This window comes from Vibrio sp. 1580 (assembly GCF_033340055.1).
Genome location: NZ_JAWOVT010000019.1, coordinates 1 through 57,671 on the forward strand (window position 1 = coordinate 1; position 57,671 = coordinate 57,671).

Sequence of the window (57,671 nt, forward strand, 5' to 3'; positions counted from 1 at the left end):
TTTAAAATACAAAACGCCCGATGAAGTACATCGAGCGTTTTAGTTAAAAAGTGTCAACCCATATCAGGACGGGTCACACACATTAAAAGGCTAGAGTTTTACCGCCAATTTAACACCTTGACGAATCGCACGCACAGCATCAAGTTCACCCGCATGGTCAGCTCCGCCAATGATATGAATCTTCTCTCCAAGTTCAGACCATTTATCTTCAAACGGACGTACAGACTCTTGCCCAGCACAAATGATAACTTTGTCTGCATTAAGTACCTGCGCGCTTCCGTCTACATGAATGTGCAAACCTTGATCATCAATTTTATCGTAAGACACGCCGCCGACTAAATGTACGCCCCGTTTTTCAAGGGTACGTTTATGGATCCAACCTGTCGTTTTACCCGGACCTTTACCTACACGACCTTTACGACGCTGAAGTACCCAGACTTCTTTATCGCTGACCGCATCAGGGTAAGGGTATAAACCACCCGGCTGAGACATCTCCTTGTCGATTCCCCATTCATGCAACCAGTCATCCAACGTTTGTCCAACTGGCTCTGTGAGCATGGTCGCGACATCTACGCCAATGCCACCAGCACCAACGATAGCCACTTTCTCACCGACTGGCGTTTTGTCTCGAATGAGAGTTTGATAGTCGACGACTTTCTCTGGGTTATCAATTCCATCAATATTGACTTTACGTGGCTCAACACCCGATGCCATCACTATCTCATCGTATTCTGTGAGTAAGTCATAGTTCGCTTCCGTCGATAAGTGCAGATTCACGCCTGTTTCATCAATACGGTTAGCGAAATATCGTATCGTCTCTCGAAACTCTTCCTTACCAGGGATCTGCATCGCAAGACGGAACTGACCACCGATGCGGTCGTTCTTTTCGAACAAATCAACCTTATGGCCACGTTCAGCCAGTGTGGTCGCACAAGCCAAGCCCGCAGGTCCAGCACCAACAACTGCAATGTTTTTCTTTTTAAAGGCTGGTTCAACAACAATTTCGGTTTCATAGCACGCTAGAGGGTTCACTAAGCAACTGGCGCGCTTACCTTTAAACACGTTATCTAGACACGCCTGATTACAACCAATACACGTATTAATAAGCTGCGCTTTTTCCTGTTCGGCTTTAGCAACAAAGTAAGGATCGGCCAAGAATGGGCGCGCCATCGAAACCATGTCGGCATGACCTGAAGATAAAATGCGTTCTGCTTCATCTGGCGTATTTATACGGTTGCAAGTGATAATAGGAACCGAAACGTGAGGTTTAACTTTTTCCGTAACCCATGTAAACGCACCACGTGGTACTTGAGTCGCAATGGTCGGAATTCGAGCCTCATGCCAACCGATACCCGTATTAATAATCGTGACGCCAGCCTCTTCAAGTGCTTTCGCCAATTCGATAACGTCTTCAAAAGTGCTGCCCTGCTCGACAAGATCCAGCATAGAAAGACGGAAGATGATGATGAACTTGTCACCCACCGCCTTGCGTACCGCTTTAACAATTTCTAGCGGAAAACGCATACGTTTTTTATAGCTGCCACCCCATTCGTCGTAACGCATATTAGTACGTTTACATAAGAATTGGTTTATCAAGTAACCTTCCGAGCCCATTAACTCGACGCCATCATAACCAGCAAGCTGTGCTAACTCCGCACTATTAGCAAACGCGTCGATGGTTTTCTTTATCTGGCGGTCGCTCATTTCACTCGGAGCAAACTTTGCAATCGGCGCTTTAATGCCAGATGCACTTTGCGAGAATGGATGCATTGCATAACGCCCAGCATGGAGAATTTGCAACGCAATTTTACCACCGTGCTTGTGCACCGCTTCTGTCACAACTTTATGGGCTTTAGCATGTTTTGGCTTGCTGAATTCAGCACTCAACGGGTGTAAACGACCGCGTAAGTTAGGAGAAAAACCTCCGGTTACAATCAGTCCGACACCGCCTTTCGCGCGTTCTTCATAAAAAGCAGCGAGCTTCTGTAATCCTTCTTTGTGCTCTTCTAAGCCCGTGTGCATTGATCCCATCAGAACTCGGTTTCGTAATTGTGTGAAACCGAGGTCCAGTGGCTTTAATAGGTTTGGGTACATGGCAGACATCACTTAACATCCATTGTTATTATCATGGTCTGACCAGATTAAGCCTGCTCAACCAAAAAATCAAACAAGCGTTTACATTTTTGTAACACCGATCAATCTCGTGTGAAAATATGCCAATTGTTGAGTGGTCGTGATAAGCTAAAAAAATGTTATCTTTTGAGATCTTAGAGATAAGAACCCATACTTTGTTAGACTCGGCGTAACTATCTCGTTATGGAGACAAGATGAAAAAACTCTTCAAATTTATTGGTTTGATATTTAAAGGGATATGGAAAAGTATCACTTTCATCAGACTCGCACTGGCAAACCTAATTTTCTTGCTGATGATTGCCGTTTTCTACTTTGCCTTTACTTATACCGGAGACGGTCAACCTGTCGTCGAAAAAGAATCGGCATTGGTGATGAACCTTTCAGGCCCAATTGTCGAACAAAGACGTTATGTAAACCCAATGGACTCTTTTGCTGGTTCCCTTTTGGGTAATGAGCTACCGAAAGAAAACGTCCTTTTCGATATCGTTGATACTATTCGCTACGCGAAAGACGATCCTAAAGTGTCTGGATTAGTGCTAGCACTGCGAGACATGCCAGAAACAAATCTCACGAAACTACGTTACATCGCGAAAGCGTTGAACGAATTTAAAGCGTCAGGCAAACCCGTTTACGCCGTAGGTGATTTCTACAACCAAAGCCAATATTACTTGGCAAGTTACGCTGACAAAGTTTATCTGGCACCTGATGGTGGTGTATTGATTAAAGGTTACAGCGCTTACTCAATGTACTACAAAACGTTACTTGAAAAGCTTGACGTTTCTACTCATGTTTTTCGCGTAGGTACTTATAAATCCGCTATCGAACCGTTTATTCGTGATGACATGTCCGATGCGGCGAAAGAGTCAGCAACACGCTGGGTTACTCAATTGTGGAGTGCTTTTGTTGATGACGTAACAACAAACCGAAACATTGATGCGAAAGTGCTTAATCCAACCATGGATGAACTGATTAACGAGATGAAGTCTGTAAATGGCGATATTGCTCAGCTCGCAGTCAAATTGGGGCTAGTGGATGAACTTGCGACACGCCAAGACATTCGCACTCTATTCGCAAAACAGTTTGGTAGCGACGGCAAAGACAGCTACAACGCGATTGGTTACTACGACTACCTTGCAACGATTCGTCCCGATTACACACTACCTCAGCACGACATCGCCGTTGTTCTAGCAAGTGGCGCGATTATGGACGGTCAACAACCTCGCGGAACTGTTGGTGGTGACACAGTCGCAAGCTTGCTGCGTCAAGCACGCAATGATGAAAAAGTGAAAGCGGTCGTATTACGAGTAGATAGTCCAGGAGGCAGTGCCTTTGCTTCTGAAGTGATTCGTAACGAAGTAGAAGCTCTGAAGCAAGCAGGTAAGCCGGTTGTTGTATCCATGTCGAGTTTGGCTGCTTCTGGTGGTTATTGGATTTCAATGAGCGCAGACAAAATCGTTGCTCAGCCAACAACCCTGACGGGCTCCATTGGTATATTTAGTGTCATCACCACGTTTGAAAAAGGCTTTAGCAAGTTAGGTATTAACACTGATGGCGTTGGCACATCGCCGTTCTCAGGTGACGGTATTACCACTGGCCTTTCTGAAGGCGCGTCTCAAGTGTTCCAATTAGGTATCGAACACGGTTACAAGCGCTTTATTTCTCTAGTTGGCGAGAATCGCGATATGTCTCTAGAGGAAGTTGACAAGGTTGCTCAAGGTCGAGTTTGGACTGGCCAAGATGCACTATCCTTTGGTCTTGTCGATCAAATGGGTGACTTTGATGATGCTGTAGAGCTAGCGGCGAAACTAGCGAACGTGACCGATTACGGCATTTACTGGGTAGAAGAGCCTCTTTCACCTACTGAACTATTTCTGCAAGAGTTTATGAAACAGGTGAAAGTCTCTCTAGGTATTGATGCAACAAGCTTGCTACCAAAAAGTCTTCAACCCGTAGCTCAACAATTCGAACAAGACGCAAGCTTGCTCCAAAGCTTCAACGATCCTAAAGGTCAATACGCATTTTGTTTGAACTGCCAAGTGCAGTAGTTTTTCCATCAATATTACAAAGGGCACTTCTACTTGAAGTGCCCTTTTTATTAGGCTTTGCATCTCCTCAGATGACTTTCTGATGCTGTGCGTATAGCCTCGCATCTCAAGGTTATTTAGGTATATAATCCCCGCCTCTGTTCCCCTACACGAAAGAAAAAACGATGACTAGAAAACACATCTACATCGCTTACACCGGTGGTACCATCGGAATGCAAAAATCCGACCACGGCTATGTGCCTGTTGCTGGCTTTATGGAAAAGCAATTAGCAAGCATGCCCGAATTCCATCGTCCTGAAATGCCGGATTACACCATCCACGAATACGACCCTCTGATTGACTCATCAGATATGACACCTGCTGACTGGCAGCAGATTGCGAATGATATTCGTGACAACTATGACAAATACGATGGTTTCGTTATCCTACATGGTACTGACACCATGGCGTACACAGCGTCCGCATTGTCTTTCATGCTTGAAAACCTTGGTAAGCCAGTGATTGTAACGGGTTCACAAATCCCTCTCGCAGAGCTGCGTTCTGACGGCCAAGCAAACCTATTAAACGCGCTACATATTGCGGCAAACTACCCGATCAACGAAGTAACTTTGTTCTTCAATAATCAATTGATGCGTGGTAACCGCAGCACAAAATCTCATGCAGACGGTTTTAATGCCTTTACTTCACCAAACCTTCCTCCACTATTGGAAGCTGGGATCAATATTCAAGTTAGCAACAGCGTAACCGTTGGTGCACAACCAGAAGGTGAGTTTAAGGTTCACAACATCACGCCACAACCAATCGGTGTGATCACCATGTACCCTGGTATTTCACACGAAGTTATCCGCAACACGCTTCGTCAGCCCGTGAATGCGATGATTCTTCTGACTTTTGGTGTCGGCAATGCTCCTCAGAACCCTGAGCTGCTTGGTCACCTGAAAGAAGCCTCTGAGCGCGGCGTTATTGTCGTAAACCTAACTCAGTGTTTGGCAGGTAAAGTGAATATGGGCGGATATGCCACAGGTTGTGCTCTCGCAGACTCTGGTGTTATCAGTGGCTTTGACATGACGCCCGAAGCGGCGCTGGCAAAACTACACTACCTTCTAAGCCAAAACCTTTCTTACGAAGAAGTAAAAGAGAGAATGCAACAAGTACTGCGTGGTGAAATGAGCCTGTAAGTTCAAGCTTTCTGCGATCTAAAAAGCCCAATACAATTTGGGCTTTTTTCTTTCAAAATCAAAATAATAAAATTTTGAGAAATAAGGCGTAAGGATTAATCAATGTTCGGATTGACACGAACAATATCGCTCTCTTCTCCGCTGAATTGTTTTTTAAGCTCTTGTTTTGATTTAAAACTGATTTCACCACCGGCTGCAACCGTCATATGCTGCGCATCAGTATTATGTTTTGATTGATACAACATCACAGCTTGCATACACGAATCTCGCTGCTCTTTAGAAAGTGTTGTACCCTCAGGCCATCTTCCCGTTTCTACTGCATACACTAAGCGATCATAAACTTCTGGAGTCATCGCTTGTAATAGTTGTTCTGCGTCCATAGTGTACCTTCTTATTACATTCTATTTACAGAACATAACGGGTTAAGAAACTGAGTCAAGAATACGAAAATGAATTGGTGTAACGGATCACAAGCAAAGCCATGAAAAGAACAAACTGGTTACTTCTCAGCCTCGCATGTTTTGCGCTATCGGGCTGTTTTGAAGGTAACGTGACAACCGAAGAGTTGTGCCAAAAAACACCAGAGCTGCGTTGCGAGCAGCTCAATATGGATGACGGCCAATGTCGAATTCCAAGAACAAATTTGGTTTGGCATCGGTTTGAGCAATTGAAAAACCCATCAGAGGCCAACCAAATCATCGAATACGGTCTGGTCGCTGGATATAGGAAATGCTTAGAACTCGCCTCCCAGATCACCCCTATTGATCAAAGTGCTCTCAAAAGACAACGCTTTAATGCATTGGTACACAGTATTGATGAGCTAGAGCGCATTGTAAACGAGTTAAAAGGCTCAGAAGACCCGGCTACTTTGTATTTCTTATGGTCTCAAACGGGAGATACTCAAGCTCGGCGCGCATTTTTACAAATGGAAGGGTCTCCCCAATTAAATAATGCTGAGATGCAATATGCATTAGCCACTTTTTATACCAACCGAGATACCAAGAAAACCCTGGAGCTTCTTAATAACGCGTTGTCTTTATCTGATGAAGACAACATCAATCCGGTCATTCTCAAGTCAATGGCAAGTATTCATCAAGGGCTTGGAGACAAAGAGCAAGCGTATCTATGGGCAATGGTCGCGAAGAGATTCGACGTACCGCTTGCTGATGAAAAGCAGCTCCAACGTATGTTCAATTTCAGTCATCCAGAGCGATATAAGCAGTTGGATGAATTAGCCGAATCGGTGGCGAAAGCCATAGAGAAAGGTATCTATTCCCCAGCAATGATACCCAGTGAGATATAAACGAAAAACTCCCGCAATGAGCGGGAGTTTTTATTTAAGTCGAGCGACACTCAGATCACCGTTGAGCATGAATCATCCTGAAAGGATAAAACAATCTCGAGCACAATTTTGTCGTTATTATTCTGATTTGTTGAAAATTAACGACACAGAATTAACACAAAAACGCTCTCCTGTGGTCTGTGGGCCATCTTCAAAAACGTGCCCTAGATGGCTATCACACGTTGCACAACGAATCTCTGTACGTACCATTCCGTGACTTAGATCTTCTAAATAGCGCACCGCTTGATCGTTGATAGGCGCATCAAAACTTGGCCATCCGCAGCCAGAGTCATACTTGTTATCAGAGACAAAGAGAGGGGCATTACAACAAGTACAAGCGTAAACACCAGTTTCCTTATTATGCAGTAGCTTACCGCTGAAAGGAGGCTCTGTACCTTGCTCTCGGCAAACACGGAACTCTTCATCAGACAGTTGCTCACGCCACTGTTCATCTGACTTCGTCACTTTTTTCCCGCTTTGTTCCACGACTTTCGGCTCCTTATTTACTGTTCTTGGTATTGACTTTTTTAGCAAAAAACTTGCTTCTCTTAACAGTTGTAGCACATACTTTCTCACCAGGACACCATGCGTAATTAATTTGATAAGAGCACTTATCTCACCAGTTATATTACGCCAACTGGGCTACAGAAGAATCAGTTAAAAGTTTAAAAAACGTACATTTGCAAAGAATTGTTAAAAAAAGCGTCGCTTTTTTTTGACTTTAAACAAGTTAAGTCCGATTATCACTTGCAGATGTTTACTGGATTCTGTAATTTTACTACCAGTTATCTTTAATCAGAAATTAAGTTGTGGAGCAACTATAATGACTATCAAAGTAGGTATTAACGGTTTTGGCCGTATCGGTCGTTTCGTATTCCGTGCAGCGCAAGAGCGCAACGACATCGAAGTAGTAGGTATTAACGACCTTATCGATGTAGATTACATGGCATACATGCTTAAGTATGACTCAACTCACGGCCGTTTCAACGGTACTGTTGAAGTTGAAGGCGGTAACCTAATCGTTAACGGTAAAACTGTACGTGTTACTGCAGAGCGCAACCCTGAAGACCTAAAATGGGACGAAATCAGTGTTGACGTTGTAGCTGAAGCAACTGGTCTTTTCCTAACTGACGAGACTGCACGTAAGCACATCACTGCTGGCGCGAAAAAAGTTGTACTAACTGGTCCTTCTAAAGACGCTACTCCAATGTTCGTTAACGGCGTAAACTTCGACACTTACGCTGGTCAAGACATCGTTTCTAACGCTTCTTGTACTACTAACTGTCTAGCGCCTATCGCTAAAGTTCTTAACGACAAGTTCGGTATCGAATCTGGTCTTATGACTACAGTTCACGCAACTACAGCAACTCAAAAAACTGTAGATGGTCCTTCTGCTAAAGACTGGCGCGGTGGTCGTGGTGCTTCTCAAAACATCATCCCATCTTCAACTGGTGCTGCTAAAGCTGTAGGCGTTGTACTTCCAGAAGTAAACGGCAAACTAACTGGTATGGCTTTCCGCGTACCAACTGCTAACGTTTCTGTAGTTGACCTAACTGTTAACCTAGTTAACGGTGCTTCTTACGAAGACATCTGTAAAGCGATGAAAGAAGCTTCTGAAGGCGAACTAAAAGGCGTTCTAGGCTACACTGAAGATGCAGTTGTATCTCAAGACTTCATCGGCGAAGTTTGCACTTCAGTATTCGATGCTAAAGCTGGTATCGCACTAACTGACAAATTCGTTAAAGTTGTATCTTGGTACGACAACGAAATCGGTTACTCAAACAAAGTTCTAGACCTAATCGCTCACATCTCTAAGTAATTAGAAAGTTAGCAATTAGCGAATAACTTCGTTAAAGAAAAGGCGGCTCTAGGGTCGCCTTTTTTGTATCTGGAATTTGAGAGAATGCAGGCTCGATGTTGCATTTAATGTGCGAAGCGCGTCTAAAAGCTCTCCCCCAGCGATAGGAAACTACACATGGATTTAAAAACTCTCCCAGCCCTAACGGTGCTATCTGATAACGTCACTATCGTTGAAGTTGATCAGATAAAAATCGTCCGCGTGATTCATGACAAAGCAACGGCAGGCATCTCGCTACACGGTGGTCATGTCGTGTCGTTCACGCCTGAAGGTCAAGAAGATCTGATCTGGATGAGCGAAAAAGCTGTCTTCGATGGTAAAGCTGCTCTTCGCGGTGGTATTCCGGTTTGTTGGCCTTGGTTTGGGCGTATCGCTGCTCCAGCTCACGGCTTTGCCCGCACCGCAGAATGGGAGTTGGTTGAACATCGTGAGAACCATAACGGTGTGATTGTTGAACTTGCTCTGTTCCCGACAGAAGAAATCCACGATATTTGGCCCCATATGTTTGACGCTCGTTTGGTGATTGAAGTGGGCGATGAGCTAAAAGTGACGCTCAAAGTCATGAACATTGATGACGAGGCTTGGACCTTCTCTGGCGCATTACATACTTACCTAAACGTTGGAGACATTAAGCAAGCACAAACGACAGGCATGGGTGCCGAGTACATTGATAGCTTGAAAGCTGATGCGGTATGCCAAGGTGGTAATGTTCTACAACTAACTGACACGATTGATCGCGTTTACACGCAACCAGAAGCGAAAATTTTGGTAAAAGACCCGGTATTGGATCGTACGCTAAGCGTACACAACCAAGGCCACAACTCAGCAGTATTATGGAACCCTTGGGCAGAAGGTGCGCAAAGCATGGGTGACATGGCTGACGATGGTTATCAAACCATGTTGTGTGTGGAGTCTGCTGTTCATGCACCAAGTATTGAGCAAGGTCAAACGCTCCAACCAGGTGAGACACATGAACTTGTCACTGTCATTTCAGCGCAGTAAGAATCACCATATAAAGGCCGGGGATACCCGGCTTTTTTTTGTAATAAAAGCTCTGCTTAGATGGTCCTATCTTTACTAACTTATTGGTTACTGGTCACTTTTGACGGTTTCATTAATAAATATCAAAAAAATTGATCATATAAACCGATAGCATACCGATACAAAACTCATAAATAATAAAAATATCAGGAATTAGTCTATGTTAGAGAGATACCGAAATCAAAGTGTCGGATTCCAGTTGAAACTGGTGATCACTTTGTGTCTATTCATTGCTTTCAGCAGTATTGCAGCGCTTGTTTACCGCAACGCTTCCGATGTTCTATTGGAAAGCACACTGAAAGAACACCAATCTAAAGTAGAATCAATGGCAAAAACCATTGCTGGCCAATTCGATGCTTACCTGCACACCGCTAAAGTCCTCGAATCTACTTTTCGCAATGGCTACCTTGCCGGTGTCTATGTCGAAAATTACACGGTTGACTTCATGGGACATGAAGTACCAAACATCACTCAATACAGTGAAAGCTTAATTAATGACACCAAGTTGGTCGACAGTTTCACACGTGATACCGGCGCTATAGCAACGCTATTCGCACCATTGGGTGACGACTTTATTCGGGTGTCCACCTCCCTAAAAGATCCACAAGGTCAACGAGCGGTCGGAACCACGTTAGGCATCAACCATCCTGGTTATCAGCAACTTAAAGCAGGACAACCGTATTACGCTCAAATTAAATTGTATGGCGAGCGCTACATTACCTACTATGCCCCAATCAAAGATGCGACAGGAAAGGTAGCAGGCCTATCGTTTATCGGCTTACCAGTAGACCAAGCGACACAAACCTTATTCGATGTACTCGAAGAGATAAAATGGGGCGACACTGGTTACACCATTATCGTTGATGACGACGAAAACAATCTTGGTAAATACCTACTTCATCCAGCAAAAAGCGGCTCAGATTCGTCAATACTAGAAGTCGCCGACTACAATGGTCACAAGCCTTTTGGCCAGATTTTCGAACAATCTAGTGGATTAATTCGCTACCCTTTCGAGTACCAAGGTAACGTAGGCGAAAAGTATCTTGTCTACACAGAGGTTCCAGGTTGGAACTGGAAACTGCTAGGTGGTACGTTTATCAAAGAAGTGACAAAAGGTAGCGACACGCTTCTCACACTCATTGCCATCATTTCTTCGGTAGCGGCAATCATTACTTTTGTTGTACTGACACTTTTCTTGAATCGCAGCTTACAACCTCTCACAACTCTAAACTCATACATGACTCGCTTAGCGGGCGGCGAAGTCAGCTTGAACATTCCAGCGTCTCGTAAAGCATCAAAGAATGAAATTACGAACCTGAGCTCGGGTGTCGCCAGTATGGCAAGTCAGCTCAATGAACTCGTTGGTAAGATCCGTTCAACAAGCGACTTAGTGGAGAGCAACTCCACCAGCGTTGCCAACGATGCACATAGCAATTTGACCCAAGCCGACCGACAACAACAAGAAGTCGAGCAAGTTGTGACAGCGATTGAAGAAATGGCCTCTTCCGCTCAATCTGTCGCACAACAAGTCGAAAGCATTGCGGAAAACGTACGCTCAGCAAATACTGATAGTCAATCTGGTCTCGCGATTGTTGAAGGCGTATGTATCGACGTTGCTCAACTTAACGATCAATTGGATCAATCAGCAACGGCTATCGAGCAAGTAAATCGCGATAGCGAGAGTATTCAAACCGTCACTAAAATGATTGATGAAATTGCTGAGCAAACCAATTTACTTGCCTTGAATGCCGCCATTGAAGCAGCACGAGCAGGTGAGCAAGGCCGTGGCTTCGCAGTTGTAGCAGATGAAGTGCGCACACTTGCGCACCGAACCCAAAGCTCAGTTCAAGATGTCGTGGAAATTATCGAGAAACTAAAAGGGTCGACTCATAATGCAGTTAATATGATGACAGACAGCCAACGCAGTGCAAACCAGGTCTTGGACAAAGCACAAGACGCGGGCACAGCATTAGAAGCCATAGCAGTACAAGTGCAGTCGATAGCCTCTCAAGCCGACGCCATTGCAGCGACTTCAGAAGAACAAGCTCAAGTTTCACAAGAAATTGCAGCAAATGCCCATTCTATCAGTGAACTTAACCGAGAAAGCCGCAACACGAGCGCAAAAACCTCGCAAAGTGCCATTGAACTTCAACAACAAGCACGAAACTTGAAAGAGCAAGTCGACTTCTTCCACTAATACTTAATAAGAGCCGACCCAGTCGGCTCTTTTTGTTTCACTTGAGACCATGCTTTTTGATAGAATTTGCCGCCCTACTTTCTGTTCGAGATCGTCATGAACTATCAATGCCCTCTATGCCACCAAGCTCTAGCGTTAAATGAAAAAACGTTTAAGTGCGAAAACAATCATCAGTTTGACTTAGCAAAAGAAGGCTACGTTAACTTGATGCCAGCGCACCACAAACGTTCTAAAGATCCTGGTGACAACAAAGAGATGATGCAAGCTCGTCGTCGGTTCCTCGAAGGAGATTACTACAACCCAATGCGCCAAGAAGTGGCGCAGCTGTGTGCAACATACACTGAGGGGAGCACTCATCAATTATTAGATATTGGTTGTGGTGAAGGTTACTACACAGATCAAGTACAAAAGACGATAGAAACACAAGCGAACCATGCCACGATTTATGGCTTAGACATTTCCAAAGTTGCCATTCGTTACGCGGCGAAGCGTTACACGCACTGCAACTTTAGTGTGGCTTCTAGTCACCGACTTCCCTTCGCAAATGAATCCTTAGATGCCATTTTGCGCATTTATGCCCCGTGTAAAGCTGAGGAGCTGCAGCGCGTTGTAAAAAACGACGGCGTTGTTGTCACGGTTACTCCTGCTAGCCGCCACTTATACCAACTGCGTGAGCGCATTTATCAAGAAGTTCGTCTTCACAATGAAGAACCAGAACATATTGAAGGGTTTGAATTAGAGCACCAGCAGCATCTTAACTATGTTATGGACTTGAAAAACGGAGCCGCAATCGATTTATTGCAAATGACGCCATTCGCATGGAAAGCAACCGATGCTCTTCGTGAAGAGTTGAAATCCGCTACACTTTTCCAATGTGAGGCTGATTTTATGTTGCGTGTATATCGCAAAAAAACACTCAATTAATAAGTCAAAAAAACAACAAACGCAAATAGTTATCATTTATATTGATTCATTGCTCAGCCTCCATTAATATCATCCGGACATTTTTGGAGGCTTTTCAATGCGCTTTTCTACTTTGAGCTTGCTCTTTGCAGGCTTACTTACTGGTTGCTCTTCATATACGCACACCGACTCTCACGCAACCTCAGCGGAAGTCACTAGTTTTTACGACTACCAACTATACACCCCTTCTGGCGAGCACATCGCTCTAAGCAAACTGCCAATTGAGCTGCAACAAGCAGATGTCATTCTTATTGGTGAATGGCACACACACGCCGGCGTTCATCGCTTTCAAACCGATATGCTCAAACAACTTACGTCCTACGACCGCTCACTCGCGTTATCTATGGAACAATTTACCCGCGACAAACAACCTGTTGTTGACGCTTACCTACGTGGGGAGATCGGCGAACAGTACTTAATGAAACAAGCCAACGCTTGGCCCAATTATGAAAGCGACTATCGCCCTCTCGTGGAGTTTGCTAAGCAGAAAAATCTCCCGGTCATTGCAGCAAATGCACCAAAGAACATTGTCCGATGCATTGGTCGACAAGGGCTAGATTACATTAACAAGCTCGATGATGATCAGCGGATGTTCATTGCACAAGCCATCAACACTGGTAGTAGTCCGTACAAAGAAAAGTTCATGGCATCCATGCATCACGGTAAGCCAGAGCAGACGGAAAAACAGTTTGCAGCTCAAGTTACTTGGGATGAAACTATGGCGGAATCTATCGTTAGCTACCTAGACGACAACCCAGGCGCTCAGGTTGTCCATGTTGCAGGCAAGTTTCACACCGAGCAAGGGTTGGGTACGGCAGCATCAATCTTAAGCCGCAACCCGAGCTTAAAAGTGGTTGTAATTAGCCCAACAGATAACGTGCTTTCTGATAATACTGACTATCAGTTAGAGGTTCTCGCACCACCAGTACGGTATGTACAAGATGCTCACCGCATGGCGGCATATCAACATCTAACTAAACGCAATAACGATCTTCAATGTAAGTAGCTGCTCTTCAATTTAAGTTACTACCTTGCCGTTGCGTTGCATCATCACACCGCTCCGAGTTCATCGAGTGACAAGGGTCTGCTTCCTGCTGGTCTATTTTTTGCTAATGATCACCAATAGAAACTAGAAGCGGCAAAAGCAGACCTGTTTTTATCCAAATAGCTTCAGAAATAAACTTTGCCGCCGATAAAAATATAACTGCTTTTTACCCGCACTCAGTGACCGAGTGTCGATGTTCCAAGGAGTATTCGATGAATCCAGTAGGAAGCACTTCTGTTAATAGCTATGCCAAACAATCTGTCGCCTCTAAACAAGCAAGTATTGCACAAGAAGAAACTAGTGCTTCGCCGCTGAAAGTCGAACACAATAAGGTGACGCTTTCGACCGAAGGCAAAGCGCTACTTGCCGCTCTGCAACAAATCGAGCACGACAGCAAGAAAATAGAAGCAGAAGATAAATCTGTTGGTGAAAAGGTCGAATCTTTCACGCATGGTGCGCTTGGCATGGATCACCCCGATAAAATCGAGAAAGAAGAGGATGGCTCATATTCTGCGGGTCAATACCTTTCTGCGGCACTTACCGTTGGTGGCATCATACTGGCATTAGTCTGATAACCAGTCTGATAATCGTCACGACAACAAATCCTATTTGAACCAAACACTTACTGCAGCCCATAATTTAATAAGCCAAAGAACGATATGATGCAAACGTAAGTGAATTCGACCGCTCTTGTGGCCCGATAATACATGCTCGTTTATTGCTCCCTAAACTAGGTTTCTTGTGAAGGCACTGAATGGATAACTTTAGTCCATGCTTTCAACTCCTAAGCGTAATCCAAGCCCACGTTTGTGGGCTTTCTTCTTTCCAAACTAACGAACGTTACAGAGCGACTCATTTTTTCTGCAAAACCAAACAAAAACGACAATTTGGTTAAACTTTTATTACCGACACAAAACCTTCATAAATCATTGCTTTAATGCCTGCGCTTTCAATAAACAAGGAAAATATAATGAAGCGCTTAGTATCTCCAATCGTTACGGCAGTGGCTGCATCTACCCTCTCTTTCAACGCACTCTCAGCTGAAATCAAAAACGTCATTTTGATGATCGGCGACGGCATGGGTCCTCAACAAGTTGGTTTACTCGAGACCTACGCAAAACACGCACCTAACTCGGTTTACAAAGGCGAAAGCACAGCGTTATACAAACTCGCTCAAGAAGGTGTGATTGGATCATCACTGACCAATCCAGAAGACGCAATTGTCGTCGACTCTGCGTGCTCAGCTACGATGCTAGCGACAGGAATCCCTACCGCTTCTGAAGTCATTGGCATTGATAGCCAAGGCAACCATGTCGAAACTATTTTGGAAAAAGCCAAAAGTAAAGGTAAAGCGACAGGGCTCGTCTCTGATACGCGTATGACCCACGCAACGCCAGCAGCATTTGCCGCTCATCAACCACATCGCTCCCTAGAAAACAATATTGCGGCGGATATGCTCGAAACAGGCGTAGACGTGATGATGTCTGGTGGACTTCGTCATTGGATTCCAAAGTCGACAAACGACAAGGGAAAGACATACGAGCAACTTGAAAAGCTCACTGAAGGTAATGTCTACCTAAAGTCGAAACGTAAAGATGAGCGCAACTTGCTTACTGAGGCGCAAGACCAAGGTTACAACCTGGCTTTCAGCCGCGATATGCTCACACAAGCTAAAGGTGACAAATTACTTGGACTTTTTGCTTACTCGGGCATGAACGATGGTATTGCCTACAGTCAAAGCAAAAACGATCCAAAACGCACGCAGCCATCGCTGAAAGAAATGACCACCAAAGCAATCGACATTCTTTCAAAAGACAAAGACGGTTTTTTCTTGATGGTTGAAGGCGGCCAAATTGACTGGGCTGGCCACAGTAACGATGCAGGTACGATGCTGCATGAAATGCTTAAATTCGATGAAGCGGTAAACTCAGTTTATGAGTGGGCAAAAGGCCGTGATGACACCCTGATCATTGTTACTGCTGACCACGAAACCGGCTCTTTTGGCTTTAGCTACTCATCAGCAAACTTGCCTAAACCACAAAAACGCGACGGCGAAGCATTCAAAAATCAGGATTACGCGCCAAACTTCAACTTTGGTCAGTTCGAGATCCTCGATGGTTTATACAACCAAAAGAAAAGTTACTACGGCATGATCAGTGAATTCCAAGCGCTTGATAAGAAAGAGCAAACTCCAGAGAAGTTTGCGGAAGTCGTGAACGCAAATAGCGATTTTTCGATTACGCCTGAGCAAGCAGAACGCGTATTAGCAAGTAAACCAAATCCATACCGACTCGCTGGACACAAATACTTAAGCGAAGAGAACGTACCGACAATCAATGACTTTGATGCTTTCTTTCCTTACAACGACCGTGGCAACTTGCTAGCGCGTGAGCATGCAACAAAGCAAAACACAGTATGGGGGACGGGTACTCATACGCATACTCCTGTCAACGTATTTGCTTGGGGACCTGCAGAAACTATCCTTCCGGTATCAAAAATCATGCACCACTCGCAACTAGGCGAGTACTTGAAGCAACAAATTAAATAATCAACTTGCACTTACTTCACAACTCGTGATGTTTCAACGCTCTCGCAAGGGAGCGTTTTTTTTATTCATGAAAACAGTTGACGTTTTAAATCGCACACCACAATAATTATGGGTCTTTAATTATATGAATAAAGAAAATGTGCGAAATCTTTGCTAAGCAACCCCAAGACAACTATCAGTTCATCACCCGCTCTATCCGTATTGATGGTCACGCGACCAGTGTAAAACTTGAAGCGAGCTTTTGGACAATTCTTGAGGAAATCGCTAGTGCTCAAAACATGACGGTTCCTAAATTCATAAGCACTGTTTATCAAGAAGCACTCGAATACAATGGTGAAGTGAACAACTTTGCCTCCTTACTTCGATGCGCTTGCCTCACTTACGCCCGCCAACCTCAAGAGACCACTCGTCAAGCACTTGCGCAACTTAACAGTTAATAGCAACCAACCGACCAATGACCATCCTAGGCTATGCATCCGTATTATAAACCCTTGAACATCATCTAATTTGTCGTACTAGAGTACTACCCAGACTCCTTTTGAAATCGCTAACCTATGCGGACTATCAAGGAGTACCCATGACAAAAATGATTCACACCATGATCCGAGTAAGTGATCTGGACCGCTCTCTACAATTTTACTGTGACGTACTTGAACTAGAAGTCGCTGATCAATACATCTTTGATGGCTTTTCTCTAACCTATCTAGCCAACCAAGAAACTGGCTTTGAATTGGAACTGACGCACAATCACGACCAAAGTGAGCCCTACACTCACGGCTCAGGCTACGGCCACCTTGCCGTCAGCGTGGAGGACATTGAACAAGCCCACAAACGCATTAAATCTCTCGGCATTGAAACTGGTGACATCAAAGCCTTTGACCATCAACAAAAGCATTTAGCAACGTTCTTTTTTGTAACCGACCCTGATGGTTACAAAATTGAGTTCCTGCAACGCCAAGGGCGTTACCTATAACAAAAAGAGTAAACATTATGATTCACTTGACGGCTACCTTTCATGCACAACCGGGAAAAGAACAAGAGTTGAAAGAGGTACTTACCCAAGCGCTTGAACCTACTCGCAATGAAGAAGGTTGTGTTCGTTATCAATTGTTCCAAGATAAAGACAATGCATGCCACTTCGTTTTTCAGGAGCAATTTAAAGACCAACAAGCATTTGAGTTTCACGGTAAAACAGAACACTTTGCTCTTTTGATTAGCCAGATCGACAACTTGTTAGAATGCGAGCCGAAACTGGTGTTCTTTAACGAACTGTAACAATAACGCCAACCGAAGATCAAAAAAGGCACTCTACCTAGAGTGCCTTTCACTTGTTAGGACCTGTGATTAAGCGTCTTGCTTCTCCACCATATGCAAATGCACATCTTGTTGTGGGAAAGGAATCGAAATACCTTCTCGGTCGAAGCGTAGTTTCACTTCTTTAGTCACATCCCAGTATACATCCCAGTAATCATCCGTTTTTACCCAAGGGCGCACAATAAAATCTACAGAAGACGTATTTAATGTATGAACTTTGATCATTGGCTCTGGAGTGCGAAGTACCGAAGGGTGAGCGGTAATGATATCAGACAATACTGACTCCGCTTTTAAGAGGTCATCCGCATAGCCAATGCCAAACACCATATCCACGCGGCGAATGCGTTCATGCGTGACGTTCTTAATAACATCTCCCCAGATTTTGCTGTTAGGCACAATAATAATTTGGTTATCAAACGTACGGATTGTGGTGTTCACCAAACTCATATGGCTTACCTTGCCATCCACACCGCCAGCATACACAAAATCACCAACATCAAATGGGCGATAAATAAGCAGCATCATACCCGCCGCGAAGTTGGATAACGTGTCTTGCAACGCGAAACCAATAATCACACCAGCAATACCGAAACCGGTTAGGATCGGCGCTAGGTTCAAACCAAGCTGAGATAAGCCCACCATGATACCGATCACCCACACGAATTTGCCGGACATCGAGATAAAGAAGTCCTGCATCAAGTGGGAAAGTTTTAAGTTTTTCGATGCAACTGCTTTACGGACGACTTTGCGAGTTAACTTAGCCAGTCCGCGAGCGATCAATAAAATCAGCGCAAAAACAAACAACTGGAAGATATGCTGCGGTGCATTCTCGGCAAACCAATCCAGTGCCGAGTTGGACCAGTGACTCAGTATTGACCACACAACTTTGGTATTCAGTAAATCATGGGTGATATTACCCGTCACTTCAAAAATTTGGCGTTTGTATTCAGACGTTTCTAAACCGACTTTATCACCAATTGAAATCAGGTTGCGTAAGCTTTCTGTCGCAATATTTAGCCTTTGTTTAGTAATGAGCTGACTAAGTTGCAACGACGCTTTTTCCGACTCTGGGCTAGACGAAAGTTGGGAGCCAATGATCTCACTTTGCTGACTCAAGTACTCAATTGAAGCAGACAGTAAGCGCATACGTTTATCAATTTTATCTTTTAGTTCCGCTTCTGCGCGCTCGTTTTGGGCCCCTAGCTCCTTCAACCAAGCGAGATTTTGCCAGCTCGAATCGAAGCTAACATCAAGATAACGCTGTAGCTCTCGATAATCATTAACAAGAGCAAGCTTCTCTTCATCCTTAGCCTTATTTAAATCCTCGACGACTTTCTTTATTTTTTCCGATAGATAGTTCGTCGCGTCCTCAGAGTATTGTTCTTGTTTTTTAACTAGCAAGATCAGCTTGTCGCGAGAGATAGTTTCACGTTCAATCGCTGACGCTAACTGGCTTCTTAATTCTTCATTCTTTTGGAATAGTTGCAGTTGAAGGGCATCACGCTCGTCGCCACTCGCTTGCGAGAGGCTTTGGGATAAATCCACAATCTCTCGGTTCAAGTTGTCAATCGAGATTTCGGCAGCAGAAGGCTCTTGGATATCGTCAGTAGCAGTCGCATGAACAGCCATTGGGGAGAACATAATGACGGCAAGTGCGAATAATGTCACCCAAGATGTCAGGCGCAGTTTCTGGGGGAAATGAAACGTCATGTTTACCTCATAGGAAACAATCCTGATCAAAACAATCAGGAATAGAAGTGTAAAGCGTTGAAATCATACTCCTAAGTTTACAACACTAAATAATAAACTGAGCAGCATTTCGTTAGCGAGACGTCAAAGTTGGGAGCCCCAATAGCAAACAAGCCTTTCATTTAATCAATGAAAGGCTTGTTTGTATTCGACTAAGGACGGTTGGGATGATTTAAAATATGGTCTTCCCAATCCACCACATCAATCTCGTAAACGACTTTGTTACGGACACTTTCCCCTGCCGCATGCATTGCGGACTTAGAGCCTGTAATCAACGGATGCCATTCTGGTAAAGGCTGCTTTTCAGCCAACAGACGGTAAGCGCACGTGTGTGGCAGCCAAGTAAAATCGTCGATGTCTTCTCGGGTCAGCTTGGTGCACTCTTCACCCGAAGTGAAACGGTTTGGGTAATCCTTACATGAACACGTTTTACTGTTCAGCCAGCTACAAGCCACATTGGTATAGTAGATTTCATCGGTATCTTCATCCATCAGCTTATGCAAACAACATTTGCCACAACCATCACAGAGAGATTCCCATTCCTCTTCTGTCATCTGCTCTAACGATTTACTTTGCCAAAATGGAGTGCTCATACTTCAGGTCTCACCAAGGGAATTTAGGGGGCGATTTATACTCTTCTCAACGCAAAAGTTCAAGTTTTGAGAAGATCTTGCATCCTTCCCACATAACGGTGGAGATATTCAACTACTTTCGTTTTACTGTTCTATCCTTAAACAAGTTTCCATTACTCAATTGATCAAGAAGGCATTAAGGAGTTTTCATGGGTATTATTTCTTGGATTATTTTGGGCTTAATCGCCGGCGCACTTGCTAAATGGCTCATGCCAGGAAAAGATGGGGGCGGTTGGATTGCAACAATGTTACTTGGTATTGCAGGGGCATTTGTAGGTGGCTTCCTTGGCGGCATTCTCGGTTTCGGCGGAGCAACTGGCGTCAACATTGGTAGTATCATTACCGCAACACTAGGCGCATTTATTCTGTTGTTTGTTTATAACCGTTTCTTAAAATAATCACGATGATTTAAAAGCAAAAAACCAAAAAGGGAGCGTAATGTTAAGCGCGCCCTTTTATTTTTTTCTTTCTTCACTCTTCCAATCCACGTCAAAATGACCATAATTGCCCCCTTAATTTTTAAGAGGTTTACATTATGGATTGTCGATTAGGATGTGGAGCGTGCTGTATTGCGCCAAATATCTCTTCACCAATACCTGGAATGCCCAAGGGCAAACCTGCAGGTGTTCGTTGTGTGCAACTCAACGACGACAATTTGTGCAAGCTATTTGGTAAGCCTGAACGCCCTAAAGTCTGTCACGATTTTAAACCGTGTCCGATTGTATGCGGCAACACCAATCAAGAAGCACTCGACAACATCACTGAATTAGAACAATTGACGTAATGCGACTCTAGACCACACGTTTAAAGTTAGTACCTCGGTTGTTTCTCTCCGAGGCAGTAATCAAAGCCAACTCAAGATTTAGCACTCCCCCCCTCTGCTTTTTATCTCACCTTTGAGAACTCTTGCCACATAGCGTTCCATTTGCGGTTTTTGCGCGATCTCCCTCACAATTTATTGACAATTCTCGACTATGTTCAGCGGGTCATTTAATTAAAGATCAGGAAAGAACATGAATAAGTATTTGGCTGAGGCTTTTGGCACGTTCTGGCTAGTGTTAGGCGGCTGTGGTAGCGCGGTGTTGGCTGCGGGTTTCCCTGAAGTGGGTATTGGTCTGTTGGGCGTTGCTTTGGCATTCGGTTTAACCGTTCTGACGATGGCATTTGCTATCGGTCATATTTCAGGTTGTCACTTGAACCCTGCAGTGACAGTTGGCCTTTGGGCTGGCGGTCGTTTTGAGACAAAAGACGTTGCTCCCTACATCATCTCACAGGTGATCGGCGGGCTTATCGCAGGTGGCGTGCTTTACGTTATTGCATCTGGACAAGCAGGATTCGATGTTGTGGGTTCTGGCTTTGCCGCCAATGGTTATGGTGAACACTCTCCAGGCCAATACTCGATGATCGCTGCACTTGTGACTGAAGCTGTCATGACGATGATGTTCCTGATTGTCATTATGGGTGCAACAGACAAACGTGCGCCACAAGGCTTTGCACCTATCGCAATTGGCCTGTGTTTGACTCTCATTCACCTGATCAGCATTCCTGTCACCAATACGTCAGTAAACCCTGCTCGTAGCACGGCAGTCGCAGTATATGTGGGTGAATGGGCGGTTTCTCAGCTATGGCTGTTCTGGATTGCTCCTATTGTGGGTGGCGTGCTTGGTGCGGTTATCTACAAAAATCTTCTTGGTAAAGAATCGAACGATTAATCGTTCCTAACTCCCAAAATCAAAAAAGCCGCTGAATTCAGCGGCTTTTTATTAAATTCTGTGTCGACCTAATAGCGAATGTGACAACGTCGTGCCATCAACAAGCTCTAGCTCCCCACCGACAGGCACACCATGCGCGATGCGGCTGGCATCAACTTGGTGCTCTTTACATAGCTCTGCGATGTAGTGGGCAGTGGCTTCACCTTCAACTGTTGGGTTTGTCGCCAAAATCACTTCGGTAATATCACCGCGACGTAAGCGGTAATCAAGGACATCCAATCCAATATCACTTGGACCAATACCATCTAATGGCGACAAATGCCCCATAAGAACAAAATACCGACCAGAATATTGGCCTGTTGCTTCAACGGCTGCGATGTCTGCCGGGCTTTCTACCACACAAATTTGACCATTTTCTTGGCGTTTTGGGTTGGTACAAATGTGACAGACTTCTTCTTCGGTGAAGGTTCGACACTCAGTACAATGACCTATTTCTGTCATTGCCTGACTAAGCGCATCTGCAAGCTGCAAACCGCCTTTTCTATCGCGCTGTAACAAATGAAAGGCCATACGCTGCGCTGACTTGGGGCCAACCCCAGGTAGACAACGTAAGGCCTCCATCAATTGCTCCAGCATATGACTGGTACGCATTAAAAGTCCGCTTAATTAAATATCAGCAGATTAGAATGGCATTTTCATACCTGGTGGTAGTTGCATACCGCCAGTTACAGAAGCCATTTTCTCTTTTTGAGTTTCTTCAACACGACGGGCTGCATCGTTGAACGCCGCAGCGATCAGATCTTCAAGCATTTCTTTGTCGTCTTCCATCAAACTTTCATCGATGTCAACACGACGTACGCTGTGACTACCAGTGATAGTAACCTTAACTAGGCCAGCACCAGACTCGCCAGTTACTTCCATATTCGCGATTTCTTCTTGAAGCTTTTGCATGCGATCTTGCATTTGCTGGGCTTGCTTCATTAGGTTGCCCATACCGCCTTTACCAAACATGTTTATCTCTCTGGTTTAATGAGGTGTTGCATCAATTAATGGGGTTATACCTTTGGGTTTTCAACCCCATTCCATTCGATTATTAGATAGGGCGCACACTATCTTTATCAAGCTCTGCAGCAAAACGACGTTCAATAAATTGAACATTTGGATCGTTTTCTAAACTGTTCAGCGCTTGCTGTAATTTCTCTTGGTAGAGCCTATCTCTCAGTTCAAGTGGTGTTTCTCCACTCTCCCCTATTTCGATGCTCATGTGGCACTCTTCACCCAACACGGTATTAAGTGCTTTAAGCAATTCGGCTTGAGCTCTATCAGTATTCAAATGAGCTTGGCTGCTTCTCAATAGTAACGAAACGGTTGTTCCTTCCTTACTATAATGAGAGTTTAGCGCAAGTTGCTCTACCAGCTTAGGGATCTCCATTAAGCTGATTAGCTTCGCCCATTCATTATGTTCTAATGACTCATCGATGAGCTTTTGTGCCATTTCAGGCGTTTTCTCATGCTCAAGTGCCTGCTTGAGCTGCGTAGGTGTCAGTTTTGTATTTACTTTTGTCTCAACAGGCTTGCTTGGACGCCAGCGATACGCTTCCTCAACTTGTGGCTCCGTCGACTTCGGAGCTGAGTTTGGCGACACCTGCGCGGAATTGCCATGCAATTGCGCTACTCGGTCGATAACCGATTCTGGTTGTGCAGATGCCGCTTTAGGCTTTTTTGAGCCACCATTTTGAGGAGTGTTCTGTTGTAGGCCTTGACGCTGAGAACGTAATTGGTGACGCAAACCGCTTAGACCGCCGCGCGCTGGTGTTGAAACGCTCTCTTGCACTTGTTGAGGTGGCGTTTCATGTTGCGGCGCTGGGTTTTCGCTCATCGGCGGCGCCATATCATACTGTGGTGGAACCGTCTCATATCCACTCGCTTGATACTCAGGTTGCGAACTGGATGAAGGTTGAGGCGCCACTTGTGGTGTGCTTTGTGCTGGACTCGGCTGCTGATCTCGAGGAGCCGCGGCTGTCTGAGCTGGCGCAGCCTTTGGTTGACTGGTACTTTGAGCCGGAGATGACGCTGGCTCGCAGTTACTAGAAACAACATTTGCCCCACTGTTATTTGATGGGCGGAACGCCATCATACGCAGCACAATCATTTCCAGACCGACTCGCCCATTTGGCGAGAGAGTCAAATCTTCACGACCTTTCAATGCAATTTGGTAGTAAAGCTGAACGTCTTGCGGACTTAGTGCTTTACTCAACAACTCGATTTTTTCTGCATCTGGCTGCGCTCGGTCTAGCGACGCTGGCAGCGCTTGATACATCGCAATTCGATGAAGCTGTGTTGCGACTTGCTGCAACAAACCATCCCACTCAACACCATTTGCTGCTAATTGCTGGATTTTATCCATGGCTTGTTGAGGTTGCTTGCTACTGATTGACTCTAGTAAGTGAATCGCTTGGTCGGTATCAATCGTCCCCAACATGTGGCTGACAATATCGGTTTGCACCGCACCGTTACCTAAAGCAATTGCTTGATCGGTCAAGCTAAGAGCATCACGCATACTGCCATCTGCAGCATGTGAAATCATACCCAGTGCTTTTGGTTCTGCCGATACTTGCTCTTGACCCAAAATGTAGTCAAGTTGCTGATGAATATCATCAACGCTGATCGGTTTGAGATGGAACTGTAGACAACGCGACAATATAGTAACAGGCAGCTTTTGTGGATCGGTTGTCGCGAGTAAGAACTTCACATACTCTGGCGGCTCTTCCAGGGTTTTCAACAACGCATTGAAAGAGTGACGCGATAGCATGTGCACCTCATCGATGAGGTACACTTTAAAACGTCCACGAGCAGGTTTGTATTGAACGTTGTCTAACAGTTCGCGAGTGTCTTCAACTTTAGTACGTGATGCCGCGTCGATTTCAAGAAGATCGACAAAGCGACCTTCATCAATTTCACGACAAGTATCGCACTTACCACAAGGTGTCGCGGTAATACCGGTTTCGCAGTTCAAGCCTTTGGCAAACAACCTACCGATACTCGTTTTACCCACACCACGAGTCCCGCTGAACAGATAAGCATGGTGTAAACGGTTTTGCGCCAGTGCATTTTCCAACGCCGTCAGGACATGTTTTTGTCCGACAACTTGGTCAAACTGATTAGGACGCCATTTTCGCGCTAAAGCTAAATAACTCATTGAATGTATTAATGTCCTTCAAAATCGCAAATGCTGTACACGTTTAGACCTAGTGCTTCTAAACGTTTATCACCACCGATTTCTGGTAGGTTGATAACGAACGCAGCGTGCTCAACTTCACCACCCAGTTGGCGAATCAGCTTAGTCGTCGCTTCAATAGTACCGCCCGTTGCCAATAAATCGTCGACAACCAGTACTTTGTCGCCTTCAACGATGGCATCTGTATGGATTTCTAGTGTATCAACGCCGTATTCAAGCTCATAAGATTGAGCAACAGTAGGGCGTGGTAGCTTGCCTGGTTTACGCACTGGTACAAAACCAACACCTAGCTCAAGCGCTAAAGGCGCGCCAAATAGAAAGCCACGAGCTTCCGTACCCACAACCTTGGTAAAGCCCATATCTTTGTAACGTTCAACAAGTAAGTTGATCGTCGCTTGGTATGCTTTCGCGTCTTCAAGAAGGCTCGTCACATCACGAAATAGAATGCCTGGCTTTGGGTAGTCTTGGATGCTTTTGATGCTAGATTTGATCAGTGAAATTGTTTCTGTAGTCATAATACCGATTTACTTAGATTGGCTCATCGCCCTCTCTAATCGCAGTATCACGAGGGCAACGAACAATAGGTTTTCACCACTATGTGCTTATTTTCGTAAAAGTCACAGGCGCTGAAAATACAAACGCCCACTCGAAGAGCGGGCACACTATTCTCTACAATCTTAGTGATTTTCTTCTCGGTCAGCAACCAACTCAATCACAGGCAGACGCATAAACCAGCTGAGTAAAACGATTAGCATCACTAAAAGACCAATTTTTACCCAAACGAGGGGGACAACAACGATTGAAACCATGAAACTAAGCGCAATAAAAATCGCACCACGCTTTTTTACTTTTGAAGTAACAGCCCGATGCTTATGCCAATTGTCGAGAATGGGTCCAAACGTTTTGTGGTTATGTAACCATTGATGAAATGCGGGGCTACCACGCATAAAACATGCGCTAGCAAGCAAAATAAAAGGTGTGGTGGGTAAAAGTGGAAGGGCTATGCCGGCTATGCCGAGCACAATACAGAGTCCACCAACAGTATTGAAAAAGTAACGCTTAATACGAATGGTGAACTCCGGTACAAAATAGCTAGATTAAAAGCCTGCGTAACCATTCATTACACGAAGCCAGGTTAGCGTTGCAGGAAGTGTTGGGATCAAAAGAACTGCAATAAAACCTAAAAAGTAAAAAATATTATAAGGCTCTTTAAAATCTTTGTCTGCCATGATGTGTCTTCTCACTAGTTGACTTTGCTTCTCCCAAGGCACAGCGTTAAATTATCGTTGCACAAATGGGTCATTATTGTTTTAAGAGCTGACTATACATTAAACAGCCAAATCTAAACACCAGTAAAAAGTAAGGTTATTGAACTAAACGTATGTTGTTTTGGTGGTTCTAAAAAGATAATAAGCAGCGTAAGGACGCTGCTTATTGGTTTGCAAGTCATAATTATACTAGTCGGGATTTCCGGGTAATACTTAAACTAAAACTTGAAGAACCTAAACACCCGATAGACAACTGTCCTGCAACACTTAGCGGTAAATCGCGGGTGATGAAGTTTTTCATACTTCCTCCCCCTAAACGGTTACCTGCTGCGATGTGTTGATTCGTATTTCCGTCAGACCAATGGCTATCTAAACCCGCAGGCAATATAGAGACCGAGGATGAAGCGAGGTCGGCGACACCAAACACAGCATTGACTGCACCCGCACACTCCGAACACTCAATTCCTTTTTCAATGATCCCTACCATGTCCTTGAGATCAGCACTGAAACTTTTCAAGTTACGGAGATAATCGTCAAACAATGCCCTAACGAGCAATGTCGTCGCAACTCCATCATTAGCTTGGGAAGCAGAATCAACGAGATAAAACGCAAATTGACCATTCATTAACCAACGATAATCGAAAACCAAGGGCATCACATCCGTCGATTGCAATAAACGGTACGAGCAGCGCCAATCTCCCTGAGCAGCATCCTTCTCTGGCAATAGAGCTTGCAGTAAATCTCTTGCCGCACTCGGATTCTGTTGTAAATATTCCAGATGCCAATACAGCTCTTGTTCATCTGGGATTTCACCACCATCATCAACCCTGAACCACTGACTTGAAAAGTCACGTTGTTCTGAGAAGTGGCTATCGGTATCTTCTAGCGTATTCTCTATCGCCTGAGATAGGTGCTCATAATTACCTATCGGTTTAGGAAGAAAATCTTTAATACCAAATCGCAACGCTTTCGCGACATCGGACATTTCATCCGTGCCTGATACCACGATAAGCGGCATATATGGGTATTCGAGACTAACTTCTTCGACGAACTCGATACCATCTAAGACCGGCATCGATAAATCACATAAGATAAGATCGGGTTGGCATTCCCTGAGTTGTTGAAGCGCTTCTAGGCCGTTTTCTGCTTCTACTACTTTAAAACCCTGACTTTCTAAATAGGCATTGGTTACTTTACGAAATATTGGATCATCGTCCACCAACATTATTAGTTTTTGATTAATCACTTCCTGTGCCGAGACCATTGCCGTTTGACTGTGAGTCTTAAACATACCTTTATCCCTCACAAAGCTCAGTCAAAAAAACAGATTTATTATTAAGTCATTATTTTTGTTGTGTTTACTTCCAGCAAAACGTGTCACAGCAAGACCTGAGGCCGCTTCGCCTTGTTATAAAACTTAGCTCGGAAACTGCATTAATACAAATATTACGGCGTATAACAGTATTTACTCAAACAGGGTTGCTGTGTTCAAATGATGCAACATGTTGACTTAAAGCAAGCTTTGATCACAAAGTTAATTATAAATTAACCGTAATCGGTAATTTAATGTGTCTGGAAATATGAAATTAGATGACTTAAACCTGTTTCGACTGGTTGTCGAAAATGGGAGCTACACCGCAACTTCGCGAAAAACCATGATCCCGGTTGCGACCATCACCCGACGCATTCAAGCGCTAGAAGACTCTGTCAATCTTCGACTATTGAACCGTCATGCTCGCAAACTTTCGCTCACTGAAGCAGGGGAACGTTTTTACCATGAGTGCTCTCCTTTACTACAAAGGCTAACAACTGCGGCAGAGGAAATCACTGACGACTGCCGAGGAGCATCCGGCAAGATTAAGATATCCGCGCCTTATAACTTAACTAAACGAATGATGATGCCGATGTTCAACAGCTTTATGAAGCAGTACCCGGACATCAACATTGAGCTAACGACAGAGAATAATGCGGACAAGCTTGACCCTACTGAATGGGATGTAATTTTTCGAGTGGGACCGCAACGCGACTCTAGCCTCATCGCGCGTAAGATTGGCGAAGTGAAGGATATTCTCGTTGCAAGCCCTGACTATCTAACCTCGAATCCTGCGCCTCATCATGCAGAAGAGCTCTCTAACCATTCATTGCTAAAAGGGTACCCGCTTATTAAGTGGACCTTGATTAATAGCAAAGGCGAGTCTGTGGTGAATGTTGATCGTGGTCGTTTTCAAGCAAACGCGCTCAATGTGGTGCGCAGTGCTTGCTCCGAAGGTTTAGGCATCACACTAATGCCAGATGTCATGATCAAAGAGTACATCGAGAGCGGCGATTTGGTACGCGTACTGCCAGATTGGAGTGCAAACCCGCGCGACATTTATATGCTTTACAACCACAAAGACCACCTGCCAGAGAAAGTTCGCCTCTTTATTGACTTTGTGATCGCTTATAACATTCACTAACTAGATAGCGAAAACAAAAAACCAGAGCCGAAGCTCTGGTTTTTTTACGACTTAAGAAAGCGCATCCTATGCGCCTTCGTTATGAAGCTCTAGATTTGCTAAGTCCTGTTGGATTTCAAGTTGTGTTTTCGCATCATCGTTACGAAGACCATCTAAAAAATCTAGGTATCGTTGGTCAATATCACCCGTTACATATTCCCCGTTAAACACGGATGTATCGAACTGAGTAATATCTTGGTTTCCAAGACCGACTGCCTCTACCAAATCTTCTAGACGTTGATAAATAAGCGCATCGGCACCAATCTGCTTACAAATTGTATCGTTGTCACGGCCATGGGCAATAAGCTCTGTAGCACTTGGCATATCAATGCCATATACGTTCGGGAAACGAACTTCAGGAGCCGCTGAGACCATGTACACTTTCTTGGCACCAGAATCACGAGCCATCTCAATAATCTGCTCTGACGTTGTACCACGAACAATAGAGTCATCCACCAGCAACACATTCTTACCTTTGAATTCCGAACGAATAGCATTCAACTTGCGACGTACTGATTTCTTACGTTGTTGCTGGCCAGGCATGATAAAGGTACGTCCAACATAACGGTTTTTCACGAAACCTTGGCGATAAGGGATATCGATCGCTTGAGCGATTTGCAGTGCAATGTCGCAAGACGTTTCAGGGATAGGAATGACAACATCGATATCAAGGTTTGCGTAATCTTCACGAATACGTTCGCCCAGCTTTTTACCCATTTCAACGCGAGCGCTGTATACCGAAATTTTATCGATGAACGAATCTGGACGAGCAAAGTACACGAACTCGAAAATACAAGGGTTAAGCTTAGGATTATCTGCACACTGCTTCGTGTAAAGCTCACCGTCAAACGTTGCGTAAATCGCTTCACCAGGTGCAACATCACGGACGAAATCAAAACCGACCGCATCCAATGCCACCGATTCAGACGCAACCATGTACTCTGCTCTGCCGTTAACTTCACGCTTACCTAAACACAGCGGGCGAATACCGTGTGGGTCACGAAATGCAATCATACCATGACCAATGATCATAGCTGTCACAGCATAAGCACCGCGAATTGTGCGATGAACATTGGTGACTGCGCGGAATACGTCTTCGGTCGTGACATTTCCTTTTACTGAGTCAATTTCGTGCGCCAGTACATTTAGTAATACTTCAGAGTCTGAAGTGGTATTGATATGACGGCGATCTTTTTCAAACAGCTTCTGACGAACTTCGTTAGCGTTGGTCAAGTTACCGTTGTGGGCAAGTGTAATACCGAAAGGAGAGTTTACGTAGAAAGGTTGAGCTTCTGAAGCGCTTGAACTGCCTGCTGTAGGGTAACGAACATGACCAATTCCGACCTCGCCTTGCAGGCGCTGCATGTGTCTTGCTTCAAATACATCCTTGACTAAACCGTTCGCCTTACGCAGACGAAAACGATTGCTTTCTATGGTACAAATACCAGCGGCATCTTGGCCACGATGCTGTAACACCGTTAACGCGTCATAAATAGACTGGTTTACAGGCGTTGTGCCCACGATTCCAACAATACCACACATGTCCTAATCCTCGATTTGCGACAGTAGCTGGCACTACTAGATAGTGCCAGACAGAAAACTTGATGTTGCTTGTAAATGCTCGAAGAATGGGGCGATGATACGGCTGAACTCAGGGATCAACTGTGAATCTTTCCACCAATCCGAGCTTGGGAATGCAGTAAACGCATCCATAAAAAACAGCACCGCAGAAACAATTAAGACTCCGCGTAGACCACCAAATACAATCCCGAGAATTCGGTCCGTACCTGATAGCCCTGTTTTTTGTACCAGTTGACCAATGACGTAATTCACCACTGCACCAACTACCAAGGTTGCGACAAATAACGCCGCAATCGCCGCTCCGTTACGAAACATATCATCTTCGATGTTGGTGAAGTACACCGCCAATTTGGCATAGTAATTACTGGAGATAAAAAACGCTCCGAACCAAATCACCAAAGACAAAGCTTCTTTAGCAAAACCGCGAACTAAACTGATCAGAGCTGAAAATCCGATCACACCTAAAATGATAAAATCTATCCAATTCATCTTTTCTTCATCTTAAGTTGGCGCGCATTTTAACAGAAAAAATGCTGACGCAAACGTTTTCTTATGGATTTAATGGCTTAAATTTAAGCAATTGGCCTTTTGAACCTGTAATTTTTTGTAATTCTTGAACTTGTCGTTCAAGTTTACTTTTTGACACATCAGGGCCAACAATCACTCTCGTAAACTCGTTTTCTTTCTTTGTGTGAGCTTGATAACCACGCTTTTGCAAATCCGCGACAAGCGCGACAGCATTTTCGTGATTCTTAAGTGCCATCAACTGAATGATCCAAGCTGAATCTTCATATTGATTTTTCTCTTGAACAGGACGAGTGACGACCTCAACTTGCTCTGGTTGTTTGATGACCTCAGGTTTAGATGTTGGCGCTGGCTCGGGCTCAGAAACGGCTACTTGAGCATCCTCACGTTCTTGCACTTCAGCTTCAACCGGAGAATCCGGTAACGCAATGTCGTCTTCCACTGGCTCTAATATTTCGAAGTTTTCCACATCACTATCAAGTTCTGGTTTGATAGGAATACTGGCAAATTCTTCTTTGTAGTGCAGTTTCTTACCATCTAGCACATCGGGAAGAACAATGACTCCGACTGCGACTAGAATGATGGTGCCGACTAAACGACTTTGGAATTTACTTGCCATCAAAATACCTTTGCTTATTTATTATTTGATTGCCAATGTTCCAATACCTCTCCGACGGTATGGAATGAGCCAACCACCAGAATAACGTCTCCTGCCTTTGCGTGGCTTCTCGCACTCTCGAAGGCGTCAACAGGGTTTTCAAAATGAACTTGCCCATCAGGTAAGTATTGGCACAATTCATCAGCGGTCGCCGCTCTCGGTCCAGTAAGCGACGCTGGATACCATTGTGTTGCAACTGGAGTTAGCGCTTCAATGGTTGCTTTAATGTCCTTGTCATGCAGCATTGCAACCACAATATGGATATTCTTACCCAGATATTGTTGCTTCACTCTTTCTACCAAATACTCAGCAGAGTGCGGGTTATGAGCGACATCAAGGACTATTTCAGGTTCGTGATGCAGTACTTGCATACGCCCCGCCAAACGAGCATTATTCAAGCCATTGACAATATTTATGTCAGTGATTTGCAATTCCGAAGCCCCTAGTGCCATCAGTGCAGTGGCTGCATTTTGTAATGGTAGCGATGGGATTGGTAAATCCTCTAACTCAAATGCCCCACTGCTCCATTTCCAACCATTATCAGTTAGTTGGTAATCGTACTGAATACCTACTTGGAAGAACTCAGAACCAATATCGTCAGCATGAGCCGCCACGGTCGCTGGTGGCGTCGGTTGACCACAAATTGCTGGCTTCCCTGAACGGTAAATGCCCGCTTTTTCAAAACCAATAACATTGATGTCATCACCAAGCCAATCCACATGATCGATCGCTAAGCTCGTAATAACAGAAACATCATGGTCAACAACGTTAGTGGCGTCTAGACGGCCGCCAAGTCCTACTTCAAGTAAGACAACGTCAACTTTCTCTACTTGGAAAATACGTAGCGCAGCAAGCGTACCGAATTCAAAGAGGCTAAGGCTAACATCACCACGCTGCTTTTCTACATAATCGAATGCTTCACAGTGCTTTGAATCTACAACGTCAACGCCATTAATGCGTACACGCTCGTTGTAACGAATCAGGTGCGGAGAACTGTAAACACCGACTGAATAGCCAGCATCAAGTAAAATGGCTTCCATTAACGCACACGTTGAGCCTTTGCCATTGGTTCCGGCAACGGTGATTACGGTTGGAGCTGGTTTGGTAAGATTGGCTTTGTTTGCTACCGCTTGGACACGGTCTAAGCCTAGATCAATTGCTGAGGAATGAATATTTGCTAAATAATCAAGCCACATCTCTAATGAAGATGTGGCTTGAGGAATAGGGTTTTGGGTCATCTAACTTTAACCATTAAATTCTTTGGTTTTTATGTTAGTTGATACTTTACCCTTTTTCGTCCGCTTCTGGTACAGAATATGGCTCTTCATTTGGAGATTCGTTAACCGAAACCACCAAAGGAGACTTGTGGTTAGTCATCTTAGCGATAAGACCACCCACACGCTGACGCATTTCACGACGGTCAACGATCATATCAATAGCACCGTGATCAAGTAGGAACTCACTACGCTGGAAACCTTCAGGAAGATCTTCACGCACTGTTTGCTCGATTACACGACGACCAGCAAAGCCAATCAGGGCCTTAGGTTCACCGATGTTGATATCACCCAACATAGCCAAACTTGCTGATACACCACCCATTGTAGGGTCAGTTAGAACCGAAATAAACGGCAGACCTTTTTCTGATAAACGCTCAAGCGCAGCACTGGTTTTTGCCATTTGCATAAGAGACATTAATGCCTCTTGCATACGAGCACCACCACTTGCTGAGAAACAAACAAGCGCACAGTTATTTTCAATGGCTGCATCCACGGCTTTCACAAAGCGAGCACCAACGACTGAACCCATTGAACCACCCATAAAGGAGAATTCAAACGCACACGCCACAAGCGGCAGACCAAGCAATTCACCCTGCATAACAACTAGCGCATCTTTCTCGCCGCTGTTTTTTTGTGCAGCAGAGATACGCTCTTTGTATCGCTTAGAATCTTTAAATTTCAGTTTATCCTGTGGCTCAAGTTCAGAACCTAATTCAACTCGATTACCTTCATCTAAAAATGTTTCCAAACGACGACGCGCTTTCATACGCATGTGATGGTTACACTTTGGACAAACTTCTAAGTTACGCTCTAGTTCAGCATGGTATAAAACCTGTTCACAAGAGGTACATTTAGTCCACACACCTTCTGGGATAGAAGCTTTGCGTGAACTTACTAGATTACTTTTCTCTAAAATCTTTTCAAGCCAACTCATGGAAGACCTTTTCTCTCAACTCTTCCGCTTCATTGCGAAAGATATAAATTCGACATAATACCGACGGATTAAACCATATCTTGCAGCTACTGTAGATAAAAAACTGGTTGTACCTATTTTTGATATCGTAAATAGCGTATGTTTTCCGTTCACATTCAATGTAAACACTACCGATATTTTGAAATAAGTTTGTAAAATTAGTTCAAATTATCTGGTAAAAACAGTGGACCGATCGGCACTTCAGGTAACCCAAACTCTTCTGGGTAGTCTACATCTACCAGGTACAGACCTTCCGCTTTCGCTGTCGCACCCGCTAGTTTGCGATCTTTGGCGTCTAATAACCACTTGATCCATTCAGGACTCTCTTCGCCACGTCCAACTTTTATCAAGCTACCCGTGATATTACGAACCATATGATGCACGAACGCATTGGCTTTAATATCAATAACCACATAGTTTCCATGGCGCGTAACGTTCAGATGCATCAAGTTTCGAAATGGACTGCGAGACTGACAATGCGCCGCGCGAAACGACGTAAAATCATTTTCGCCGAGTAGGAACTGCCCTGCTTCATGCATTTTTTTCTCGTCGAGCTCACCATGATAGTGACTAACCCCCGAGTTTAAGATGCCTGGACGTAAAGCATGATTGAAAATAATGTAACGATAACGGCGCGCTGTCGCTGAGAATCTTGCATGGAAATCATCTGAAACTTCTTGAGCCCAACGAACCGCTATATCGCTCGGCATGTTCGCGTTTGCGCCCATGGTCCAAGCTACCATTTTTCGAGTAACGTTGGTATCAAAGTGCACAACTTGTCCCGTGCCATGCACGCCTGCGTCTGTCCGACCAGCACACTGAACTTCAACTGGGTGATTAGCGACGACGGACAATGCTTTCTCTAGCTCTTCTTGGACACTTTTCACTTCTCTTTGGCGCTGCCAACCAAAGTAGTTTGTACCGTTGTACTCGATACCTAATGCGATTCTCATCTTAACCTTCGAACTCTAAAATGGGGCGGGAAGTATATACTCAAGTCACCTCAAGTTGCCAGTTTCACCAAGGGTGACATAAAGGTAGCATCCTACTAACGGGACACAAAAAGGGTAGCAAACGCTACCCTTTTGTTTCGGTTTATCGGCCATTAATGGCGTCAATCAGGCTTTTTGCTTCGCGGCGAATATCATCCTCACCGTAAACAATCGCCTCTTCTAGTAGTTTAATCGCCCCTTGAGAATCGTTCATCTCGAGATAGATTTTAGCCAAATCCAGTTTCCCAGCCGCTTCAGCATTGCTATCTACGTCAATATCGCCGATCTCACCGATAACATCTGGAAACTCGTTCAATCCGACATCGAGCTTAAGGTCTTCTTCTTCGAACTCACCACCTTCTCTGTCGACCTGAGCCATCAATTCATCAATCGTCATAAATTGATTTTTCTTCGGGTCGAAGTCATCCAAGTCGCTTTGCTCTGCCCAGTTTTCTTGCGCGATCTCTGGCTGACTTAGTGCATCACTCGAATTCCAAACATCACGCTGGTCCTCAGGCACTTCTTCAGTAGAACTTACGTTATCAGCAGCGGGTTTAAAGCCATCCCAATCATCTCCAACATCAAGCATGGTTTCAAAATCCATACCTGCACTTGCGATGGTGTCACTGTCTAGTTTACCTTCAAATACTTCTGAGTTTGCGTCTTCCGCAAGAAGGTTAGCCATTGATGATTCATCATCCAAATTACTGAGCGGCTCACCCTCTGTCGCTGTTGACTGCACTTCTGGGTCAGTATCAAAGCCGTTTTGCTGCGCAAATACTTCAAACAAAGCATCATGATCGTTATCGGCTTGAATAGCTGGTCTCGATGTCTCTGCTTCAACCTTAGGGCTCTCTGGCGCACCCTCGTTCATTGACGCGAGAACATCTTCCTCATTGAACTCTGGAAGATCTTGGTCGTCAAAACTTAACTCTTCATCCTCACCGGAGATTGGTTCTATATCTGCAGTCTCAGAGCTCGGTAATTCTGGCTCTTCTTCCATCGACGCCAAGGCATCTTCTTCGCTGAACTCTGGCAAATCGAGCTCATCAAAATTGAACTCTTCTTCGGACTCAGCTGGCAAGTCGGCTTCAACCTGTTCTGGCTCAACGGACTCGGACGTTTCTAACGCAGGTCCGCCAGCCATAGACGCCAGTGCATCTTCTTCACTGAACTCTGGCAAATCGAGCTCATCAAAATTGAACTCTTCTTCGGACTCAGTTGGCAAGTCGGCTTCAACTTGTTCTGGCTTAACGGACTCGGACGTTTCTAACGCAGGTTCGCCAGCCATAGACACCAATGCGTCTTCTTCGCTGAACTCTGGCAAATCGAGCTCATCAAAATTGAACTCTTCTTCGGACTCAGCTGACAAGTCGGCTTCAACTTGTTCTGGCTTAACGGACTCGGACGTTTCTAACTCCGGCTCATCCGCCATAGACGCCAATGCGTCTTCTTCACTAAACTCAGGAAGATCCAGCTCGTCAAAATTGAACTCATCTTCTGATTCAGTTGGTAAGCCTGCTTCAACTTGTTCTGACTCAACGGACTCGGACGTTTCTAACGCAGGTTCGCCAGCCATAGATGCTAGAGCATCTTCTTCACTGAATTCTGGCAAATCTAGCTCATCAAAATTGAATTCTTCTTCTGAATCGTTGGTCGACTCAGTTTCCGGCTCCAATTCAGGCTCATCCAGTAGCCAATCTTCTTCTTGTGGAACACCGAATTCATTTTCTATTGTATTTGGTGTCGGCGTGAAGGCTGGAATGTCTTCCTCTTGCTCAACGTGAGGCTGTACCTCAGCATCGGACTCCACGGATGGTTCTTGTGTTGAATCAGTATCGGTAGCCTCTTGTTGTAGTGATGAAGCTTCCTCTATCTCCGTTTGTGTTTTTTCAACTTGCTGCGGTAAATCGTCTTCACTATCAAATAGAGCGTCAAGTTCAGCAGAAAAATCCGCTTTTTCTTGTTCTGTTGGCAGAAGTTCTTCACTGTCTGACTCAAATAGGTCGTCTAGCTCGCTCATTAAAGGATCATTCTCTGGTGAGAGGTCCTCTAAATCACCAAGAAATTCATCGCTGCTAAATGGCTCTGAGGCAGCCTCTGGCTCGGTTAATGGTTGATCTTCTACAGCTTGTTGCGTGTCTGGCTGGCTTTCACTTAATAAAGCGTCGATGTCCAACCCAGACTCAATGTCCTGATCTTCATGAGTTTGTTCTGACCCAACTACGGGAGATGGCTTTTCGTCGGCGTCTGGCTCACCAAAACCAAGTGATTTCAGTAACTCTTCCTCTTCCGATTTATTCTGCTCTGGGCTCTCGTCCTCTCGAATCAGATCATCAAACGGATCTAAATCAGCTTCAGTCTCTTCATCAAGTTCAGAGGTAACATCATCAATGAGTTCGTCCAGTAAGTCTGTGCTATCTGCGTCTAACTCTTCGATCGAGTCATCACCTTCAAAACCAGAGATTGCTTCTAGCTCGTTTAGTGGATCAAACTCGTCTGTGTCATCTTCATCAAAATCAATGAGTTCATCGAGTAGCTCTGTACTGTTTTCATCTAGAACAGGACCTTCATTGGCGTCAGCTTCTCGAACTTCCGATTCACTAGCCGGTTGTTCATACTGGGCCAATAGCTTATCGATATCGTCGTCAGATGCCTCTCCTACACTAAAGTCATCATCCGAAACGGGCTGTTTTAACTCAGGCTCATCAGTATCTAAATCGAAGTCATCGTTGCCAAGTTCAGCAAACAAGTCATCAAGCATATCCTGGTCGACAGTGTCACTTGGTAACTCTTCTGACGGCTCATCGGCTGCAAGTAACTCGGCAAATGCGTCGTCTGAAAGCGAGTCTGATTTCTCATTCGCATCATCCGAAAGATCGAAGCCAGACTCATCGTCATCGAGCACTTCTAGTTCTGGAGCAACCTCATCTAAGGCTCGCTCCATTTCTTCTAAACCAAGCGCCTTTTCTTCGCCGTTGACTTGGATACCATTGTTCGATGACTCAAACTCATCCAGACCAACATCTAGGTCACCGTCATCGCCAATATCTGCAAATGGGTCATCGTCCCCTTCCAGATTGAAATCAAGTTCTTCATCCTCGAGGTTAGCAAAGACGTCTTCTTCTAAATCTGACTTCTCTTCTTGTAAAGACTGTGCGTTGATATCTTCATCTGCAAACAATTCATCATCAAGCGTGAGCTCTTCATCCAGCTCATCCGCCGCCGCTAAACCGATTGGCGCCGCAAGAGGATCAACGTTTTGCTGTTCCTGCGCAGCCGCTTCTTCCTCTTTCGCTTTAGAGCGTCGGCCAAGAAGCATAACAACTAGCAACGCAATCAAAGCACCAGGAATTAATGCCGCAAGACCAACGAGCCAACCATTAGACAAAATTTTGTCCATGGTGCTTGGTTGCATGCGCTGTTGTTCAGCAAGGCGTTGGCGCTCTTCAGCAAGCAGCTTCTCGACTTCTGAGCGAATGCGTTCTTCGTCATTCAACTCGCTTTTCAAAGTTTCGACTTCGCTTTGCACTTCTGACAGCATCAATCGAAGACGATGGTTCTTCTCTTCTAATGAGTCTAATTCACTTTGTGAGCCTTGAAGTTTGTCCTTTAGCGCACTGACCTGCTTTTCACCCTGCGGAGAGGTGGTTACTGGTGGCGCAGGGATGACGGGTATTGTTTTCGGAGTTGGTTTTGGCTCCGTTGCTGCCACTGTCTCTGGCTTAGTCGCAGGCTTGGGTTCTACTTTAATTTGTGGCTTTGGTTGCTCGGTGACTCGTTGTGCTGGCGTCGCTCTATTTGTCGGCTTCGGCTGTTTTAACTTAGCTTCATGCGCCTTCATAATCGCAACAGCTTGCGCTGTGGTCGCGCTTTGCACTTGCTCTAGAGAAGGTACTCGTAGCCGACTCCCTGGGATCAATTCATGAATGTTTTGGTTCTCAAACGCTTGAGGGTTAATTCGGTAAATGGCAAGAAGCGTTTGTTGAACGGTAACACCGCGTGAAGGTCGTAATTCTGAAGCGATCGACCATAGTGTTTGATTTTCACCAGTCGGACCAAAGAAACGTGACGGTTGAGTATTCGCAGGAGGAGCAGGTAATGCTCGCTCAATATCTTCAGCATAGCTCGGAGATGATTGCACTTCACCAGACGGTCCAACAAGACGAATTCCTTCGGCTTGAACCACTGATGATGTCTGAGTCGCGCTCATCAACACAAGGGCTGCTAACAAACGCTTATAATTTTGACGCATAGAAGGCTCAGTTTTGTGCTAAATACAATTTGAAATGGTGATCGGTTAAATATATCGGATATCGCATGCAAAACTATAGCGTTGAGAATAAAAAATGTGTGGCTCTCGCCATATTCGTACTAATCTCACACTATTTTGTTTCGTTCGTACAAAAAAGCCTCGCACTGTGCGAGGCTTTGAAACGAATTGTAAACGACTTAGTAGTAATCGCGGATCAGAACTTCTGCGATTTGCACCGCGTTAGTTGCCGCGCCTTTACGCACGTTATCAGCAACAACCCACAGATTTACGCCACTATGATGACTGATATCGTTACGGATACGGCCAACCATTACATGGTCTTTACCGCCCGCATCGCGAACTTGTGTAGGGAAGTCTTCACCGTGGAACACTTCGATACCGTCAGTTTGTTCAAGCAAGTTAACGACTTCTTGTGCATCGATAGGTGAACGAGTCTCAATGTGAAGTGCTTCTGCGTGACCGTAGAATACAGGAACACGTACACACGTTGGATTGACTGTGATTGATGGATCGTTAAAGATCTTCTGTGTTTCCCACACCATTTTCATTTCTTCTTTGGTGTAGCCGTTTTCCATCATCTGATCGATTTGTGGAATGCAGTTAAACGCGATCTGTTGAGAGAATTGCTTCTTGTCTGCAGGCAGACCGTTTAGCAGCTTCGCCGTTTGACCTGCTAGCTCATCGATACCCGCTTTGCCTGCACCAGACACCGATTGGTAAGTTGATACGTTAATACGCTCAATGCCCACCGCATCGTGAATTGGTTTTAGTGCCACCAGCATTTGGATGGTTGAACAGTTCGGGTTCGCGATAATGTTACGGTTACGAAACTCTGCAATCGCTTCTGGGTTTACTTCTGGCACAACAAGAGGAATGTCGTACTCGTAACGGAAGTGTGATGTATTGTCGATAACAATCACGCCTTCATCAGCGGCAATTGGAGCCCACTTGGCTGATAGCTCACCACCAGCAGAAAACAGTGCGATATGCGCTTGAGACCAATCGAACTCTTCTACGTTTTGAACGCGTACCGTTTTACCATTGAAGCGGTAAGTCTTGCCTTCGCTGCGCTCACTCGCGAGTAGGAAGATTTCGCCTACTGGGAATTTGCGCTCTTGAAGCACATCCAAAATTGTTTCACCGACCGCACCGGTCGCACCTAAAATGGCAACATTATATTGCTGGCTCATTGACTTACCTCAATCTGAAAACCTAGTTCTGCTAATGGAGCAAGGTTACATGTTTTGTTACCCACTAGCGTGACAGCGCTGTATTCACGGCGATCCCAGTAGTTTTTACGCATCAGGTCAAAAGCGCCTGGCTTACTGATTTCACGGCGGAAAAGAGCGTCATCTCTACGCACATCATAGATTAACTGCGTGATGTTATGCAGTGTTGCTTCGTCCCAAGCTCTGTCTAATACCATAGTAGGAACAGGCGCGGTTGGCAGTAAATCGCTGGCATGCGCACGTAATTCGTTATTTAAGAACTCACAGTAGCTGTTGAAAATCATCGTTGTACCGCGAGCTTTCCCTTCCAAGCCGTAGCCTGCAACGTGAGGGGTTGCGAATGCTAGCAGAGGCAGAAGCTCCATATCAACCTCTGGTTCAAATTCAAATACGTCGAGTGCCGCTGTAAAGCCATCATTTTTCAAAAGACGTTGCTTCAAAGCAGCGTTGTCAACGATGGGACCTCGAGCCGCGTTAATCAAAATTTGATCGCTGCGGAGACCATTTAATACCTTCTCATCAATCAAATGATGCGTTGGGTATGGGCCATCTTTGGTGATTGGCGTATGTAGTGTAATGATGTCTGAGCTTTCAATCAGTTCTGTCAACGGAGTAAAGCTACGAGGATCACCAGCCTCTTGTTTGAATGGGTCATTGATGAGAACTTTAATACCCATGCCTTTCAAACATTTCTCTAGGTAGCTACCTACTTGGCCTGCACCAATAATACCTACCGTCTTGTCAAATACCGAGAAACCTTGTTGCTGAGCGAGCACCATCATCACGCTGAACGCGTATTCCGCCACACCCACTTTGTTACACCCTGGCGCCGCAGTGAAGAAAATGCCTTTCTCTTTTAAGAGTGCTTGGTCAACATGATCCATGCCTGCCGTGGCCGTACCAACAAACTTCAGCTTGTTTGCTTTGCTGATCAGGTCAGCATTCACTTTGGTGACTGAGCGAATCATTAGGGCATCAACATCCACTAAATCATCAGCGGTCAGTGTACGACCTGGTTTTAGAATTACGTTACCGAGTTGGCTGAATAGTTCTTCAGCATACGGCATATTTTCATCAACAATAATTTTCATAGCGCCAGCGTTCTAACATCCATTTGTAAGAGTTCGTTTATTCGCAAGATGCGAAACTAAAGCGATTGTGCCCTTTTCCCGAAAAATCTCAAGATATAACACCAATAAACCTCAAGGAGGTAACTCCTATAGAATCGATTGACGGGAAGCCTAGAGAAAAGCAGAAACAGAGAAAAGAAAAAGCCCGGCTAAATAGCCGGGCAAAGTTCCAGAACAAAAGGATCCTATCCCGCTCTCCATGGGATAGAGTCTGCGTCTGTTCGATCAGTGTGACTGATCAAGCTCTGGAAACTGGATTGTTGGCGTTTACAGTACTCTCGCAAGGCGCCAACAAATTCAGTTAACCTTGGTACTTTTTAATAACCAAAGTTGCGTTTGTGCCGCCAAAGCCAAAGCTGTTTGACATTACGGTCGTTAGCTCTGCATCACGTGCTTCTGTCACGATGTCCAGACCTTGTGCTGCTTCGTCCAAGTTTGAAATATTGATGCTTGGAGCAATGAAGTTTTTGTCTAGCATAAGTGTTGAGTAAATTGCTTCGTGCACGCCCGCTGCGCCGAGTGCGTGGCCAGTCATTGCTTTTGTTGCAGAGATTGCAGGGCTGTTCTCACCAAACAATTGTTGGATAGCACCAAGCTCTTTCACGTCACCAACGGGTGTCGATGTGCCGTGCGTGTTGATGTAATCCACACCATCAACGTCTTGCATCGCCATCTTCATACAACGAATTGCGCCTTCACCTGATGGCGCTACCATGTCGTAGCCATCTGATGTCGCACCGTAACCTACGATTTCACCGTAGATTTTCGCACCACGTGCCAGTGCGTGCTCTAGTTCTTCAATAACCAGCATGCCGCCGCCGCCCGAGATAACAAAACCGTCACGGTCTGCATCGTATGTACGAGATGCTTTGTCTGGCGTGTCATTGTATTTGGTTGACAGTGCGCCCATCGCATCAAACATCATAGTTTGAGACCAATCTAGCTCTTCGCCGCCACCAGCAAAAACAATATCTTGTTTGCCTAGTTGAATAAGCTCCATAGCATGGCCGATACAGTGTGCAGATGTTGCACATGCAGAGCTCATTGAGTAGTTCACGCCACGAATCTTAAATGGCGTAGCAAGACAAGCAGAAACAGTAGAAGACATAGTACGAGGAACCATGTAAGGACCAACTCGCTTTACGCCTTTGGCGCGCATCGTGTCTGTCGCTACCGTTTGATTGTATGCAGAAGCACCGCCAGAACCTGCAACGATACCGGTACGATCGTTTGAAACCTGCTCTTCTGTAAGACCAGCGTCTGCGATTGCCTGCTCCATTGATAGGTATGCATAAGCAGCCGCATCACCCATAAAGCGCATCTGCTTACGGTCGATGTGTTCCGCCGGGTTGATTTTTAGGTCACCCCATACTTGCGAACGAAGACCGTGTTCTTTGAACTGCTCAGATGCAGTGATGCCAGATTTGCCCGCTTTAAGAGACGCTAGAACTTCTTCGACGTTGTTACCGATACTTGAAACAATACCCATACCGGTGATTACGACTCGTTTCATTATGACATTCCTATAATTCAAAAATCCGCTAGATGATAACTAAGATAGTCAACAAAAGTGGTCAGCTTTCCCATAAATTCGTACAATCGCCCCATTCTTACCGCGCCAAATCACAAATTTGCACCATTATGACTTCAATAAAAAACGCAGAACTTGGTTGGAACGAAGCTGGTACTCCGGTTTCAGACCAATTTGATGATGTTTACTTCTCTAACGTAAACGGTCTTGAAGAGACACGCTACGTTTTCTTAAAACAAAATCATCTCCCAGAAAGATGGCAGGAATTTGACCAAAGACGTTTTGTCATTGGTGAAACAGGATTTGGCACGGGATTAAACTTCTTAGCAGTATGCCAGTGGTTTAGTGAGTTTCGTCGTCAGCATCCGGACGCAACATTGAAAGAGCTGCATTTTATTAGCTTTGAAAAATACCCATTAAGCAAAGCCGATTTAAAGAAGGCGCATGAAGCTTGGCCTGAGCTAGCTGAGTACGCGGAAAAGTTACAAAAGCACTACCCTGCCGCTGTGCCGGAGTGTCATCGCATTGTTTTAGAAGACGGCGCAATCACACTCGACCTTTGGTTTGGTGACATTAAAGACTGCATGCCGCAAGTTCCATACAACGAACAAGGTTTGATTGATGCTTGGTTCTTAGATGGATTCGCGCCAAGCAAAAACCCAGAAATGTGGAACCAAGGCCTGTTCAACAACATGGCAAAGCTAGCCAAGCAAGATTGTACAGTTGCCACGTTTACCGCAGCAGGCTTTGTACGTCGTGGTTTGAACGAAGCTGGCTTTACAATGAAAAAGGTGAAAGGTTTCGGCACTAAGCGAGAAATGATCGCCGGCTCTATGGAGCAACGTGAAAAGCAGTCGAACCATCTCCCTTGGTTCAATCGCTCAGCATCTAGCAATCTTGATTCGATTGCCATCATTGGTGGTGGTATAGCTAGCGCGGCGTTAGCGAAAACGTTAGTTCGTCGTGGCCAAAACGTCACCCTTTACTGTAAAGACAAACAACCAGCCAAAGGAGCTTCAGGCAATCGACAAGGAGCCGTTTATCCACTGCTTAATGGCCCGCACACGGGTGTTTCACGAGTGTTTGCTCCTGCATTTTTGTTCGCACGTCAGTTTGTTGAACAAGCAGCACAAGAGATCGATTTTGATCATGACTGGTGTGGCGTAACTCAGTTGATGTGGGATGACAAATCCACAGACAAACTGGAGAAAATGCTTGCGGGTAACTTCACACCAGAGCTCATTTATAAATTGTCTGCGGAAGAAACGGCGGAGACAATCGGCTTATCCATTGATATGGCATCGGTTCACTACCCAATGGGAGGGTGGCTGTGCCCTGCCGAGTTAACTCGTGGGTTAATTAAACAATTGGAGCAGACGTCGTTACTCTCAACGAAGTTTGAACACCATGTTGAGGCATTAGATTGGGATGAAAAGCGTCAGCTCTGGCTACTAACGGCGAGTGGTCAAACATTTGAGCACTCAACGGTTGTGATTGCGAACGGCCATGAGTTCCAGACATTGAGTCAAACCGCTTCCCTACCAATGGGACAAGTGAAAGGACAAGTCAGTCATGCGCCAGCAACCGAAACGCTGAGTCAGCTGAAAACGGTGTTGTGTTACGACGGTTACATGACACCTGTTAACCCAAGTAATCAACACTTGTGTATCGGTGCAAGCTACGACCGCAGTCACCTTGACTACGAATTTGATGAAAACGCCCAAAAAGATAATGCGGAAAAGCTAGTGAAATGTGTACCGAATCAAACATGGGCAAAAGAGGTAGATATCACTGGTAATCAATCTCGCCAAGGTATTCGTTGTGTTAGCCGAGATCACTTACCATTTGTCGGAAATGTGGGTGACTTTGAGACGATCAAAACGCAATACGCCAACTTACAAAATCAAAAAGAAGAAGAGGTAGAAACCATTCATCAGTACCCTAACCTATTCTGCTTCTTAGGTTTAGGATCTCGTGGACTGAGCTCTGCACCATTATTAGCTGAAGTGTTGGCCTCCCAGATCTGTGGGGACCCGCTGCCATTACCTGTTGATGTATTGACCGAACTTCACCCAAGTCGAATGTGGGTTCGTAAACTAAGAAAAGGCAAAGCCATTACCGAGCTGTAAGAGTATTCTCTCGTTTTAATTCCCGACACAGATACGTGTCGGGAATCGCTAACTCATTAAGTCGCTCGTACTGAGATTACTTCAGCAGTGCAACTGCCTGTTTCACTTGCTCTGCCACTTCTGGGTTTATAACCTTACCCGATTCCACGTCAAAATTTTCGTAGAAGCTCGGCACAGATAACGATGCCTTTACATCCGCACCAAAAAATTGTGCAGAACCTGTCGCCGCCGCAAGAACACTTTGTGCACCACCGGGACCTGGGGAAGTTGCTAAATAAACGACAGGTTTGTTTTGAAATACATTACGCTCAATGCGTGTCGCCCAATCGAACAAGTTTTTATAGGCCGCTGGGTACGAACCGTTATGCTCTGCGAAAGAAACAACGATAGCGTCAGCCTCCGCCAAGTCACGTAAAAACGCGACAGCCCCTTCAGCTTGACCTATTTCTTTCTCTTTGTCCTCGCTAAACATTGGCGCTTGATAATCGTTTAAGTCTAGAACATTCACTTGAGCGCCTTCGACTTGATTTGCTGCGTATGTAGCAAGTAGTTTGTTGATTGAGGTAGAGCTGGTAGATGCACCAAATGCGACAATTTTCATGGTTGTAATCCTTTGTTCACGTTTTATGCTGATCAGAATAAAAGTTGAACAGTTTCGCTACAACCACAAAAATTTTATGGAGAGGTTCGAATTTTTCGAAGTAGTAAATGACTAGGATTAAATAAAGGGAGAACGCTGCTTAGGGACTAAGCCTGAGCCTGGAGCTCCTGCCACAAATCACTGACAATCACGCGATCGGCCGGGCTTAACTCGGTACGCGCATTTTCTAAGCTGCTCTCAATGCGTGACTTCAGCTCAGTAATATCGCTAATCCCTTCTTCTTCACAAGACGCCGCGGATAAAGAGATGTGACCACGTAAATAACCACCAGCAAACAATTCATCGTCAGATGCTGTTTCAATTCGAGCATCAATCAGTTCCAGTAGTTTTTCTTCAAATTCAATAATCATGGTGTATCTCTGAGGTTATTAGTGGTTATTTAACGCAAAAGTCCGACGCTTCCAGTGGCTTAGTTTGATAAAATGCACGCAGGGCATCAGAAAGCATTTTCACTCGCAAAGGCAAGCCAACGTCCAAAATACCTAGCACTTCTTTATGCACTTTTTTCATAAAGCCGAGCCTATCTGGTTCAAAATCGCCGTGTAGATTGTCACAACTCACCGTAAAAGGGAAGCCAGCGCTTTGTGCCAGAATCCATTCATAAGCTTGAGGTCGCACTTCAACTTTCTCAAACTCCGCTTGAACTTCTGCTGTTCGCCCATCGGGTTCATACCAATAGCCAAAATCTTCCAGCAAACGACGCTCTGGACCAGCCACACACCAATGCGAAATCTCGTGTAAAGCAGAGGCGTAAAAACCCCGAGCAAAAATAATCCGATGATGAGGGTGTTCATCATCAGCAGGAAGATAAATAGGCTCATCACCACCTAACTCTAATTTCGTATTAAATTGTTCTAAAAAGGTGTCATTAAAAATGGTGATTAAGTCTTGGTATTCGTGGGTCATCGTCGAGTTTGTACTTCAGTTTGACATGCGCTGCATATTGTCGCTGTTTTTAGCTATGAGGTAAAGGCAACCCCACATTTTTGGTTATTAGTTGAATTTATCTGAACATCGCTTTCTCCATACAATTTCTCATTCGTCAGCGTACTTATTTACCACTACACTCTCGCCTTATTTTGATGCCGTTCAAACCGCTATTTTTAAGCCGTTTGATTACAAGCATGTTGCTGGTTTTAATCACTTTTTAAGAGAGATAGAACCGTTTGTAAGTGTTGTTACTTCGCCTACGCTGATTCTCGTAGAACGTAGTGACTTTTTACGTTGAGTGTTTCCCTATGTTGCTAAGTGTGTTGTATATCATTGGTATCACGGCTGAAGCCATGACAGGTGCGTTAAGTGCTGGTAGAAGAAAGATGGACTGGTTTGGTGTTATGTTGGTGGCTAGCGCAACGGCCATTGGTGGTGGCACCGTACGTGACATTCTATTAGGCCACTACCCTCTTGGTTGGGTAAAAAACCCAGAGTTCCTTGCAATTACGTGTGTTGCAGGTGTGCTAACAACAGGTTTAGCGAAATGGGTGATTAAGCTGAAAGGTCTGTTCATTCGCCTCGATGCATTAGGTTTAATCGTGTTTAGTATCATCGGAACAAAAATTGCGATGGGCATGGGCTTGCACCCTGGTATTTGTATGGTTTCAGCGTTAGTAACTGGTGTATTCGGTGGGTTACTTCGCGACTTAATCTGTCGCCAAACACCATTGGTACTGCATGAAGAGCTTTACGCTTCTGTCGCTCTTATCGCATCAGGAATGTACTTAGCGCTATTAGAATTCAATGTTCCCGATGTCACTGCCACTATTATTACACTGGTTACTGGTTACATGTTGCGTATGGCTGCGGTACGCTTTAAGTGGCGTCTGCCTTCTTTCCATTTGGAAACCGAAGGCTCGATTCATTAAGCAAAAACTACTTAAACAAAAAAGGTTGCCTGATAAAATTGTGCCACCCGCGATTCAGTGAGTGGCATAATTTTATATTCAGTCATCCTGAACAGCGACGAAGGAACATGATTCAGGATCTATTATCCGAGCACTCTGTTGTCAGAGATGTTTCTTTCTCTTTTCATCGCGCTGAAATTAGATTCCTAGTCTCGCTATAGCTCGCTGGAATGACACAAAGCTCTTAAATCTTCGGTGTTTCAGTTGTTACGCTATGGTTTTGACCACGGTGGCGTAGTAAATGATCCATCACCACAATAGCCAGCATCGCTTCTGCGATAGGCACAGCACGAATACCCACACATGGGTCATGACGACCTTTGGTGATCAACTGAGTTGGTTCACCTTCTCTTGTGATGGTCTCACCCGGCACAGTGATACTTGATGTTGGCTTAAGCGCAATGTTTGCGACAATGTCTTGACCAGTCGAGATACCACCAAGAATGCCACCCGCATGATTACTACCAAAACCTTCAGGAGAAAGCGCATCACGGTGCTGACTGCCTTTTTGGTTTACCACGTCGAAACCGTCTCCGATTTCCACGCCTTTCACCGCGTTGATGCTCATTAGTGCGTGCGCGATGTCTGCATCCAAACGGTCAAATACGGGTTCCCCAAGACCAACAGGCACGTTAGTTGCCACAACCTGGATTTTTGCGCCAATAGAGTCGCCTTCTTTTTTCAGGTCACGGATAAGTTGGTCAAATGCTTCTACTTTGTCAGCATCAGGGCAGAAGAATGCATTGTTCTCGATTTCGTTCCAATCTACCTTGTCGATAGATACATCACCCATTTGTGACAAGTAAGCACGAATCTCAACACCAAACTCATCTTTTAAGTATTTCTTCGCGATTGCACCAGCAGCCACACGCATTGCGGTTTCACGAGCTGAAGAACGGCCGCCACCGCGATAGTCGCGGATGCCATATTTTTGGTGGTAAGTGTAATCAGCATGACCCGGTCTGAACTTATCTTTGATGTCAGAGTAGTCTTTTGAGCGCTGATCGGTGTTTTCAATTAGCAAACCGATCGATGTGCCCGTGGTTTTGCCTTCAAAAACGCCAGAAAGAATTTTAACTTCATCCGGTTCACGACGTTGTGTGGTGTAACGTGATGTGCCTGGACGACGGCGGTCGAGATCGATTTGTAGATCTGCTTCTGTAATTTCCAACCCCGGAGGACATCCGTCTACGATACATCCCAGTGCGATACCGTGACTTTCCCCGAATGTCGTCACTCGGAAATGTTGTCCGATACTGTTTCCTGCCATTACTTCCTCAAGTTTTTATCGCCACGCTCTCTCAAAACAGAGCATAGCTGCTTTCCAATTCTTCGTGGATTCATAGTGGCTTTATTACGTTTTGATGTAAAGAGTTAATATCGGCGAGGTATGCATAAAAAAAACACCGAGCATAAAGCTCGGTGTTTTGATGTTTAGTGCAAGACTCTATTAGTCTTTGTACAGTTTAAACTCTTCTGCACACTCAACCAGCTGGTCACGCGTTAGCATAAATACGCCATGACCGCCGTTCTCGAACTCAATCCAAGTAAATGGAATCTCTGGGTACTGTTCCATCATATGAATCATTGAGTTGCCGACTTCACAAATAAGAATGCCGTTATCTGTTAGATAATCTGGCGCGTTAGCAAGAATACGACGCACTAGTTTTAGACCATCCGTACCCGCAGCTAAACCAAGCTCAGGCTCATGCGTGAACTCATCTGGCAGGCTGTTCATGTCTTCTTCATCCACATATGGTGGGTTGGACACGATTAGATTGTATTTCTCTTTTGGAAGATCACGGAACAAATCAGAGCGAATTGGGAACACTTGCTGCTCCATGCCGTGATCTTGTACGTTTTGCTCAGCCACTTGTAGAGCATCTGTAGAGATGTCGATCGCATCCACTTCTGCTTCAGGGAAAGCGTGCGCACAAGCAATCGCGATACAACCAGAACCCGTACATAGGTCCATGATGCGCGTAGGCTCTTCCACCAACCAAGGTTGGAATTCCGCTTGAATCAACTCACCGATTGGAGAGCGTGGTACAAGTACACGCTCATCAACGAAGAACTCAAGACCGCAGAACCATGCTTTGTTGGTTAGGTATGCTGTTGGCGTACGCTCGTTGATGCGTTTTACTACGCGCTCAACAATACGCAGACGCTCGCTTGTCGTTAGGCGAGAGTTCAATACGTGCGGAGGCACATCAATCGGCAAGTATAAGGTTGGCAGGATAAGCTGAACTGCTTCATCCCACGCATTATCAGTACCATGACCGTAAAACAGGTTCGCTGCATTAAAGCGGCTTACCGTCCAACGAATCATATCTTGAAGGGTATGCAGCTCCGATACCGCTTCTTCTACAAAAATCTTATCCAAAATTGCCTCCGAAAAGCGCTACAATACTGCCAATAAAGTTTATTAATGAAATTGTTTACCTAATGAGCCAAAAAGACACCGAGAACGATGACGATTTCGCCTTGTTTCAGGAAGCAGTACAGGGCGTAAAAAAGTTGCGACAGGATACCATAATCCAGCAACCAAAAAAAAATACTAAGCAAAAAGAAATCAAGCGCTCCAACCGTGAAGCGAGTGACTCTGAATTTTACTTTTCAGACGAGTTTGTCCCTCTATTAAACGATGAAGGTCCAACTCGTTATGCACGTGACGACGTCTCCACTTATGAAGTCAAACGTCTACGTCGTGGCGTGTATGTACCGGACGTGTTCCTCGATATGCACGGCATGACACAGCAAGAAGCAAAACGCGAGCTTGGTGCGATGATAGCCTATTGCATCAAAAACGAGATTCATTGTGCGTGTGTGCAACATGGTATTGGGAAACACATCCTGAAACAGAAAGCCCCACTTTGGTTAGCACAGCATCCTGACGTTATGGCTTTTCACCAAGCGCCACTAGAATTTGGTGGTGATGGTGCGTTGTTAGTGTTGCTTTCAATTCCTGAAAAGTAACAAGCTTGCTGTAGACACGACGAAACGAAAAGGCAGGGATCTCCTGCCTTTCTTATTCGGTCTCTAATTTGCAAACGCTTATTTTGGTTTAGACACTTATGGCGTAATATGCCATAGCACTTCACCATTTTGTGTTTGTAAATCATATTCAATGCACACTAGGCCTGATGTAGGAAACATCGGAGGTGTCATGTCTTTTACAAACTCTGAAGTCAGATAACCGACCAAAGGCAAATGCGATACGAACAAAAGCGAGTCCAATTGTTCGACTTCGATTAACGCACTTGCGAAATCGAAGACATGCTCGGACTGGCCATAAGGTGTAATATCTTCACAAGTTTCAATGCTTTTTGCAGAGAAATACGCACTGATCTCTTGCCAAGTTTGTTGAGCTCTAATGTACGGACTCACCAACACTTTATCGAATTGCGCAAAACCCTGTTCTTTACAGGCTCTAGCAACCGCTTCTGATTCGACTCTGCCTCTTGGGGTCAATTGTCGTGCTGCGTCTGAATCTGCAAAATGCTCGGCTTCACCGTGACGCATGATGAATATTTTCATGTTATTTCCTAGGGATAGCTAACGCTACCAAAAGGTTGACTGCTATCTTTATTAGATAGACGGGGCTAACTTTAACAATGACGAAACAAAAATACTGATATAATTATCTGTTCATTATACCAATTCGCTTGTTAAAGATAGCGACTTTCTTAACAATCTATTAAAAGAATGTACTCAGTTCATCACACTATTTAACTGTGCAATGAGTTCAGAGCATTCACTCAAACAGTTCTTCCCCATACGCAAACGCGATGGGCCTGTGCAGAAGTCTACGAATAACAAAAATACGGCAAGCAGTATTTGTCGAAACGCAAACTTTGCGCCCCCCGCGAGGGGAGCCTAAATTACTGTAATGCGAAATCTGGAGACGCATCGTGCATCTAAGTCCTAACGATTCAAATCAATACCGCTACATTACCTTGAGCAATGAACTGCGTGTACTGCTGATTCATTCCGATACAGCTCAACAGTCGGCAGCTGCTCTGGCAGTGAACGTTGGACACTTCGACGACCCAAACGATCGCCAAGGTCTGGCACACTATTTAGAACACATGCTTTTTTTGGGTACGGAAAAATACCCTAAAGTGGGCGAGTTTCAAAGCTATATTAGCCAACACGGTGGAACAAACAACGCTTGGACTGGTACAGAGCACACTTGTTTCTTTTTCAATATTGCTCCAAATGCCTTTGAAAGTGCCTTAGATCGATTTAGCCAATTTTTTACCGCACCTTTGTTTAACGAAGAAGCATTAGACAAAGAACGCCAGGCTGTCGACTCCGAATACAAGCTCAAACTCAATGATGATTCTCGTCGCCTGTATCAAGTTAACAAAGAAGTCATCAATCCAGAGCACCCGTTTTCAAAATTCTCTGTCGGAAACTTAGATACTCTTGGCGACCGAGATGGTAAATCCATCCGCGACGAAATTGTGGAGTTTCACCACTCTCAGTATTCCGCCGATTTGATGACACTGACTCTATTTGGGCCACAGCCGCTCGATGAACAGCAAGCTTGGGTAGAAGCCATGTTTGCCGACATCCCAAATCACCATCTTCGTGGAAAATCGATTGATGTACCGATCGGCACTGAGGAAAGCACGGGCATTTTGGTTCAAGTCGAGCCGCTCAAAGAGTTCCGTAAACTGATTCTCACATTCCCCATGCCAGGAATGGATGCGCATTATAGCGTGAAGCCACTCTCCTACTTTGCTCACCTGTTGGGTTATGAAGGAGAAGGCAGTTTGATGCTTCAACTCAAAGAAAAAGGCTGGATTACTTCTCTCTCAGCGGGCGGCGGCGCGAGTGGCAGTAACTACCGAGACTTTACCGTAAGCTGCACCCTGACGCCAAACGGCTTAGATCATGTTGATGATATCGTTCAAGCAGTTTTTCAATACCTCTCGATGATCAAACAAGACGGGTTAGATGAATGGCGCTATCTCGAAAAACAAGCGGTATTAGAATCGGCTTTTCGCTTCCAAGAGCCATCGCGCCCAATGGATCTCGTCAGCCATCTGGTGATCAACATGCAGCACTATCAACCGGAAGATACGGTTTATGGTGACTACAAAATGGCGGGCTACGATGAGGAGTTACAGCGTTCATTGCTGCGATACTTAACCATCGATAATGTACGCGTCACTTTGATTGCTAAAGGCCTGGAATACAACCGTACTGCCGAATGGTACTTTACCCCGTACTCCGTCACACCTTTTAGTGAAGACCAACGTCGTTTCTATCAACAAATCGATCCAAGCTGGCAATTCGTCTTACCGGAAAAGAACCCTTATATTTGCTACGATCTCGACCCCATGCCACTCGAAAATGGTGATTCACTGCCAGAGTTGATTGAGGATCTCGAAGGGTTTCGGCTGTGGCATTTGCAAGATGACGAATTTCGCGTGCCCAAAGGTGTCGTTTATGTCGCTATCGACAGCTCTCATGCCGTTGCATCACCAAAGAACATCGTCAAAACGCGCTTATGTGTAGAGATGTTCCTCGATTCGCTAGCAAAAGAAACCTATCAAGCAGAAATCGCAGGGATGGGTTACAACATGTATGCTCACCAAGGTGGCGTGACCTTAACCCTCTCAGGGTTCAGTCAAAAGCTGCCTCAGTTGCTAGAAATGATTCTGCACCGTTTTGCTTCTCGAGATTTCAGCCCTGCTCGCTTTGAAACCATCAAACAACAATTGTTACGAAACTGGAGAAATGCTTCACAAGATCGCCCTATTTCGCAGCTGTTTAACGCACTTACTGGGTTACTTCAACCCAATAACCCGCCTTTCGCAACCTTAGTCGAAGCGCTAGAAGAAATCGAAGTCGATGAACTCTCGGTATTCGTAGAATCCATTCTTGCAGAACTGCACGTTGAAATGTTTGTTTACGGAGACTGGCAACGCCAGCAAGCCCATGACATGGCTACGACCTTGAAGGATGCTCTAAGAGTTAACGAGCAACGTTATGAAGAGGCACTTCGTCCGCTCATTATGCTAGGTAAAAATGGCAGTTTTCAACGTGAGGTGCATTGTAATCAGCAAGATTCAGCAGTCGTTATTTACCACCAGTGCGAGGATATTGAGCCTCGCAGTATCGCGCTATACTCATTGGCCAATCACCTTATGTCGGCAACGTTTTTCCACGAAATCCGTACCAAGCAGCAATTAGGTTACATGGTAGGCACTGGCAATATGCCGCTAAATCGTCACCCTGGTATTGTACTGTATGTACAGTCACCTAATGCAGCACCTGCCGAGCTGGTTACCTCAATCGATGAGTTTTTAAATGCCTTTTATATGGTGCTGTTAGAGTTAAACGATTACCAATGGCACAGCAGTAAGCGCGGCTTGTGGAACCAAATAGCAACGCCGGACACCACACTTCGAGGACGGGCTCAACGTCTTTGGGTTGCGATAGGAAATAAGGACACTGAGTTTAACCAACGTGACAAGGTACTGGCGGAGTTGAAGAAGCTGACGCGCGCAGACATGATTCGCTTCGTTGTGAACGAATTGAAACCTCGTACTGCAAATCGTTTGATCATGCACTCTCAAGGTCAAGCGCATTCGGAGGCTCCGCGCATCCATCTAGGACAAGAAATAGGATCGATTGAAGAGTTCCAACTTCGGCCAAAAGATTGCGGCTTGGGGTGATCTAGTTGCGCAGAAATAAAATTGTCGATTACTAGAATGAACCTACAAACCCATGAGGTTGTCGGTCTCATAGATTGAATCGGCACCATAATTGGCAGAAAATTGAAATTGCGCCATTGCGGCTTATGCTCTAATTACCAAACTAAAAATAACTTAATGAGGTAATCATGAAAAAAGCACTTTTACTTGTGGCTCTTATACTGCCATTGGCATCTGCTCACGCTGAAATCTCAGTCAAAGGCGATGGTTTCGAACTAAGTGACGACTGTGTGCGCCTTAGTGGAGACAATGTATCCATCAAATCAGATGATTGCTCTTCAAAGCAGTGGAATGATAAAGACAAAAAAGGTAATAGCAGCATTCATGGGGACGACAACCCTGGTAAAGGCCACAATAAAGATAAGAAAGACAAGAAGAAGTAACCATTTCTTCTTTATGAAAAAGGCTTGCCACTGGCAAGCCTTTTTCTCTACCGAAGCAACGTTTAATAGAACGTTGTCCCTTCACCAGCTCGAGTAAGCAAACCATCACATGGCGCGTAACGATCGCCATATTTCGATGCAAACTCATTCATTTTCTCTACGAGCTCCTTAATACCAAATTGGTCCATGTAACGGAACGGGCCACCCAAGAACGGTGGGAAACCAATACCAAATATCGCGCCAATATCACCGTCACGTGGCGAGCGAATGATGCCATCATCCAAACAACGTACCGCTTCATTCAGCATTGGCAGCACACAGCGCAACGCAATATCGTTATCGCTTAGCTTAGATTCAGGGTCGAGCTTAAGCAGTTTGTAAACCGATTTGTCGACATCTTTCTTCTTGCCCTTGTAAGTGTAAAACCCCTTACCACTCTTGCGTCCTTTACGTCCATCATTTAACAAGATATCAAACACATCCGGCCCTTTGAATCGGTCACCTAACTCATTAACCAGGATCGGCATAATTTTCGCGCCAATGTCGACACCAACTTCATCCAACAAGGTAATCGGGCCAACAGGGAAACCAAAATCAAGCAACGCCGTATCAATCTTTTCGATCGGTTCGTTAGCCAACAAAATATGCGCCGCTTCGTTCATGTATGGAGCAAGAATGCGGTTCACGTAAAAGCCCGCTTTGTCTTTCACTACGATCGGGGTTTTACCTTGCTTCTTAGCAAGTGCAACAACTGTTGAAACGGTTTCATCTGACGTCGTTTCATGCGGAATCACTTCCACCAACGGCATTTTTTCTACCGGGCTGAAGTAATGCAAACCCACTACGTTTTCTGGACGCTCCGCTTTTTCTGCAATTTTGTGGATAGGCAACGAAGAAGTATTGGTCGCAAAGATAGTTTCTGTCTTAGCGTTCGCTTCAATGTCCGCCACCATTTTTTGCTTAAGATCTAGGTCTTCAAAAACGGCTTCAATTACGACATCAATATGATTAAAACTGGTAAAGTCGACACCACCAGACAGTTGCAGCATTTTCGCTTGCAGGTCGGCCTTGGATAGAATGCGACGTTTGCGCTGTTTCTCAAATAACTTGTAGTTGTAGTTGAGCGCGTTTAAAACGCCATCGTTGCTAACGTCTTTGATGCGAACAGGTACTTTTGCTTTTGCAACAGACACATGGCTGATTCCGGCGCCCATCAGACCACCACCAAGCACACCAACTTTATGAACTGGTGCTGGTTTCGCATCCGTGCCATTTTCTTTCTTCATTTCTGTTGTGGCAAAGAAGATCGAACGGAGCGCTTTTGACTCTGAGCTCATCACAAGCTCACCGAAGCGCTTCGCTTCAAGTTCTTGACCTTTAGCGAAGCCTTTCTCTAAGCCATGTTGAATAACTTCTAGAATTGCAACCGTTGCTGGATAGTTACCACGGGTTTTTTGATTCGTTTTCTTCGCAGCTTGCTCAAATACAAACTTGCGCCCTAGCCCGCTACCAGACATCACCTTTTCTTTCGTCGATAGCTTTTTCGTACCCTTGTTTTTACCTTTGTCGATAAACTGTTTTGCTACGTCGAGCAAAATGGTGTCCGGCACACAGGCGTCCACAACGCCCAGTTTTTTAGCTTTCTTCGCACGAAGTTGTTTACCCGTCAGGATCAAGTCCAACGATGGTAACAGGCCAATCAAACGTGGCAGACGCTGAGTACCACCAGAACCTGGCAATAAACCAAGTTGTACTTCTGGCAGACCTAAACGCGTTTTGTCAGAATCCGTACAAACACGATAATCACATGCAAGAGCCAGTTCTAAACCACCGCCCAAACATGGGCCATGAATAGCCGCAACGACAGGATAAGGTAAGTCCGATAGCTGCTGGAATAAATCCTGACCTTGCCTTGCTAAGGCTTCCGCTTCACTTGCTGTGGTGCATGCTTCTAGCATTCGAACATCAGCACCCGCAACAAAATTGTCCGGTTTTAGGGAGTGGATGATCATCCCTTTAATACCACTGGAGTCTTTTAGCTGAGCAAAAATTTCTTTCATTTCGTCAGCAAAAGCCGCCTGCAGCGTATTCATTTTTTCATTAGGAACATCGATGGCTAACCAAGCAATATTTTGCTCATCAACCTTTAGACTAAATGCTTTTTGCTCGCTCATTACTCAACCTCCAGAATCATTGCCGCACCAAGACCACCAGCAGCACATGCGGTATTCAATGCAATACCACCGCCACGGCGTTTTAGCTCTCGTAGGGTTTGCGTCATCATACGCGCACCAGTCGCAGCAAATGGGTGACCATAAGCAATTGATCCGCCAAGCACGTTGAACTTATCCATATCAATTTCACCAATCGCTTTTGAGCGACCAAGGTTTTCTTGAGCAAACTTATCGGAAGCAAACATCTTCACATTCGCCAATGCTTGAGCAGCAAAGGCCTCGTGCATGTCGATCAACGTCAGGTCTGACAGTTCCAAGCCTGTATTTTCAAGCACTTTCGCTGTGGCATAAGTCGGCCCCATCAGCATGTCCTTTTCCACGCCGATAGCAGAGAATGCATAACCTCGGATGTAACCAAGGATCTCCATTCCGAGCTCTTTCGCTTTACCTTCTCGCATCAACATCACTGCCGCACCACCATCAGTCAATGGCGTACTGTTCGCTGCCGTAACACTGCCATACTGATGATCAAACGCAGGTCGCAATTTCGCGTATCCCTCAACCGTTGAGTCATGACGGATATTGTTGTCTTCCGAAATCCATTTTTTGTATGGTTCAGGGAAAGCCGTCATCACTTCATCTTGGATTTTTCCTTCTTTCCAAGCCTGAGAAGCCAGCGTATGAGAACGATGTGCAAGCGCATCCTGTTCTGCGCGAGAAATACCATGTGTTTTAGCCATTTGCTCTGCAGTTTGTCCCATGGAT

General features: G+C 45.1%; 52 protein-coding genes (1 of these 52 running past the window's edge). 22 read left to right on the forward strand and 30 right to left on the reverse strand.

The annotated features are described in order from the left end of the window. Positions 1-90 precede the first annotated feature (90 nt). Entirely contained in the window at positions 91-2,103 is a 2,013-nt protein-coding gene (locus R7093_RS21485) for an NADPH-dependent 2,4-dienoyl-CoA reductase (RefSeq protein WP_005380708.1), read from the reverse strand. 224 nt (positions 2,104-2,327) lie between these two features. Here R7093_RS21485 and sppA point away from each other — a divergent pair, with 224 nt between their 5' ends. Together sppA and ansA are read left to right on the forward strand one after the other, a co-directional pair. Beyond that, entirely contained in the window at positions 2,328-4,178 is a 1,851-nt protein-coding gene (sppA, locus tag R7093_RS21490) for a signal peptide peptidase SppA (RefSeq protein WP_005380705.1), read from the forward strand. Positions 4,179-4,342: 164 nt separating this feature from the next. Then, on the forward strand, positions 4,343-5,356 hold the full coding sequence (ansA, locus tag R7093_RS21495) for an asparaginase (protein ID WP_017635822.1): 1,014 nt from the start codon (positions 4,343-4,345) through the stop codon (positions 5,354-5,356). A gap of 95 nt (positions 5,357-5,451) precedes the next feature. Here ansA and R7093_RS21500 read toward each other — a convergent pair whose 3' ends face one another. Next, the gene (locus R7093_RS21500) at positions 5,452-5,736 is read right to left on the reverse strand and encodes a YeaC family protein (protein WP_005380700.1); all 285 of its coding nucleotides are present in this window, start codon (positions 5,734-5,736) and stop codon (positions 5,452-5,454) included. 101 nt (positions 5,737-5,837) lie between these two features. Between R7093_RS21500 and R7093_RS21505 the strand changes: the two genes are divergently transcribed. Then, the gene (locus tag R7093_RS21505) at positions 5,838-6,659 is read left to right on the forward strand and encodes a DUF2989 domain-containing protein (RefSeq protein ID WP_047104411.1); all 822 of its coding nucleotides are present in this window, start codon (positions 5,838-5,840) and stop codon (positions 6,657-6,659) included. 117 nt (positions 6,660-6,776) lie between these two features. Here R7093_RS21505 and msrB read toward each other — a convergent pair whose 3' ends face one another. Further along, complete coding sequence (gene msrB / locus R7093_RS21510) at positions 6,777-7,184, reverse strand: peptide-methionine (R)-S-oxide reductase MsrB (protein WP_005380698.1); 408 nt, start codon at positions 7,182-7,184, stop codon at positions 6,777-6,779. 337 nt (positions 7,185-7,521) lie between these two features. Here msrB and gap point away from each other — a divergent pair, with 337 nt between their 5' ends. The 10 genes from gap to R7093_RS21560 all read left to right on the forward strand — a co-directional run bounded on the left by gap (position 7,522) and on the right by R7093_RS21560 (position 17,625). Next, entirely contained in the window at positions 7,522-8,517 is a 996-nt protein-coding gene (gap, locus tag R7093_RS21515) for a type I glyceraldehyde-3-phosphate dehydrogenase (protein ID WP_213963015.1), read from the forward strand. Positions 8,518-8,673: 156 nt separating this feature from the next. Then, positions 8,674-9,558 (forward strand): D-hexose-6-phosphate mutarotase, encoded by an 885-nt coding sequence (locus R7093_RS21520; protein ID WP_033907352.1) that lies wholly within the window; start codon positions 8,674-8,676, stop codon positions 9,556-9,558. Between the two features lie 199 nt (positions 9,559-9,757). Next, on the forward strand, positions 9,758-11,794 hold the full coding sequence (locus R7093_RS21525; protein ID WP_206225624.1) for a methyl-accepting chemotaxis protein: 2,037 nt from the start codon (positions 9,758-9,760) through the stop codon (positions 11,792-11,794). 96 nt (positions 11,795-11,890) lie between these two features. After that, positions 11,891-12,718 (forward strand): 23S rRNA (guanine(745)-N(1))-methyltransferase, encoded by an 828-nt coding sequence (gene rlmA, locus R7093_RS21530; RefSeq protein ID WP_005380691.1) that lies wholly within the window; start codon positions 11,891-11,893, stop codon positions 12,716-12,718. Between the two features lie 97 nt (positions 12,719-12,815). Further along, positions 12,816-13,763 carry a ChaN family lipoprotein gene (locus R7093_RS21535; RefSeq protein ID WP_017635818.1) on the forward strand — a complete coding sequence of 316 codons (948 nt, stop codon included), beginning with the start codon at positions 12,816-12,818 and terminating at the stop codon, positions 13,761-13,763. 251 nt (positions 13,764-14,014) lie between these two features. Further along, on the forward strand, positions 14,015-14,374 hold the full coding sequence (locus tag R7093_RS21540) for a hypothetical protein (protein WP_005380688.1): 360 nt from the start codon (positions 14,015-14,017) through the stop codon (positions 14,372-14,374). 398 nt (positions 14,375-14,772) lie between these two features. Then, positions 14,773-16,350 (forward strand): alkaline phosphatase, encoded by a 1,578-nt coding sequence (locus R7093_RS21545; protein ID WP_053349597.1) that lies wholly within the window; start codon positions 14,773-14,775, stop codon positions 16,348-16,350. A gap of 137 nt (positions 16,351-16,487) precedes the next feature. Further along, positions 16,488-16,787 (forward strand): ribbon-helix-helix domain-containing protein, encoded by a 300-nt coding sequence (locus R7093_RS21550; RefSeq protein WP_005384938.1) that lies wholly within the window; start codon positions 16,488-16,490, stop codon positions 16,785-16,787. A 140-nt stretch (positions 16,788-16,927) separates the two neighbouring features. Next, positions 16,928-17,323: a VOC family protein gene (locus R7093_RS21555; protein ID WP_005380685.1), complete on the forward strand. Its 396-nt coding sequence runs from the start codon at positions 16,928-16,930 to the stop codon at positions 17,321-17,323. A gap of 17 nt (positions 17,324-17,340) precedes the next feature. Beyond that, the gene (locus R7093_RS21560; protein WP_047104400.1) at positions 17,341-17,625 is read left to right on the forward strand and encodes a putative quinol monooxygenase; all 285 of its coding nucleotides are present in this window, start codon (positions 17,341-17,343) and stop codon (positions 17,623-17,625) included. A gap of 69 nt (positions 17,626-17,694) precedes the next feature. Here R7093_RS21560 and R7093_RS21565 read toward each other — a convergent pair whose 3' ends face one another. After that, entirely contained in the window at positions 17,695-19,374 is a 1,680-nt protein-coding gene (locus tag R7093_RS21565) for a mechanosensitive ion channel family protein (protein ID WP_047104397.1), read from the reverse strand. A 191-nt stretch (positions 19,375-19,565) separates the two neighbouring features. Continuing rightward, complete coding sequence (locus R7093_RS21570; protein WP_005384948.1) at positions 19,566-20,006, reverse strand: YcgN family cysteine cluster protein; 441 nt, start codon at positions 20,004-20,006, stop codon at positions 19,566-19,568. 188 nt (positions 20,007-20,194) lie between these two features. Here R7093_RS21570 and R7093_RS21575 point away from each other — a divergent pair, with 188 nt between their 5' ends. From R7093_RS21575 to aqpZ, 3 genes are all read left to right on the forward strand, one after another. Next, on the forward strand, positions 20,195-20,443 hold the full coding sequence (locus tag R7093_RS21575; protein WP_005380625.1) for a GlsB/YeaQ/YmgE family stress response membrane protein: 249 nt from the start codon (positions 20,195-20,197) through the stop codon (positions 20,441-20,443). A gap of 137 nt (positions 20,444-20,580) precedes the next feature. Beyond that, positions 20,581-20,829: a YkgJ family cysteine cluster protein gene (locus R7093_RS21580; RefSeq protein ID WP_318146806.1), complete on the forward strand. Its 249-nt coding sequence runs from the start codon at positions 20,581-20,583 to the stop codon at positions 20,827-20,829. Positions 20,830-21,058: 229 nt separating this feature from the next. Beyond that, positions 21,059-21,757, forward strand: coding sequence for an aquaporin Z (gene aqpZ / locus R7093_RS21585; RefSeq protein WP_318146807.1), 699 nt, complete (start codon positions 21,059-21,061; stop codon positions 21,755-21,757). Between the two features lie 51 nt (positions 21,758-21,808). Here the strand turns inward: aqpZ and recR are convergent, their stop codons facing one another. The 7 genes from recR to R7093_RS21620 form a co-directional block, all read right to left on the reverse strand. Beyond that, positions 21,809-22,408: a recombination mediator RecR gene (recR, locus tag R7093_RS21590; RefSeq protein ID WP_005380619.1), complete on the reverse strand. Its 600-nt coding sequence runs from the start codon at positions 22,406-22,408 to the stop codon at positions 21,809-21,811. Positions 22,409-22,438: 30 nt separating this feature from the next. After that, complete coding sequence (locus R7093_RS21595; protein ID WP_005380618.1) at positions 22,439-22,768, reverse strand: YbaB/EbfC family nucleoid-associated protein; 330 nt, start codon at positions 22,766-22,768, stop codon at positions 22,439-22,441. A gap of 82 nt (positions 22,769-22,850) precedes the next feature. Continuing rightward, positions 22,851-24,956 (reverse strand): DNA polymerase III subunit gamma/tau, encoded by a 2,106-nt coding sequence (gene dnaX, locus R7093_RS21600; protein ID WP_047104392.1) that lies wholly within the window; start codon positions 24,954-24,956, stop codon positions 22,851-22,853. A gap of 8 nt (positions 24,957-24,964) precedes the next feature. Continuing rightward, positions 24,965-25,510, reverse strand: coding sequence for an adenine phosphoribosyltransferase (gene apt / locus R7093_RS21605; protein WP_005380615.1), 546 nt, complete (start codon positions 25,508-25,510; stop codon positions 24,965-24,967). A 162-nt stretch (positions 25,511-25,672) separates the two neighbouring features. Then, complete coding sequence (locus tag R7093_RS21610) at positions 25,673-26,059, reverse strand: YbaN family protein (RefSeq protein WP_080276930.1); 387 nt, start codon at positions 26,057-26,059, stop codon at positions 25,673-25,675. A 33-nt stretch (positions 26,060-26,092) separates the two neighbouring features. After that, entirely contained in the window at positions 26,093-26,224 is a 132-nt protein-coding gene (locus R7093_RS21615; protein WP_005380608.1) for a hypothetical protein, read from the reverse strand. 223 nt (positions 26,225-26,447) lie between these two features. After that, positions 26,448-27,554, reverse strand: coding sequence for a response regulator (locus R7093_RS21620; protein ID WP_005380606.1), 1,107 nt, complete (start codon positions 27,552-27,554; stop codon positions 26,448-26,450). A 289-nt stretch (positions 27,555-27,843) separates the two neighbouring features. Here R7093_RS21620 and R7093_RS21625 point away from each other — a divergent pair, with 289 nt between their 5' ends. Further along, positions 27,844-28,719, forward strand: coding sequence for a LysR family transcriptional regulator (locus R7093_RS21625; protein ID WP_005384959.1), 876 nt, complete (start codon positions 27,844-27,846; stop codon positions 28,717-28,719). 66 nt (positions 28,720-28,785) lie between these two features. Here the strand turns inward: R7093_RS21625 and purF are convergent, their stop codons facing one another. The 10 genes from purF to fabB form a co-directional block, all read right to left on the reverse strand. Beyond that, the gene (gene purF / locus R7093_RS21630) at positions 28,786-30,300 is read right to left on the reverse strand and encodes an amidophosphoribosyltransferase (protein ID WP_213966707.1); all 1,515 of its coding nucleotides are present in this window, start codon (positions 30,298-30,300) and stop codon (positions 28,786-28,788) included. 36 nt (positions 30,301-30,336) lie between these two features. Then, the gene (locus R7093_RS21635; RefSeq protein ID WP_005380590.1) at positions 30,337-30,828 is read right to left on the reverse strand and encodes a CvpA family protein; all 492 of its coding nucleotides are present in this window, start codon (positions 30,826-30,828) and stop codon (positions 30,337-30,339) included. Positions 30,829-30,889: 61 nt separating this feature from the next. After that, positions 30,890-31,483, reverse strand: coding sequence for an SPOR domain-containing protein (locus R7093_RS21640; RefSeq protein ID WP_318146808.1), 594 nt, complete (start codon positions 31,481-31,483; stop codon positions 30,890-30,892). Positions 31,484-31,497: 14 nt separating this feature from the next. Further along, positions 31,498-32,760, reverse strand: coding sequence for a bifunctional tetrahydrofolate synthase/dihydrofolate synthase (folC, locus tag R7093_RS21645; protein WP_205390969.1), 1,263 nt, complete (start codon positions 32,758-32,760; stop codon positions 31,498-31,500). Between the two features lie 46 nt (positions 32,761-32,806). Beyond that, a complete protein-coding gene (accD, locus tag R7093_RS21650; RefSeq protein WP_005380583.1) occupies positions 32,807-33,733 on the reverse strand; it encodes an acetyl-CoA carboxylase, carboxyltransferase subunit beta in 927 nt (308 codons plus the stop codon). Positions 33,734-33,930: 197 nt separating this feature from the next. Next, positions 33,931-34,725 carry a tRNA pseudouridine(38-40) synthase TruA gene (gene truA, locus R7093_RS21655; protein ID WP_033907367.1) on the reverse strand — a complete coding sequence of 265 codons (795 nt, stop codon included), beginning with the start codon at positions 34,723-34,725 and terminating at the stop codon, positions 33,931-33,933. Positions 34,726-34,867: 142 nt separating this feature from the next. Further along, positions 34,868-39,019: a FimV/HubP family polar landmark protein gene (locus R7093_RS21660; RefSeq protein ID WP_205390970.1), complete on the reverse strand. Its 4,152-nt coding sequence runs from the start codon at positions 39,017-39,019 to the stop codon at positions 34,868-34,870. Between the two features lie 197 nt (positions 39,020-39,216). After that, positions 39,217-40,230 (reverse strand): aspartate-semialdehyde dehydrogenase, encoded by a 1,014-nt coding sequence (locus tag R7093_RS21665; protein WP_005380562.1) that lies wholly within the window; start codon positions 40,228-40,230, stop codon positions 39,217-39,219. Beyond that, positions 40,227-41,360 (reverse strand): 4-phosphoerythronate dehydrogenase, encoded by a 1,134-nt coding sequence (locus tag R7093_RS21670; RefSeq protein ID WP_005380560.1) that lies wholly within the window; start codon positions 41,358-41,360, stop codon positions 40,227-40,229. Before R7093_RS21670 ends, R7093_RS21665 begins: the two co-directional genes overlap by 4 nt. A 340-nt stretch (positions 41,361-41,700) precedes the next feature. Further along, positions 41,701-42,912 carry a beta-ketoacyl-ACP synthase I gene (fabB, locus tag R7093_RS21675; RefSeq protein WP_005380557.1) on the reverse strand — a complete coding sequence of 404 codons (1,212 nt, stop codon included), beginning with the start codon at positions 42,910-42,912 and terminating at the stop codon, positions 41,701-41,703. Between the two features lie 128 nt (positions 42,913-43,040). On the opposite strand from fabB, the gene mnmC reads away from it, so the two are divergent. Continuing rightward, the gene (gene mnmC, locus R7093_RS21680) at positions 43,041-45,059 is read left to right on the forward strand and encodes a bifunctional tRNA (5-methylaminomethyl-2-thiouridine)(34)-methyltransferase MnmD/FAD-dependent 5-carboxymethylaminomethyl-2-thiouridine(34) oxidoreductase MnmC (protein ID WP_047104380.1); all 2,019 of its coding nucleotides are present in this window, start codon (positions 43,041-43,043) and stop codon (positions 45,057-45,059) included. A gap of 76 nt (positions 45,060-45,135) precedes the next feature. Here mnmC and R7093_RS21685 read toward each other — a convergent pair whose 3' ends face one another. The 3 genes from R7093_RS21685 to R7093_RS21695 form a co-directional block, all read right to left on the reverse strand. Then, positions 45,136-45,660: an NADPH-dependent FMN reductase gene (locus R7093_RS21685; RefSeq protein WP_047104377.1), complete on the reverse strand. Its 525-nt coding sequence runs from the start codon at positions 45,658-45,660 to the stop codon at positions 45,136-45,138. Between the two features lie 146 nt (positions 45,661-45,806). Beyond that, on the reverse strand, positions 45,807-46,070 hold the full coding sequence (locus tag R7093_RS21690; protein ID WP_017635933.1) for a YfcL family protein: 264 nt from the start codon (positions 46,068-46,070) through the stop codon (positions 45,807-45,809). Positions 46,071-46,095: 25 nt separating this feature from the next. After that, positions 46,096-46,626: an elongation factor P hydroxylase gene (locus R7093_RS21695; protein ID WP_005380546.1), complete on the reverse strand. Its 531-nt coding sequence runs from the start codon at positions 46,624-46,626 to the stop codon at positions 46,096-46,098. A 332-nt stretch (positions 46,627-46,958) separates the two neighbouring features. On the opposite strand from R7093_RS21695, the gene R7093_RS21700 reads away from it, so the two are divergent. Beyond that, positions 46,959-47,582, forward strand: a complete 624-nt coding sequence (locus R7093_RS21700; RefSeq protein WP_005380544.1) for a trimeric intracellular cation channel family protein — start codon at positions 46,959-46,961, stop codon at positions 47,580-47,582. A 223-nt stretch (positions 47,583-47,805) separates the two neighbouring features. Here the strand turns inward: R7093_RS21700 and aroC are convergent, their stop codons facing one another. Together aroC and prmB are read right to left on the reverse strand one after the other, a co-directional pair. After that, positions 47,806-48,891 (reverse strand): chorismate synthase, encoded by a 1,086-nt coding sequence (gene aroC, locus R7093_RS21705; RefSeq protein WP_047104375.1) that lies wholly within the window; start codon positions 48,889-48,891, stop codon positions 47,806-47,808. Between the two features lie 180 nt (positions 48,892-49,071). Continuing rightward, positions 49,072-50,004: a 50S ribosomal protein L3 N(5)-glutamine methyltransferase gene (gene prmB, locus R7093_RS21710; RefSeq protein ID WP_005380541.1), complete on the reverse strand. Its 933-nt coding sequence runs from the start codon at positions 50,002-50,004 to the stop codon at positions 49,072-49,074. A gap of 62 nt (positions 50,005-50,066) precedes the next feature. On the opposite strand from prmB, the gene smrB reads away from it, so the two are divergent. Continuing rightward, positions 50,067-50,597 carry an endonuclease SmrB gene (smrB, locus tag R7093_RS21715; RefSeq protein ID WP_065274739.1) on the forward strand — a complete coding sequence of 177 codons (531 nt, stop codon included), beginning with the start codon at positions 50,067-50,069 and terminating at the stop codon, positions 50,595-50,597. Between the two features lie 96 nt (positions 50,598-50,693). Here the strand turns inward: smrB and sixA are convergent, their stop codons facing one another. After that, entirely contained in the window at positions 50,694-51,158 is a 465-nt protein-coding gene (gene sixA / locus R7093_RS21720) for a phosphohistidine phosphatase SixA (RefSeq protein WP_005380537.1), read from the reverse strand. A gap of 374 nt (positions 51,159-51,532) precedes the next feature. On the opposite strand from sixA, the gene R7093_RS21725 reads away from it, so the two are divergent. Both R7093_RS21725 and R7093_RS21730 read left to right on the forward strand, forming a co-directional pair. Beyond that, positions 51,533-54,310, forward strand: a complete 2,778-nt coding sequence (locus R7093_RS21725) for an insulinase family protein (RefSeq protein WP_047104372.1) — start codon at positions 51,533-51,535, stop codon at positions 54,308-54,310. A 167-nt stretch (positions 54,311-54,477) separates the two neighbouring features. Further along, positions 54,478-54,732: a hypothetical protein gene (locus R7093_RS21730; protein ID WP_047104370.1), complete on the forward strand. Its 255-nt coding sequence runs from the start codon at positions 54,478-54,480 to the stop codon at positions 54,730-54,732. A 62-nt stretch (positions 54,733-54,794) separates the two neighbouring features. Here the strand turns inward: R7093_RS21730 and fadJ are convergent, their stop codons facing one another. Further along, positions 54,795-56,906: a fatty acid oxidation complex subunit alpha FadJ gene (gene fadJ / locus R7093_RS21735; protein WP_047104368.1), complete on the reverse strand. Its 2,112-nt coding sequence runs from the start codon at positions 56,904-56,906 to the stop codon at positions 54,795-54,797. Further along, on the reverse strand, positions 56,906-57,671 hold the 3' portion of the coding sequence (gene fadI / locus R7093_RS21740) for an acetyl-CoA C-acyltransferase FadI (protein WP_047104366.1). The gene runs 542 nt beyond the window's last position; the window shows 766 of its 1,308 coding nt (coding positions 543-1,308); its start codon lies off the right edge, out of view; it ends in the stop codon at positions 56,906-56,908. Before fadI ends, fadJ begins: the two co-directional genes overlap by 1 nt.

Bases quoted from the DNA above. Each gene is read 5' to 3' on its own strand.
- R7093_RS21485 (WP_005380708.1), bottom strand. From the start codon at position 2,103: ATGTCTGCCATGTACCCAAACCTATTAAAGCCACTGGACCTCGGTTTC.
- sppA (WP_005380705.1), top strand. From the start codon at position 2,328: ATGAAAAAACTCTTCAAATTTATTGGTTTGATATTTAAAGGGATATGG.
- ansA (WP_017635822.1), top strand. From the start codon at position 4,343: ATGACTAGAAAACACATCTACATCGCTTACACCGGTGGTACCATCGGA.
- R7093_RS21500 (WP_005380700.1), bottom strand. From the start codon at position 5,736: ATGGACGCAGAACAACTATTACAAGCGATGACTCCAGAAGTTTATGAT.
- R7093_RS21505 (WP_047104411.1), top strand. From the start codon at position 5,838: ATGAAAAGAACAAACTGGTTACTTCTCAGCCTCGCATGTTTTGCGCTA.
- gap (WP_213963015.1), top strand. From the start codon at position 7,522: ATGACTATCAAAGTAGGTATTAACGGTTTTGGCCGTATCGGTCGTTTC.
- R7093_RS21520 (WP_033907352.1), top strand. From the start codon at position 8,674: ATGGATTTAAAAACTCTCCCAGCCCTAACGGTGCTATCTGATAACGTC.
- R7093_RS21525 (WP_206225624.1), top strand. From the start codon at position 9,758: ATGTTAGAGAGATACCGAAATCAAAGTGTCGGATTCCAGTTGAAACTG.
- rlmA (WP_005380691.1), top strand. From the start codon at position 11,891: ATGAACTATCAATGCCCTCTATGCCACCAAGCTCTAGCGTTAAATGAA.
- R7093_RS21535 (WP_017635818.1), top strand. From the start codon at position 12,816: ATGCGCTTTTCTACTTTGAGCTTGCTCTTTGCAGGCTTACTTACTGGT.
- R7093_RS21540 (WP_005380688.1), top strand. From the start codon at position 14,015: ATGAATCCAGTAGGAAGCACTTCTGTTAATAGCTATGCCAAACAATCT.
- R7093_RS21545 (WP_053349597.1), top strand. From the start codon at position 14,773: ATGAAGCGCTTAGTATCTCCAATCGTTACGGCAGTGGCTGCATCTACC.
- R7093_RS21550 (WP_005384938.1), top strand. From the start codon at position 16,488: ATGTGCGAAATCTTTGCTAAGCAACCCCAAGACAACTATCAGTTCATC.
- R7093_RS21555 (WP_005380685.1), top strand. From the start codon at position 16,928: ATGACAAAAATGATTCACACCATGATCCGAGTAAGTGATCTGGACCGC.
- R7093_RS21560 (WP_047104400.1), top strand. From the start codon at position 17,341: ATGATTCACTTGACGGCTACCTTTCATGCACAACCGGGAAAAGAACAA.
- R7093_RS21565 (WP_047104397.1), bottom strand. From the start codon at position 19,374: ATGACGTTTCATTTCCCCCAGAAACTGCGCCTGACATCTTGGGTGACA.
- R7093_RS21570 (WP_005384948.1), bottom strand. From the start codon at position 20,006: ATGAGCACTCCATTTTGGCAAAGTAAATCGTTAGAGCAGATGACAGAA.
- R7093_RS21575 (WP_005380625.1), top strand. From the start codon at position 20,195: ATGGGTATTATTTCTTGGATTATTTTGGGCTTAATCGCCGGCGCACTT.
- R7093_RS21580 (WP_318146806.1), top strand. From the start codon at position 20,581: ATGGATTGTCGATTAGGATGTGGAGCGTGCTGTATTGCGCCAAATATC.
- aqpZ (WP_318146807.1), top strand. From the start codon at position 21,059: ATGAATAAGTATTTGGCTGAGGCTTTTGGCACGTTCTGGCTAGTGTTA.
- recR (WP_005380619.1), bottom strand. From the start codon at position 22,408: ATGCGTACCAGTCATATGCTGGAGCAATTGATGGAGGCCTTACGTTGT.
- R7093_RS21595 (WP_005380618.1), bottom strand. From the start codon at position 22,768: ATGTTTGGTAAAGGCGGTATGGGCAACCTAATGAAGCAAGCCCAGCAA.
- dnaX (WP_047104392.1), bottom strand. From the start codon at position 24,956: ATGAGTTATTTAGCTTTAGCGCGAAAATGGCGTCCTAATCAGTTTGAC.
- apt (WP_005380615.1), bottom strand. From the start codon at position 25,510: ATGACTACAGAAACAATTTCACTGATCAAATCTAGCATCAAAAGCATC.
- R7093_RS21615 (WP_005380608.1), bottom strand. From the start codon at position 26,224: ATGGCAGACAAAGATTTTAAAGAGCCTTATAATATTTTTTACTTTTTA.
- R7093_RS21620 (WP_005380606.1), bottom strand. From the start codon at position 27,554: ATGTTTAAGACTCACAGTCAAACGGCAATGGTCTCGGCACAGGAAGTG.
- R7093_RS21625 (WP_005384959.1), top strand. From the start codon at position 27,844: ATGAAATTAGATGACTTAAACCTGTTTCGACTGGTTGTCGAAAATGGG.
- purF (WP_213966707.1), bottom strand. From the start codon at position 30,300: ATGTGTGGTATTGTTGGAATCGTGGGCACAACGCCTGTAAACCAGTCT.
- R7093_RS21635 (WP_005380590.1), bottom strand. From the start codon at position 30,828: ATGAATTGGATAGATTTTATCATTTTAGGTGTGATCGGATTTTCAGCT.
- R7093_RS21640 (WP_318146808.1), bottom strand. From the start codon at position 31,483: ATGGCAAGTAAATTCCAAAGTCGTTTAGTCGGCACCATCATTCTAGTC.
- folC (WP_205390969.1), bottom strand. From the start codon at position 32,760: ATGACCCAAAACCCTATTCCTCAAGCCACATCTTCATTAGAGATGTGG.
- accD (WP_005380583.1), bottom strand. From the start codon at position 33,733: ATGAGTTGGCTTGAAAAGATTTTAGAGAAAAGTAATCTAGTAAGTTCA.
- truA (WP_033907367.1), bottom strand. From the start codon at position 34,725: ATGAGAATCGCATTAGGTATCGAGTACAACGGTACAAACTACTTTGGT.
- R7093_RS21660 (WP_205390970.1), bottom strand. From the start codon at position 39,019: ATGCGTCAAAATTATAAGCGTTTGTTAGCAGCCCTTGTGTTGATGAGC.
- R7093_RS21665 (WP_005380562.1), bottom strand. From the start codon at position 40,230: ATGAGCCAGCAATATAATGTTGCCATTTTAGGTGCGACCGGTGCGGTC.
- R7093_RS21670 (WP_005380560.1), bottom strand. From the start codon at position 41,360: ATGAAAATTATTGTTGATGAAAATATGCCGTATGCTGAAGAACTATTC.
- fabB (WP_005380557.1), bottom strand. From the start codon at position 42,912: ATGAAACGAGTCGTAATCACCGGTATGGGTATTGTTTCAAGTATCGGT.
- mnmC (WP_047104380.1), top strand. From the start codon at position 43,041: ATGACTTCAATAAAAAACGCAGAACTTGGTTGGAACGAAGCTGGTACT.
- R7093_RS21685 (WP_047104377.1), bottom strand. From the start codon at position 45,660: ATGAAAATTGTCGCATTTGGTGCATCTACCAGCTCTACCTCAATCAAC.
- R7093_RS21690 (WP_017635933.1), bottom strand. From the start codon at position 46,070: ATGATTATTGAATTTGAAGAAAAACTACTGGAACTGATTGATGCTCGA.
- R7093_RS21695 (WP_005380546.1), bottom strand. From the start codon at position 46,626: ATGACCCACGAATACCAAGACTTAATCACCATTTTTAATGACACCTTT.
- R7093_RS21700 (WP_005380544.1), top strand. From the start codon at position 46,959: ATGTTGCTAAGTGTGTTGTATATCATTGGTATCACGGCTGAAGCCATG.
- aroC (WP_047104375.1), bottom strand. From the start codon at position 48,891: ATGGCAGGAAACAGTATCGGACAACATTTCCGAGTGACGACATTCGGG.
- smrB (WP_065274739.1), top strand. From the start codon at position 50,067: ATGAGCCAAAAAGACACCGAGAACGATGACGATTTCGCCTTGTTTCAG.
- sixA (WP_005380537.1), bottom strand. From the start codon at position 51,158: ATGAAAATATTCATCATGCGTCACGGTGAAGCCGAGCATTTTGCAGAT.
- R7093_RS21730 (WP_047104370.1), top strand. From the start codon at position 54,478: ATGAAAAAAGCACTTTTACTTGTGGCTCTTATACTGCCATTGGCATCT.
- fadJ (WP_047104368.1), bottom strand. From the start codon at position 56,906: ATGAGCGAGCAAAAAGCATTTAGTCTAAAGGTTGATGAGCAAAATATT.